The organism is Luteolibacter sp., from assembly GCF_039920825.1.
Lineage (GTDB): Bacteria > Verrucomicrobiota > Verrucomicrobiia > Verrucomicrobiales > Akkermansiaceae > Luteolibacter.
Genome location: NZ_JBDSCX010000043.1, coordinates 1 through 57,671, shown reverse-complemented (window position 1 = coordinate 57,671; position 57,671 = coordinate 1). Strand labels below are relative to the sequence as shown.

45 protein-coding genes (1 of these 45 running past the window's edge) are annotated in these 57,671 nt (G+C 59.3%); 27 read left to right on the top strand and 18 right to left on the bottom strand.

Annotation, left to right across the window (positions count from 1 at the left end):
* Nucleotides 1-1,058, bottom strand: partial view of a LamG-like jellyroll fold domain-containing protein gene (locus tag ABIQ96_RS14245; RefSeq protein WP_348215277.1) — the 5' portion only. It extends 5,215 nt beyond the left edge of the window; only the first 1,058 of its 6,273 coding nucleotides appear in the window; its start codon is at nucleotides 1,056-1,058; its stop codon lies beyond the left edge, outside the window.
* A gap of 385 nt (nucleotides 1,059-1,443) precedes the next feature.
* Complete coding sequence (locus tag ABIQ96_RS14240; protein WP_348215276.1) at nucleotides 1,444-4,203, bottom strand: autotransporter-associated beta strand repeat-containing protein; 2,760 nt, start codon at nucleotides 4,201-4,203, stop codon at nucleotides 1,444-1,446.
* 340 nt (nucleotides 4,204-4,543) lie between these two features.
* Between ABIQ96_RS14240 and ABIQ96_RS14235 the strand changes: the two genes are divergently transcribed.
* From ABIQ96_RS14235 to ABIQ96_RS14200, 8 genes are all read left to right on the top strand, one after another.
* Complete coding sequence (locus ABIQ96_RS14235) at nucleotides 4,544-5,623, top strand: LacI family DNA-binding transcriptional regulator (RefSeq protein WP_348215275.1); 1,080 nt, start codon at nucleotides 4,544-4,546, stop codon at nucleotides 5,621-5,623.
* A 130-nt stretch (nucleotides 5,624-5,753) separates the two neighbouring features.
* Nucleotides 5,754-7,283, top strand: coding sequence for an MFS transporter (locus ABIQ96_RS14230; RefSeq protein ID WP_348215274.1), 1,530 nt, complete (start codon nucleotides 5,754-5,756; stop codon nucleotides 7,281-7,283).
* A gap of 57 nt (nucleotides 7,284-7,340) precedes the next feature.
* Nucleotides 7,341-8,474, top strand: coding sequence for a glycoside hydrolase family 43 protein (locus ABIQ96_RS14225; protein WP_348215273.1), 1,134 nt, complete (start codon nucleotides 7,341-7,343; stop codon nucleotides 8,472-8,474).
* Nucleotides 8,475-8,654: 180 nt separating this feature from the next.
* A complete protein-coding gene (locus ABIQ96_RS14220) occupies nucleotides 8,655-9,830 on the top strand; it encodes a glycoside hydrolase family 88 protein (RefSeq protein WP_348215272.1) in 1,176 nt (391 codons plus the stop codon).
* A 7-nt stretch (nucleotides 9,831-9,837) separates the two neighbouring features.
* A complete protein-coding gene (locus tag ABIQ96_RS14215; protein WP_348215271.1) occupies nucleotides 9,838-11,979 on the top strand; it encodes a glycoside hydrolase family 36 protein in 2,142 nt (713 codons plus the stop codon).
* A 53-nt stretch (nucleotides 11,980-12,032) separates the two neighbouring features.
* Nucleotides 12,033-12,908, top strand: a complete 876-nt coding sequence (locus ABIQ96_RS14210) for a hypothetical protein (RefSeq protein WP_348215270.1) — start codon at nucleotides 12,033-12,035, stop codon at nucleotides 12,906-12,908.
* 53 nt (nucleotides 12,909-12,961) lie between these two features.
* On the top strand, nucleotides 12,962-14,548 hold the full coding sequence (locus ABIQ96_RS14205; RefSeq protein WP_348215269.1) for a hypothetical protein: 1,587 nt from the start codon (nucleotides 12,962-12,964) through the stop codon (nucleotides 14,546-14,548).
* Between the two features lie 206 nt (nucleotides 14,549-14,754).
* On the top strand, nucleotides 14,755-15,468 hold the full coding sequence (locus ABIQ96_RS14200) for a hypothetical protein (protein WP_348215268.1): 714 nt from the start codon (nucleotides 14,755-14,757) through the stop codon (nucleotides 15,466-15,468).
* Nucleotides 15,469-15,724: 256 nt separating this feature from the next.
* Here the strand turns inward: ABIQ96_RS14200 and ABIQ96_RS14195 are convergent, their stop codons facing one another.
* The 7 genes from ABIQ96_RS14195 to ABIQ96_RS14165 all read right to left on the bottom strand — a co-directional run bounded on the left by ABIQ96_RS14195 (nucleotide 15,725) and on the right by ABIQ96_RS14165 (nucleotide 21,012).
* Nucleotides 15,725-16,000, bottom strand: a complete 276-nt coding sequence (locus ABIQ96_RS14195) for a pentapeptide repeat-containing protein (protein WP_348215267.1) — start codon at nucleotides 15,998-16,000, stop codon at nucleotides 15,725-15,727.
* 50 nt (nucleotides 16,001-16,050) lie between these two features.
* Nucleotides 16,051-17,391 (bottom strand): sialidase family protein, encoded by a 1,341-nt coding sequence (locus ABIQ96_RS14190; RefSeq protein ID WP_348215266.1) that lies wholly within the window; start codon nucleotides 17,389-17,391, stop codon nucleotides 16,051-16,053.
* A complete protein-coding gene (locus ABIQ96_RS14185; protein WP_348215265.1) occupies nucleotides 17,388-18,980 on the bottom strand; it encodes a sialidase family protein in 1,593 nt (530 codons plus the stop codon). The genes ABIQ96_RS14190 and ABIQ96_RS14185 overlap by 4 nt, the downstream gene beginning before the upstream one ends.
* A 110-nt stretch (nucleotides 18,981-19,090) precedes the next feature.
* A complete protein-coding gene (locus ABIQ96_RS14180) occupies nucleotides 19,091-19,954 on the bottom strand; it encodes a DUF4238 domain-containing protein (protein ID WP_348215264.1) in 864 nt (287 codons plus the stop codon).
* Between the two features lie 104 nt (nucleotides 19,955-20,058).
* Nucleotides 20,059-20,211, bottom strand: coding sequence for a hypothetical protein (locus ABIQ96_RS14175; RefSeq protein ID WP_348215263.1), 153 nt, complete (start codon nucleotides 20,209-20,211; stop codon nucleotides 20,059-20,061).
* Nucleotides 20,212-20,314: 103 nt separating this feature from the next.
* A complete protein-coding gene (locus ABIQ96_RS14170; protein ID WP_348215262.1) occupies nucleotides 20,315-20,554 on the bottom strand; it encodes a pilus assembly protein HicB in 240 nt (79 codons plus the stop codon).
* Between the two features lie 65 nt (nucleotides 20,555-20,619).
* A complete protein-coding gene (locus tag ABIQ96_RS14165; RefSeq protein ID WP_348215261.1) occupies nucleotides 20,620-21,012 on the bottom strand; it encodes a hypothetical protein in 393 nt (130 codons plus the stop codon).
* Between ABIQ96_RS14165 and ABIQ96_RS14160 the strand changes: the two genes are divergently transcribed.
* On the top strand, nucleotides 21,001-21,417 hold the full coding sequence (locus tag ABIQ96_RS14160; protein WP_348215260.1) for a hypothetical protein: 417 nt from the start codon (nucleotides 21,001-21,003) through the stop codon (nucleotides 21,415-21,417). The two genes, ABIQ96_RS14165 and ABIQ96_RS14160, sit on opposite strands and share 12 nt — an antisense overlap.
* A gap of 217 nt (nucleotides 21,418-21,634) precedes the next feature.
* On the opposite strand, the gene ABIQ96_RS14155 is transcribed toward ABIQ96_RS14160, so the two are convergent.
* Nucleotides 21,635-23,122, bottom strand: a complete 1,488-nt coding sequence (locus ABIQ96_RS14155) for an alpha/beta hydrolase (RefSeq protein ID WP_348215259.1) — start codon at nucleotides 23,120-23,122, stop codon at nucleotides 21,635-21,637.
* A 239-nt stretch (nucleotides 23,123-23,361) separates the two neighbouring features.
* Entirely contained in the window at nucleotides 23,362-23,784 is a 423-nt protein-coding gene (locus ABIQ96_RS14150) for an organic hydroperoxide resistance protein (RefSeq protein WP_348215258.1), read from the bottom strand.
* A gap of 123 nt (nucleotides 23,785-23,907) precedes the next feature.
* On the opposite strand from ABIQ96_RS14150, the gene ABIQ96_RS14145 reads away from it, so the two are divergent.
* The 3 genes from ABIQ96_RS14145 (at nucleotide 23,908) to clcA (ending at nucleotide 26,663) form a co-directional block, all read left to right on the top strand.
* Nucleotides 23,908-24,591, top strand: a complete 684-nt coding sequence (locus tag ABIQ96_RS14145) for a histidine phosphatase family protein (protein ID WP_348215257.1) — start codon at nucleotides 23,908-23,910, stop codon at nucleotides 24,589-24,591.
* 266 nt (nucleotides 24,592-24,857) lie between these two features.
* A complete protein-coding gene (rpiB, locus tag ABIQ96_RS14140) occupies nucleotides 24,858-25,286 on the top strand; it encodes a ribose 5-phosphate isomerase B (RefSeq protein ID WP_348215256.1) in 429 nt (142 codons plus the stop codon).
* 60 nt (nucleotides 25,287-25,346) lie between these two features.
* A complete protein-coding gene (gene clcA, locus ABIQ96_RS14135; RefSeq protein ID WP_348215255.1) occupies nucleotides 25,347-26,663 on the top strand; it encodes a H(+)/Cl(-) exchange transporter ClcA in 1,317 nt (438 codons plus the stop codon).
* Here clcA and ABIQ96_RS14130 read toward each other — a convergent pair.
* Nucleotides 26,660-27,304 carry an MOSC domain-containing protein gene (locus tag ABIQ96_RS14130; protein ID WP_348215254.1) on the bottom strand — a complete coding sequence of 215 codons (645 nt, stop codon included), beginning with the start codon at nucleotides 27,302-27,304 and terminating at the stop codon, nucleotides 26,660-26,662. The genes clcA and ABIQ96_RS14130 overlap by 4 nt on opposite strands.
* A gap of 177 nt (nucleotides 27,305-27,481) precedes the next feature.
* Here ABIQ96_RS14130 and ABIQ96_RS14125 point away from each other — a divergent pair, with 177 nt between their 5' ends.
* Both ABIQ96_RS14125 and ABIQ96_RS14120 read left to right on the top strand, forming a co-directional pair.
* On the top strand, nucleotides 27,482-27,928 hold the full coding sequence (locus ABIQ96_RS14125) for a YiiD C-terminal domain-containing protein (protein WP_348215253.1): 447 nt from the start codon (nucleotides 27,482-27,484) through the stop codon (nucleotides 27,926-27,928).
* Nucleotides 27,929-28,007: 79 nt separating this feature from the next.
* Nucleotides 28,008-28,982: a D-2-hydroxyacid dehydrogenase gene (locus tag ABIQ96_RS14120; protein WP_348215252.1), complete on the top strand. Its 975-nt coding sequence runs from the start codon at nucleotides 28,008-28,010 to the stop codon at nucleotides 28,980-28,982.
* Nucleotides 28,983-29,014: 32 nt separating this feature from the next.
* Here the strand turns inward: ABIQ96_RS14120 and ABIQ96_RS14115 are convergent, their stop codons facing one another.
* Entirely contained in the window at nucleotides 29,015-29,734 is a 720-nt protein-coding gene (locus tag ABIQ96_RS14115) for a hypothetical protein (protein ID WP_348215251.1), read from the bottom strand.
* A gap of 133 nt (nucleotides 29,735-29,867) precedes the next feature.
* On the opposite strand from ABIQ96_RS14115, the gene hemL reads away from it, so the two are divergent.
* The 5 genes from hemL (at nucleotide 29,868) to ABIQ96_RS14090 (ending at nucleotide 39,775) form a co-directional block, all read left to right on the top strand.
* Nucleotides 29,868-31,157, top strand: a complete 1,290-nt coding sequence (gene hemL / locus ABIQ96_RS14110) for a glutamate-1-semialdehyde 2,1-aminomutase (protein WP_348215250.1) — start codon at nucleotides 29,868-29,870, stop codon at nucleotides 31,155-31,157.
* A 90-nt stretch (nucleotides 31,158-31,247) separates the two neighbouring features.
* Nucleotides 31,248-36,368, top strand: coding sequence for a DUF1800 family protein (locus tag ABIQ96_RS14105; protein ID WP_348215249.1), 5,121 nt, complete (start codon nucleotides 31,248-31,250; stop codon nucleotides 36,366-36,368).
* A gap of 14 nt (nucleotides 36,369-36,382) precedes the next feature.
* On the top strand, nucleotides 36,383-37,843 hold the full coding sequence (locus ABIQ96_RS14100; RefSeq protein WP_348215248.1) for a DUF1501 domain-containing protein: 1,461 nt from the start codon (nucleotides 36,383-36,385) through the stop codon (nucleotides 37,841-37,843).
* Nucleotides 37,840-38,385, top strand: coding sequence for a hypothetical protein (locus ABIQ96_RS14095; protein WP_348215247.1), 546 nt, complete (start codon nucleotides 37,840-37,842; stop codon nucleotides 38,383-38,385). The genes ABIQ96_RS14100 and ABIQ96_RS14095 overlap by 4 nt, the downstream gene beginning before the upstream one ends.
* A 79-nt stretch (nucleotides 38,386-38,464) precedes the next feature.
* Nucleotides 38,465-39,775 carry a hypothetical protein gene (locus ABIQ96_RS14090; protein ID WP_348215246.1) on the top strand — a complete coding sequence of 437 codons (1,311 nt, stop codon included), beginning with the start codon at nucleotides 38,465-38,467 and terminating at the stop codon, nucleotides 39,773-39,775.
* A 9-nt stretch (nucleotides 39,776-39,784) separates the two neighbouring features.
* On the opposite strand, the gene ABIQ96_RS14085 is transcribed toward ABIQ96_RS14090, so the two are convergent.
* Both ABIQ96_RS14085 and ABIQ96_RS14080 read right to left on the bottom strand, forming a co-directional pair.
* Nucleotides 39,785-43,741, bottom strand: coding sequence for a DUF3857 domain-containing protein (locus ABIQ96_RS14085; RefSeq protein WP_348215245.1), 3,957 nt, complete (start codon nucleotides 43,739-43,741; stop codon nucleotides 39,785-39,787).
* Between the two features lie 75 nt (nucleotides 43,742-43,816).
* Entirely contained in the window at nucleotides 43,817-45,445 is a 1,629-nt protein-coding gene (locus tag ABIQ96_RS14080) for a rhamnogalacturonan lyase B N-terminal domain-containing protein (protein ID WP_348215244.1), read from the bottom strand.
* Nucleotides 45,446-45,545: 100 nt separating this feature from the next.
* Between ABIQ96_RS14080 and ABIQ96_RS14075 the strand changes: the two genes are divergently transcribed.
* On the top strand, nucleotides 45,546-46,058 hold the full coding sequence (locus tag ABIQ96_RS14075; RefSeq protein WP_348215243.1) for a hypothetical protein: 513 nt from the start codon (nucleotides 45,546-45,548) through the stop codon (nucleotides 46,056-46,058).
* A gap of 16 nt (nucleotides 46,059-46,074) precedes the next feature.
* On the opposite strand, the gene ABIQ96_RS14070 is transcribed toward ABIQ96_RS14075, so the two are convergent.
* Both ABIQ96_RS14070 and ABIQ96_RS14065 read right to left on the bottom strand, forming a co-directional pair.
* Nucleotides 46,075-47,379 carry an NAD(P)/FAD-dependent oxidoreductase gene (locus ABIQ96_RS14070; protein ID WP_348215242.1) on the bottom strand — a complete coding sequence of 435 codons (1,305 nt, stop codon included), beginning with the start codon at nucleotides 47,377-47,379 and terminating at the stop codon, nucleotides 46,075-46,077.
* A gap of 134 nt (nucleotides 47,380-47,513) precedes the next feature.
* Nucleotides 47,514-48,521 (bottom strand): polyprenyl synthetase family protein, encoded by a 1,008-nt coding sequence (locus ABIQ96_RS14065; RefSeq protein WP_348215241.1) that lies wholly within the window; start codon nucleotides 48,519-48,521, stop codon nucleotides 47,514-47,516.
* A gap of 101 nt (nucleotides 48,522-48,622) precedes the next feature.
* Between ABIQ96_RS14065 and ABIQ96_RS14060 the strand changes: the two genes are divergently transcribed.
* The 7 genes from ABIQ96_RS14060 (at nucleotide 48,623) to ABIQ96_RS14030 (ending at nucleotide 56,554) form a co-directional block, all read left to right on the top strand.
* The gene (locus tag ABIQ96_RS14060) at nucleotides 48,623-49,384 is read left to right on the top strand and encodes a DUF1080 domain-containing protein (protein ID WP_348215240.1); all 762 of its coding nucleotides are present in this window, start codon (nucleotides 48,623-48,625) and stop codon (nucleotides 49,382-49,384) included.
* 83 nt (nucleotides 49,385-49,467) lie between these two features.
* Entirely contained in the window at nucleotides 49,468-51,855 is a 2,388-nt protein-coding gene (locus tag ABIQ96_RS14055; RefSeq protein ID WP_348215239.1) for a hypothetical protein, read from the top strand.
* A 26-nt stretch (nucleotides 51,856-51,881) separates the two neighbouring features.
* Nucleotides 51,882-52,589, top strand: a complete 708-nt coding sequence (tsaA, locus tag ABIQ96_RS14050) for a tRNA (N6-threonylcarbamoyladenosine(37)-N6)-methyltransferase TrmO (RefSeq protein ID WP_348215238.1) — start codon at nucleotides 51,882-51,884, stop codon at nucleotides 52,587-52,589.
* A gap of 24 nt (nucleotides 52,590-52,613) precedes the next feature.
* Nucleotides 52,614-54,119 (top strand): ankyrin repeat domain-containing protein, encoded by a 1,506-nt coding sequence (locus ABIQ96_RS14045; RefSeq protein ID WP_348215237.1) that lies wholly within the window; start codon nucleotides 52,614-52,616, stop codon nucleotides 54,117-54,119.
* A 15-nt stretch (nucleotides 54,120-54,134) separates the two neighbouring features.
* Nucleotides 54,135-54,593 carry an acetolactate synthase gene (locus ABIQ96_RS14040; RefSeq protein WP_348215236.1) on the top strand — a complete coding sequence of 153 codons (459 nt, stop codon included), beginning with the start codon at nucleotides 54,135-54,137 and terminating at the stop codon, nucleotides 54,591-54,593.
* A 232-nt stretch (nucleotides 54,594-54,825) separates the two neighbouring features.
* Nucleotides 54,826-55,302, top strand: coding sequence for a hypothetical protein (locus ABIQ96_RS14035; protein WP_348215235.1), 477 nt, complete (start codon nucleotides 54,826-54,828; stop codon nucleotides 55,300-55,302).
* A 160-nt stretch (nucleotides 55,303-55,462) separates the two neighbouring features.
* The gene (locus ABIQ96_RS14030; RefSeq protein WP_348215234.1) at nucleotides 55,463-56,554 is read left to right on the top strand and encodes an SAM-dependent methyltransferase; all 1,092 of its coding nucleotides are present in this window, start codon (nucleotides 55,463-55,465) and stop codon (nucleotides 56,552-56,554) included.
* A gap of 3 nt (nucleotides 56,555-56,557) precedes the next feature.
* On the opposite strand, the gene ABIQ96_RS14025 is transcribed toward ABIQ96_RS14030, so the two are convergent.
* The gene (locus ABIQ96_RS14025) at nucleotides 56,558-57,268 is read right to left on the bottom strand and encodes a methyltransferase domain-containing protein (RefSeq protein WP_348215233.1); all 711 of its coding nucleotides are present in this window, start codon (nucleotides 57,266-57,268) and stop codon (nucleotides 56,558-56,560) included.
* Between the last annotated feature and the right edge of the window lie 403 nt (nucleotides 57,269-57,671).

Sequence of the window (57,671 nt, the reverse complement as noted above, 5' to 3'; positions counted from 1 at the left end):
TCTCCCGTCACGCCCAACAGCCCGGACCACACGTTGGCAATCTGCACGGCTTTGTCGGCATAGGCCGTGTTGCCGGTGGTCTTCCACCTCAGCGACAATTCGTAGATCGCCTGCGCGTCCTGCTGGCTGCGGGTATAGTTATTGGCGGCGGCACCGCCACGATTGATATAATCGGTATCGTAGGCTCCCCACGTGGTCTGCGCATAAGGACTGGCCGTTAGAATGTTGTAATCCGAAATCCACGGCTCGGCGCTCGCTGTAATCTTGGCCTTCATGCGGTCGAAGTCGGCCTGCGTGTGCAATGCACCCGGGTGCGCAAACGGCGCGTAGGGCGTCCCCGATGCAGTCATGTCCACCATGAACACCCGGTCGCCTGTTAGCGGCGTGATCGTCGATCCGCTGCGGGTGTAGGCCGTGCCCCCGGCGTAGGGACTGGCGCTGGTGCCGAGCCATTCGAAATAATTGCTGGCACCGTTGCCGATGATGAAATCGAAACCGTAGGTCGTGTTAGGATCGAGGTGGACCGGGAACGGCAGGTTGAAGGTGATGTAATTGCCGGAGCCGTTCGCACTGCTGCCCGTGCCGGGATTGCCTGTGCCGCCGGCGGTGAAGTTCTGGTTGGACAGGGTCGTCCGCGTCGTGCCGGTGACCTTGCCGATGGTGGCGATCAGCGGGCCGTTGGTGGCGTTCAGGTTCCACGATGTCAGGTTCGTGCCGGACGCCGTGTTGTTGGTGTAGCCTGCCATGCGGGCGGTGATTCCCGTCACGTCGTAGCCGTTGGCATTGCCGCCGGTGGTGAAGGTCTGGCCCTGCACCGGCTGGTTGTTAGCGACGAAGGTCGAGGCATCGTTGGCAGCGCCGTTGTTCGCACCTCCGTCCGCATTGACGCCGGATCCGCCGATGTTGGCGGCATCGAAGGCAGCGCCGGTCCAGTTGGAAATACTCGCCGCCGCTCCGGATGGCTGGCTCGACGAGTAGCCGATCGTGGAGTTGAACGAGACCGGATGGGCCTGTACCACCGATGCGAGAATAAGCCATGTGGAGGCAAGGGTTTTCATGGGAAAGTCGGATGCTGTTGTTATGGGTTTCTCCACAGCCAAAAAATGTAATCTCATCCATTTTCCCCGATCGCGAAGCTGTTTTCTTCTTACCGTGGAAAGGGGGAGCTCCTTCATGGCGAAAGTTTTTATTCGGAATGGGGCAAGTGGGGAGATTGGTTCATCGACGGCCTGCCGGGTAAGGCCCTGGCGGGAATCAAACGCGTCGGGCCATTGGATGTGCCCGGGTTGCGGTGAAAATTGAGAGCGCCGCCGCTGAGTGTGATCGAGTTGGTTGCCGTGTTGGCACCGACCTGACGCAGGTACATCAATCCGCCGCAGTGGAAACCCTATACCACTGCGGCGGATTTTGCTCCTTCCCGGGGAAACCCTCCCCGGGGGGGAATTAGTTAGGCGTCACGTCCAAGCGGACGAAGATCTTGCCCTGGCCGGTTGGGACCGTGTATTCGACGGTATTTCCAACCACGGTGGAAGCAACATTGGTCCACGTCACGAGATCCGGTGACGTTTGCACGGTGTAGGCACCGCTGTAGGCGGGATCTTTCGGCCAAGTGACCTTGCTACCCACGATTCCCGGATTGGCGGTGAAGGACGAGCCGGTGGCCCCCATGAAATACTCGATGCCGTTAGAGGTGCCGTCGTTGTCGAAGTCGAGATTCGACGCTTGACCGTTGGCGTTCGTCGCGGCCCAGCCGGTGTAGCCCCCCACGACCAGAATCGAGCCGGAGCCCGTGATGTAGCCGCCCGGGGTGGATGCGTTGTAGGTTCCGGAGCCCTGCGGCACGCCGCCGAGTGTTAGGGCACCCACGGTTTCGACTCCGGTCACTGCGACTTGGCCGGTGGTGATGACGAGCTTGCCGGTATTGGCGATGGCGGTTCCATTGATGGCCAGGACGCCTCCATTCACGGTGGTGTCACCGGTGTAGGTATTCACTCCGGTGAGGGTGAGCGTGCCTGTGCCTATCTTGGTGAGGCTGCCACCGGCGACGGTGCTACTGAGCACGCCGCTGTAGGTTGTGCTGTCGTTGTTGCCTCCCACTGTCAGGGCCACCGCGCCGACCGCGGTATTGTTGTTGTTCAGGTTGATGGCGAGGTTTCCGCTCAAGCCACCGAAGGTGTAAGTGGCCTGACCGCTCGTGCCGCCGTTACCGAACGATATGTTGGAGGCTCGGTTAGCAACATAGTTGAGGGTGCTGTTTTGCAGGGCAAGCGAGTTGGTAAGGAATAGAACGGCATTGTTCCCGCCCCCGTAACCGAAGATATTCGTTACACCAGTGAAGGTATTAGCCCCATTAAGAACAAGAAGCCCCTTATTGCTGCTGGTTGGACGATAACCAATATATGTCAGACCGCCGCTGCCGGTAATGGCGCTATTGATGTTCAGCGTGCGCGCTTGGGAAACGGAAATAATGCCTTCAACCGCGCCGAAATTGAGCGTGCCCCAGTTGGCCGAGGATCCGTCATTGCCAATCGTTCCGTTTACTCCCTGGGTGAGCGCACCGCTGGTGATCGTCAACGTATGTCCGGCCATCGTGACGCTGTTACCGCTCAACTGCAAAGCATTGATGGTCGTGTCCGCTCCAAGCGTGGGGGTTGACGACAAGCTGACGTTCGCCGTCGCCCCGGCGTTGATGTTGTTCGTCTGACCCGAGAGACCCGTTACACCCTTGGTGGCGTCATAGGTGAAAAGGGTGTTCCCCCCGTTGTCGCGCAGCCAGGGAATGACACTGGATGTGCTGCTGCCGAGCGCACCACCCCCGCCGATCAGGTTCGGGCTGGACATTGCATTCGTGAAATAGATGTTGCCCATGTTGGCCCCGGGCGTGCCGCCAAAGGTGCCGGTAAGGGTAATGAAGCTTCCCGCCGTGCGGGTGCCCATGTTGGTGAAGGTCAACATGGCGTTGGTGGCCGCGTTCGGCGTCATTGTGAGTGTGCAATAGCCTTGCAAATAAGCCGGGGAGGCAGCCGTCCCGCCGCCGAGGTTCAGGGTGGTGAAAACGTCGTTCGTGGCTTGGCTGGCCAAACCGGTGACGGTGAGGTTGCCGGTGTTGATCGTGAGGCTGTTGCCGCGAGTCACGGAAACCGCGGCACTGCCGGCGCTGCTGTCGATGGCAAGGCTCGCGCCATTGAGTGAAATGTCTGCCGAACTGGCATTTGCATCAAAGCCCCTGAGCGTGAGCGTGGCACCGGTGCCGGTGTCGCCTCCCGAATTCACGTTCAGCGCATGCGCGCCCGTGATCGTGCTCGTGATTGCGAGGTTTTTATCGGTGGCGTCATACCAATCACGCAAGTGGATGAAAGCATCGCCATTCAGCGTGATCGCTCCCCCGATTACACTGCTACTGTTCTGGGAAGCCAGCGTGCCGCCAGAATTCAAAGTCAAGGCATGCGTATCGGTGCCGGAAAAATTCGTGGAGAACACCCCATTGTTGCCAACGGTAAAGGTGGCTCCGGTCCCGACAGAAGTCGTTGTATTGTATTCGAGGATGGCGCCATCCTGGAGAGTTAGGTTGCCCGTGTAGCCGGTATTCGCAGCATTTAGAACCAGATCCGTGGCACCCACGCCGTAAACGGGAGCTCCACCGTTTCCCTTGATGGTCAGCGCTCCACTGCCCGTGAGTTTGCCCGCCCCATTCAAGATGAAGGTCGGTGTTCCAGTTGGGCTGGTGTTGGTCATCTGGATCGTGCTGGCGCTATTCACCGTGATCACATTGGTGATGCTGATGGTGGAATTGGTGGAGATCGACGTATTGAGCGTGCCGCCGTCAAGGGTGATACCAGTGGCCCCCAACTGGTTGGCCGCCGAGAAGATCAGCTTACCGCTCTGAATCGTGATCGGACCGGTTACGGTGTTGGCACCGGTGAGCGTCACCAAGCCGGTAAAGGTGCTGTTCAACGTGATCACGCCGATGGTCAGGCCTGTGGCCGTTGTCACGTTGTTCGTCGGCGTACCGGTGAAGAGCGCGTCGTTTCCACCGGTGAAGACCCCACCGGAATTCCAGTTCAAAGCGGAAGTGTTCCAAATGCCACTGGCCGCACCATCCCAAGTATCTGTTGCGGCTTGGGCTGATTGGATGATTCCCGCGAACGAAACAACGATGGCGGCGATAGGGAGCTTGCTGAGGATATTGAATTTAGGTTTCATGGATTTAGGGATAGGATTTTCGGACGGTGGATCGTGGGAGACGGGATTCGAAGTAGTGACGGTTTTTCCGGTTCGGAAAGTGGAGTCTTACTTACCATGGTAAGAAGGAAGCTTAAGGAGCATGGAGTTTCAGTTACCGTGGTAAAATAAGTTGGCCGATGCCGTTGACCTGGTGGAGGACGGCTTCGCGGAGAGGGATGCGTTTGCCTTGCCGAAGGAGTTGGAAATGAGGAATGGCCTTTGGAATGAAGTTGGCTTAACATGGAAAGCTGGCGCTCATTTTTCTCCCGCGAAACCGGGGATCGTGCGACCTTGGTCTCGTTAGGGCTTTTCGAAATCCATGAAAAATGAACCCCACTCTCATCGCATCAGCCTGCGGGACCTGGCCAAACTTGTAGGGGTCAGTCATGTGACCGTTTCGCTGGCGTTGCGGGACAGTCCCCAGATATCCGTGGCGACGAGGGAGAAGATCAAAGCTGTCGCGGAGGAGCACGGTTACCGCCCCGACCCGATGCTCACCGCGCTGTCGAACTACAGTCGCAGCAAATCCGAGGTGAAATTCCACGCGGCGGTTGGGTGGATCAACGCATGGAAAGAACCCGACAAGCTGAGGGGATACGAGGAATTCGACGCCTACTGGACAGGTGCCAATCGCGCGGCGCAAAAACTGGGCTATCGTTTGGAGGAATTCCGGATAGGTGCGGATTTTCCGATTCACCGGCTCCATCGGGTTCTATCATCCCGCGGAATTCGCGGTCTCCTTCTGCCGCCTCATTCCGAGCAACCGGACTGGGGCGACTTTCCTTGGGAGAACTATTTCGTCGTGAAGTTCGGACGTTCTCTCTATCAGCCGCAGACCCATTTGGTCACTGCGGATCAGGTTTTGAACACGGTCGGGGCGTTCGAGAAAATGCTGGAACTTGGCTACAAGCGCATCGGGTTCGTCAGCAATGAACCGTATCTGCGCGTCCACGGACATCTGTTCGAGGCGGGCTTTGTGATCGCCCAACATTCGGTTGATGCCAAACAACGTCTTCCCGTTCTGTCGCTCGCCGGTCTGAAGCCAACCGAACACGCATCCCAGCTCGAAGCATGGATCAGAAAATACCGGCCCGACGCGATTTTCTCCGACATCAGGGGGATTCTCGCTTCACTGAAGAAAGCGAAGCTGCGGGTTCCTGCGGATGTTGCGGTGGCTGCGACCACCCTCATCGACACTGGCGTGGACTCCGGCATCGACCAGCATCCTGAGGAAATCGGTCGAGTGGGAATGTTGTTGCTCAATTCCATCATCAACGACCGGGCGATCGGGACGCCATCAATCTTCCGGCAGGTTTTGGTGGAAGGATCGTGGGTGCAAGGCGGAAGCATGCCGCCCAAGGTAGGTCCCGGCGTGCCCGGATCCGTTGTCTCGCGATAGAAAAGTTTCGTTTATTTTTCAGGTTACATACCATGGTAAGCAACGAAGAGTGCACGATTCGCCCGGAGTCTGCGTTTGGATGTCCGCCCCGATCCACCGGTGAAAAGACCGCGAGACTCTGTCAAACCCAATGAGCGAACCCACCATCCCGGAAAAGCCCTACATTGCCCCCGGCCGGGACATCCGCGCGTGGGCCATCGGCGGCATCACAACCAATGCGCTGATCTGTCTCTACGGCCAGGCCATGAACTTCTTCACGGTTGGCTTCGGTTGGAGCGCGGCGCTCGTGGGCACTGCGATGGCGTTTCCGCGGATCATCGATGCCCTCATCGATCCGTTCATGGGGCAGCTTTCCGACAAGACCAACACGCGCTGGGGCCGTCGGAAACCGTTCCTCGTCATAGGATCGGTGCTCGCCAGCCTGTTTATTTTCGGGCTGTGGTGGGGTGATAGCAGTTGGAGTAAAAACGGGCAGGTCGCCTATCTCGCCGTTGTCGGCACCCTGTTCTACGTTTCGTGGGGTGTCTATGCCATGGCGTGGACGGCTCTCGGCTACGAACTAACGGACGATTACAACGAGCGGTCCCGCATTTCCGCCTTTGCCGGCTACTTCACTTCAGCGGTCCTTCTCCTGAACGCATGGACCTACTGGTTCGCCTTGAGACCCTTGTTCCATAACGGCGTGATTGCCACGGTGAAGGATCTGTTTTCCCGCGGCATCGACTTTCCCCACATGGGACTGGTTCTATCAAACGCCTTCAGAACAGTGCAAGGCGCGCCCGTCAACGAGGTCAATGGTATCCGCTGGATCGCCACCGGAGTGGTGATCGTCGCCCTTGCCGCGGCGTTCTACACCACGCGGAATTGCAAGGAACGGTTCAAGGATGCGGGCAAAGTGAACCATACGCCGATTCTCAAAGCGCTCGCGGAAACCTTTAAAAACAGGCCGTTCGTGATTCTCATGCTCTACAAGCTGTTCCAGTTGTTCGGCGAGCGGGTGTTCCAGGGACTGCTGTTCTACATCGGTATCTACTATATTTTCGGAGGTGATAAGAATGCCGCGGGTGCTCTAACTGGAAGTGCGGGAATCTATGCCTGCATCCTGGGCTTCTGCATGCTGCCACTCATCCGGCCTATCAGTGTGAAGCTCGGCAAACGCGCCGGACTGATCATTCCGTCGCTCGTCGCGCTGGTGCTGTTGATTTGCCAACCGTTCCTGCTGACGCCATCCCATCCCTATCTGCTTCTGATTCCGCTGCTGGTGCTCGCGCCGCTGTCGGTGATTAGCGCGACCATGATGAATGCCATTGTCCCCGACATCTGCGATCTCGACGAGCTGGAGCATGGCGAGCGGCGCGAGGGGCTTTTCACATCCGTGACAGCGTTCATGAACAAGTTGGAAATATCGCTTTCAGTGCTGATCGTCGGCTACCTCGTGAACTTCTCAGGTGTGGATCCCAAGACCACCATCCAGCAACCCGAGGTCCTGCAGAAACTGCTCTGGTTCGCGATCGGGCCCGGCATTTTCTTCGCTGGCGGGGCTTTCGTCACGGCCTGTTGTTTTAAATTGAATGAGGAGTCCATGAATGGCGTGCGCAGAGCATTGGAAGACCGCCGGGCCGCCAAGGCACTGGCCGTGAAACCCGTGGAAACGACTTAATCCCGTGGTTAAAGCCCAACCGGACGTGTTCCCAAACAACCTGCTGATTTCCCTCTGATGAATCCATCCATCGCAACTTCAGATTCCACAAAACCGATTCATCCCGGTGAAGTCTGGAATGACACCAACGGTGTGCCGATCAACGCGCATGGTGGTGGAATTCTTTTTCACGAGGGCACCTTCTGGTGGTTCGGAGAGCACAAGATCGCGGGAGAAGAGGGGAACCGGGCGCATGTCGGCGTGCATGTCTACACATCGCAAGATCTAGCGGAATGGACCGATGCCGGCATCGCGCTGACGGTCGACGATTCCCCGGGAAGTGAGATTCCGACGGGATGCGTGCTGGAACGGCCGAAGGTGATTTTCAACCCGAGGACCGGAAAATTCGTGATGTGGTTCCACTTGGAGCCGAAGGGCGGCGGCTACGAGGGAGCCCGCAGCGCCGTGGCGATCGCCGACAAGCCAGCGGGACCCTATCAGTTTCTCCACAGCTTGCGGCCCAACGCCGGAGTCTGGCCGGAAAACGTGCAAGCTGTCGACAAGTGCCGTCTAACGATAGATGAGGCGGATGACCTCGCGGCTCTCGGCCTGGGTGGCGCTCCGTTCCCATGGTATCCGAAGAACATCTGCTATCGTCGTGATTTCGAAGGTGGCCAGATGGCGCGAGACATGACGCTCTTCCTCGATGACGACGGCGCGGCCTATCATATCTACGCCTCCGAGAACAACGGGACGCTGCATATTTCCCAGCTCGACGATGATTTCACCATGCACGCCGGGCGCTACATCCGCATTTTTCCCGGACGCTTCCACGAAGCTCCGGCTCTAATGAAAGAGGGCGGCCGTTATTTCCTTTTCTCTTCCGACTGCACCGGTTGGGCACCCAATACAGCGCGCCTCAGCTCGGCACCCTCGATCTGGGGACCGTGGGAGGAACATGGCAATCCTTGTCTCGGACCGGGCGCGTTGATCGCGAACTGCTTCGAGTCGCAGCCAAATTTCATCCTGCCGGTCCCCGGGGAAATCGACAGGTTCGTTTTCATGGCCGACCGCTGGCGTCCGAGGAATCCGATCGATGGGCGGTATGTGTGGCTGCCGATTGCTTTCCAGCATGGAATGCCGACGGTTTCCTGGCACGACACTTGGACTCTCCCGTCGCATCCAATCTCATCCGCACCCACACTCGAATGATCGGATGGATGTCCGCCGTGTTCCACTTCCGGATCGTAAGCAAAATTCTTCGCCTTAATTTTCCATGGAAACCTTCAAACAATATGTCCAAGCCGATGTTTCGGGACATTTTGTCTTCCAACAATCTCCGTCCCAGTGGTCCCTTCATAACTTAGCGGGACCTCTAAAACCAACTTCTCCATGAGTCCCCCAGTGACCACCCAACCGCCCGCCGCGCTCGCCGCGGGTTTCCGCGAGGCGTTCGACCTCTGTGTTTCCAAAACCCGCCGGAATCTACCCGATCTTGCGAAATCCGGCCGCACTTGGGCGTTCGCCGCGGACGGCGACTATCCGGCGTGGAAGGAAGGCTTTTTCGAAATCGGCAATTGGACCACCTCCTTCTTCACGGGCATGGGTGTGCTGGCTTGGCTGGACACTGCGGACGAAGAATTTCTCCGCGACCTTGCGCTCAGCGAGCCGAATTACGTTGCCAAGATGGAAGGCGGAAATGCGGTGGAAACCATGCACGATCTTGGCTTCCTCTACTCGCTCTATTCGGTCGCGCTTTACAAGGCGACGGGCGAGGCGCGCCACCGCACCCTCGGTCTGTGCGCCGCCGAAGTGCTGGCCGCCCGTTTCATTCCCGAAGGAAATTACATCCGCGCCTGGGGGCGGATGGACGAGCCTGAAAGTGACTATGCCGGACTGGCGATCATCGACTGCATGATGAACCTGCCGCTGCTTTACTGGGCGTCCGAGGAAACCGGCGACCCGCGCTTCAAGGACATCGCCGTCCGCCATTCCAACACGACGCTCACGCATTTCATCCGTGCGGACGACTCGGTCTATCATGCCTATCGGTTTGATAGGGAAGGGAAGCCCGCGGAGGGCGACAACTACTGCGGCAACTTCGTCGAATCGCAATGGGCGCGCGGCACCGCTTGGGCGATGTATGGCTTTGCGATGGGCTACCGCCACACCGGCGACGAGCGCTACCTCGACGCAGCCCTGCGGGTGAGCCGCAAGTTTGTATCCCTGCTAGACCGGGAAGTGGTTCCCATCTGGGATTTCCGGCTGTCTCCGGCCGAGTCGCAGATCCGCGACTCTTCCGCCGCCGCCGTTGCCGCCTGCGCGGTCCAGGAACTGGAGAGCCTCGGCAAATCGGAACCGGTCCTGACCCGCGCCAAGGAAGAGTTGTTAGCCCGATTGCTGTCGCCCGACTACCTAGAAGTGGATCCCGCCTGCCGCGGTGTGCTCAAGCACGGTCAGATAGGTGATGGCGTCGGCAAGGCGCGGATTGCCTACACCAGTTGGGGCGACTATTATTTCATGGAAGCCCTCGGTCGCGAGCTCGGCATCCCCGTCACCTGGTGGTAATCCGATCATGCGCGAGTATCTATTTTCCAAGGTTTTCGGCGATACGCTGGTTCGATATCCGTTCGATGTCGCGACCGGAATCGTCGGGCTTGAACTGATTCCAGCGAGTCTGATAGGTGACATCGTTCCTCCGCGTGAAAGCCTGCGTGGCGAAGCGTTCATCGATGTGTTGCCGGGAAATGATCCCTGGCCGGCGAGGCCGGTGGAATCGCTTCTGCAACTCAAGCTGGTCGGTGATCAATATCCCGGCGCATTCGCCCAAGGTCACACCATGCGGAATTCCGGCACGGTCGCGGCTTTTCGTTATGAGGGCCAGGAGGTGACACAAAAAGCCAACGGCGTTGTCATCACGACCTGTTTGTCACGTCCGGATGGCTGCCGCGCCGAGCACCGGCTCGATTGGAACCATGCCGACCTCGCGTTCACCGTTAGCACGTCTGTCACCAATGGTTCGTCCTCGCCGGTGACCTTGGAAATGCTTGCAAGTTTTTCGTTGAGCGGCATCACGCCGTTTCATGTCGCGGATGCGGAAGGTCGTCTGAAAGTCCACCGGTTCCGGTCCGGTTGGAGCGCGGAAGGTCGCCACGAGTGCCGCGGCATTGAGGAACTCCACCTCGAACGCTCATGGAGCGGTGCCGGCGCGTTCAGCGAGCGCTTCGGCCAGTTAGGAACGATGCCGGTGCGGCGGTGGTTCCCGTTTGTCGCCGTGGAGGACACTGTGCCCGGCGTGATCTGGGGCGCGCAGCTCGCGTGGGCCGGATCATGGCAGATGGAGATTTTCCGCCAGCATGACGACGTTTGTCTATCAGGCGGAGTGGCCGATCGCGAGTTCGGTCACTGGATGAAGACGCTCCAGCCGGGCGAGACACTGGAAACTCCGACAGCGACCCTTGCCTGCGTCCACGGCGATTTCGACGCCCTCTGCGACCGCCTCACCGCCATGCAGGACGCGGCGGTGAATCTGCAGCCGGAAGTGGAACAGGACCTGCCCGTCATCTTCAACGAATGGTGCACCACTTGGGGCGATCCCAGCCACGACAACCTGTGCTCCATGGCGGACCGATTGAAAGGTTCCGGCGTCCGCTATCTCGTCATCGACGCCGGTTGGTATAAGGCGGACGGGACTGACTGGAGCAGCGGCCACGGCGATTGGAATCCCAGCGCCAAGCTCTTTCCTAACGGCCTGAAAGCCGCCGCCGATGCGATCCGCGAACGCGGGCTCATCCCCGGCCTGTGGTTTGAAATGGAAACCGTTGGCTCGCAGAGCAGCACCTTCGCGCTCGGAAGCCATTTCCTCATGCGTGATGGCATTCCGGTCACCGTCCGTGAGCGGCGTTTCTGGGATTTGAGCGATCCCGCCGCCGTCGCTTATCTCACGCGGAAAGTGATCGATCTGTTGGAAAGCTGCGGTTTCGGATATTTGAAGGTGGACTACAACGAAACCGCCGGACTGGGCTGCGATCACCCGGATTCGCAAGGCGAGGGCCTGCGGAAACAGATCGAAGGCACCTACGGTTTTTTTGATCTCATCCGTCAGAGGTTGCCCGATCTGGTGATTGAAAATTGTTCCTCCGGCGGTCACCGGTTGGAACCTTCGATGCTGGCCCGCACGGCGATGTCGTCGTTTTCCGACGCCCATGAACTGGTGGAAATCCCGATCATCGCCGCAAATCTCCACCGCCTCCTTCTTCCCAGGCAGAACCAAATCTGGGCCGTGCTGCATCCGCATGATTCATTGCAACGGATTGGTTACAGCCTGGCGGCGACGTTTCTCGGGCGCATGTGTCTATCAGGCGGCATCGAAAAATTGCCTGATGCTTCATGGGCGCTCGTCCGCGAAGCCATCGCGCTCTATGCCAAGGCGGCTCCGGTCATCAAATACGGCACAAGCCGTAGATTTGGAAATGTCGGCAAAAGCTGGCGGCATCCGCAGGGGTGGCAGGCCGTCGTGCGGACTTCCGGCAATCTCGCGCTGGTGGTGTTCCATGCATTCGCCAACGCTCCGGAAAAAGTTTCCATCCCGCTGTTCGGCGACTGGGACTTGTTGGAAAGTTTCGGCAATGATTCGGCGGACGCTTCGGGCGGGACCCTCGTGCTGCGGACCGGCGGTGATTTCAACGGCGCGGTGTTTCTTCTCAGCCCGCGATGAACGTGGATTCGGGACCCGGAAGTCAGTGCCGGCCATTCTATCAGTCATCTGAAATGCAAACGATCATCCAACACCGCTTCCTCGCCATCGACGAAGGCCTTGCGCATCTCCTGCACATCGACGAGGCGGATCCATCGCAGGACTGGATCGTTTCCATCGGCCATCCGCAGTCGCGGGACATGCAGTTGATAGGAAACGGACGCGTGCTCGTCGGGCATCATCACGGCTGGTCGGAATTTGAAATCGCCACTGGCAGGGTGCTCGCTGAGTTCGCGGGCTATGAAGGCGTCACGGCCGTTCGTCGCCAGCCGGATGGCCATACCATCGTCGCCGGCGTGGACATCGCGGGAGTCACCGGGGTCGTAATCCTGGAATTGGATGAAACGAACACCGAGATCCAGCGCGCGATCTATCCGGGCGACTATGTCCGGCTGATCCGGCAGACAGGGCAGGGGACCTTCCTCATGTCCTGCAACGACCGCATCCGCGAAGGCGATCGCGAAGGGAATTACCTTCGCGAGTTTCCGGTCGAAGGATTCTATCATGCTTGGAAATCGCTGCGCCTTCCGAATGGAAACCTACTCATTTCCGCGGGCTACGGCGCGTTCATGGTCGAGCTGGACCCCGCCGGGGGGATCATCCGCAAGTTCGGCGGCAAGGACCATGTGCCGGAAGCGGTGAATCCGTTCTTCTACGCGATGTTCCAACTCCTTCCTAACAATCATATCGTTCTCGCGAACTGGCAGGGTCACGGCGAGGGCTTCGGGGAATCGGGAGTTCAACTGCTGGAGTTCGACGTGGCGGGAAAAATCGTCTGGCAGTGGAGCGACGCCAGCCGGATTTCATCGCTACAGGGCGTGCTCGTTCTCGACGGGCTGGACCTCGGTTTGCTCCACGATGAACGCGAGGGCACGCCGCTGCCGCTCTAGCCGGATATTAACGGGACGAAAGACGTGAGAATTACCACGCGAGGAGATTGAAAATGAAAAGCATATTGGTTATTGTTGTGGCGCTCGTTTCGCCCCTGAAAGCCGCCGAGTGGCAATGGTCGGTGCCCGAGGGCAGCGGCCGGGCATTCCTGTGGATCCCGCCGGACTGTGAGAAAGTCCGTGCGGTCATCGTGGGGCAGCACAACATGCTTGAGGAATGCGTGCTGGAGCATCCCGTCTTCCGGGCAGAGATGGCGCGGCTGGGGATTGCGGAAGTCTGGGTGGCTCCGAATTTCAAAGATGGCGCATCCATTGAACAGGGCGCCGGCGAACGCGCTGAAATCGCTTTGAAGTCTCTAGCAGCGGAATCCGGCTATGAAGAATTGGACCGGGCGCCGGTCGTCCCGATCGGCCACTCGGCGTGCGCGACATTCCCATGGAACTACGCAGCCACTTATCCCGCCCGCACTTTGGCGGTATTGTCCGTCCATGGCGATGCTCCGCAAACGAGTCTAACCGGCAATGGCAAGCCACGGATGGATTGGGGCGACAGGAACATCGACGGCATTCCCGGGCTGTATTCGATCGGTGAATACGAGTGGATGGACGAACGGGTCATTCCAGGGCTGGAGTTCCGCAAAAAATTCCCGAAGTCCTGTATCGCGATGCTGGCCGAGCCCGGACAGGGCCATTTCGCGGCAGGTGATGAGTTGGTGGAGTTCCTTGCGATGTTCGTCCGCAAGGCCGCGCAAGCGAGGTTGCCGGAGGTGGCGGGCGGGGCGCTGAAAGCGGTGGATCCTGGAAAAGGCTGGCTCCTCCAGCGGTGGAAAATCCGCGAGGGAAGGAGCATCCCGCCGGCTCCGGTGGCCTCCTATCAGGGCGATCCGGGCGACGCTTTCTGGGCCTTCGACGCAGAGATGGCCACCGCCATCCAGAACTATCAGTCCAAGGTCCTAGGGAAAAAGCCCCAGCTTCTCGGCTTCGTGCAAGAGGGGAAAACCGTGCCGCAAGAGGACCGGCACGAACAGGTAAAGTTGAAATTTATCCCGGAGGACGATGGCATCACATTCTCGTTAGGGACTTCGTTTCTGGGTGAAGTCGAGGCGGGTTCGAAAAATCTCGCGCGCTGGACGGGCCTGCCGGTGGGAACGCCCATTGGACATGCAACGAGTGAAACCGAGATCCGCCGCATCACCGGTCCGTTCGCGGTGATCGGCAAGAACCGCTTCGAAATCCGCCTGAACCGCACATGGAATCCTGCGGACAAGCGCAACAACCAGCTTTGGTTCGCGGCCCGCAATCCCGGCGATGGCGACTACGTTCCTGCCGTCCAGCAGGCGATGATGACCTTCGAACCTAACGATTCCGGCAAGCCCCAGACAATTGTTTTCCCGGAAATCGCCGACGTGAAGGCGTCCGTTGGCGAAATCCCCCTGGCAGCCACCTCGGACTCCGGCATGAAAGCCAGCTATTATATCCGCGAAGGCCCGGCGGAGGTGGAAGGCGACGTTCTGAAGCTAACAAAAATTCCGCCGCACGCGAAATTTCCCGTAAAAGTCACCGTCGTCGCCTGGCAATGGGGCAACCGGCAGGTCAATACCGCCTCTAACGTCGAACGACGCATTTTCATCAATCCATGAAAACCATGGCCCGCGGTTGCCAACGGTCTTGTTTAATCGCCAACAGTCGCCAATGGATAGCCGGAGACAAAATGGGCACGCCCGGTTGAAATCGATTTGCCGGATCGCCGCTTCGGACGGGAAATCTTACATCCCCGCCTGTTTTTCCCCTACAAATGGGAGCTTGTCTCCTTTTGAGGAAGGGATAACCTCGCCTCTATTCCATCATGAAAACAAAACTCATCCCCTCACTATTCGCGCTGTCCGCCGTGCTCGCCGGCCATAGCCTGGCTCTTACTGAGGTCACCGAGGATTTCGGAACCGGTAAACTCGATGACCTCCTCTGGTATCAACATCGGGAAGCTAAAGGCAAGTTCAGCCAGGCCGACGGCGTGCTCAACTACACCGCCCGTGCCAAGACCACTCCTAAGGACTTCGCCTCGATCGAGTTGCTCACCAGCCAGCCCGGTTACAACGAGAATTGGGAAATGTCGCTCGACCTCTCCGACACTTCCGTGCTCGCGAGAAACGCGGGCATCGGCTTCATGATCTTTAACGTGGCTGATCGCGGCGATCGGCTCTATGTGGAATTCTTCGGCACCTCCGGCATGGCCGCCGGGGTATTCACCAACGGCAATCCCGCTCCCGCCGTCAAGCTCTCCACCAAGGCCGGACTTTCCAAAGGCGGTATCCGCGTCCGCTTCAACAAGAAGACGAAGCTGCTGACCTTCTACGTTTCCAAAACCACTTCAAGCGAAGGCTACGAGTGGGTGAAACTCGGAACCTACTCGCCCACCGGCTCCGGTGGCGACGTTAATGGCGTATGGAAAATGAAAGCCGCCGACGGTGCCTTCGGCATCCAGCTTTTCGGCTTCGATTTGGCCAAACCCGTCTCTGCAGGCAAGCTGACCATCGATAACTTCAAGCTGGCGACGCCCTAACGAAAGTCAGTCATATTTCACACGAAAGCCGCGGCCTCATCAGAGCGTCCGTGGCTTTTTTGTGATCCTGATGTCCTGAAATAGGGGAGTCGCAACATTCCTGTCATGGGTGGATGCGCGTCTATCAGTCGTCCGGAGTTCAAGCTTCAGCTTGTCTTCATGAAGAGCACGCTGAAGACGTGAACTCCGGACGGCCTCTCGGTGGCAGGTGCTGAAGGGCGTTTCGGCGATGACCCGTGGCAAACGATCTAGCCTGCTACCCGGCGCTCTGCTTCTCGCCATATGCCCGCATCATTTCCGTCACCAGCAACCCGTTGATCGTCATCCCGGTCACGTCGCAATTTTCGATCACCACCTCGCTCAGATTCACATCGTTGAATCGTGTCCCGCTGAAGTTGATGTCGGTGAATTCAGACTGCGAGAGATTCACATCCGTGAACTTCGCCTCGCGCAGATTCACATCGGTAAATGACGAACCTGCTAGATCTGAGTTTTTTGCTATCAGGGTTTCATGAATGTTGCTGATGTTCATAGAGCTTCCCATTTCTTGTTTCTGGCTTCTTGATTCTAGTTTCTAAAATCTCATTTCTTCAACCACGCCAGGTTGAACTGGTAATGCAGGCGGCTGGAAATGAGGTGGATGATCCCATCCGGCGTCTGGGTGCAGGCGAGATAACCGGCATGTTCCGCTTGATCGGGAGTGGCGGTGAAGGAGCCAGTCCATGCGCCGCCGTCGTAGGTTCCCGATCCGGGTGTTAGGAGGCGGCGTGTCGGCCAGGTGTTGCCGTCGTCGAAGGAGAGCGCTGCATACATGCCGTACCCGGTGAAGATGCCGCCCTTTCCATCAGGAAACTCCATGCCGGTGGCGCGGGGCTTGGTGCGGTCGCCGGAGGTGAAGGAAACCAATAGCAAAGGACCTTCCTTGAGCCGTTTCAGGATCAACCGCTGGCCGCCGCCGATGGGTGGAAACGGACTGGCATCGTAGGTCCACGTTTTTCCCGAATCCGCGGAAATGCTGCGCGGCATGTGGCCGTCGATCGAGTTGCCGCGACCGAAGGCCATGATCCGGCCGTCGTTGAGTTCGACGATGCTCGCGTGAATCCCGGCGATGGTTCCTTCGCCGGTGCTACCCGCCTTGAAATCCGGCGCGGGCTTGCCGGCTCCGGGATCGGTCCACGTCAGGCCGTGGTCGCTGCTGATCTGGAGTGCGGTGCCGCCTTCGCTGCCGGGCACGGCGTCGCAGTTTTGTAAAATGACGCCCTGCTTGTTGATGATGCTGCCGGAGATGATTTGATGGCGGCTCTTGTATTCGGAGCCCGCGACGACCGGTTGCGTCCAGGTCACGCCGTTGTCGCTGCTGGTGCGCATCAGGAAGGCAAGGCGGTCCCAACCGGTCGCTCCTTCGGGTGCCACGCCGTTGAGGTGATAGAGCTTGCCGCTTTCGTCGCGGAAAATGCTCGAGCCGTGCATGTTGCGCTTCGGCGCCTTGAAGAAAACACTCGAAGGATCCCACTCGGATTTACCCGCGCGAAGGCGGCTTGCGAGGACGGTTAGCTCCGTGCCTTTCTCCTCGCCGGTGGTGTACCAGATCGCTAGCAAGTCGCCGTTGTCCAGCCAGGTGATCGACGGCTGGTGGTTGTGCTTGAGAAATGTTTCCCCGGCTTCGGTCGACGCGATGACAAAGGGCACGGGACCTTTGAAAACCGCTTCATCCGCCTTTGGTCCGCCCGACCAATCCGCCTTCTTCTGTGAAACATCCTTCGCCCACTGCGGCGGATCGGTCTCTATCAGCGGGAGGACTTCGGATACCTTACCGTCCTTTTCCTGGACCATGAAATAACGGTAGCTCGCCGACTCGATGGCGTCTTCGGCATGCGCCGATGCCAACAGCAGCGCCGCGATTGGAATAAAACGGATTTTCATTTGGACGGAGATGAAACTTCGGGTTCGAAAATCAGCATCGAGCCGCTCCAGTTTCCCTGCGGCAGTTTGAGTGTCGCGCCTTTTTTCAATGGATGGCTGAACACCTGCATTGCTGTTTTCTTGGGATCGGTGTAGCGGAAAACGAGCCGGGTCTTTTCCCAGTCGCCAAGGTTGGTTCCGGCCAGCGTCGGAGCGGTGGCTAACACAAGGGTGGAATCCGCGTCCGCCGTCACCTCGACGACCGCATCGACACCGCCCGCGAGGCGGGTGAATGATTTGCCGATCAGTTCGTCCGGCAGTTTTTCCCAGCGGTAGGCGCGGTTGCTGAATGCGGTCTCGCCGTTTTCCAGCCGGGCGATTTCGTAGTTGGAGCCGGTGATGGAAAGTCCCTTGCCACGTGTCGTGATGGCAGCGGACTCCTGCATCGGCACGTCGTCCTTGGAGGTGAGGGAGCGGAAATTTTTCCAGCGGTGGAAGGTGAGGAAATTGGCGTCGTGGTTGTTGTGCGCGCCGCCTTCGTCGTCGTCCCACGCGGTGCGGCAGGCGGCGATGAGGTCGTCTCCCTCGAACTGCCAATCGACGTATTGGAAACCATGCTTCGCGATGTCCGGATGCCGCAGGAGGATGCAGCGGGTTTCCCATTTCACGAGATCGGCGCTGTAAACCAGGGCCAGCGTGTTGCGGACGCTGCCGGGAGTGTCGCCGGGTTTGAGTGCCGTGCCGGCGGGAACAATCGACGCCAGCGACCAATAGCCCGGTCCGGCGGGATCCTTGCGGACGGTGAATTTCTTCGCCCCGCCGGGAAAGTCGATGAAGCCCTTGTCCCGATCAAACGTCGCGGTCCCGCCATCGGCGCTGATTCTAACGATCGCGGCTTTTTCCGATCCGTCGGGGATATCCACCCGCAGCAGGTCAATGATGTTGCCCTGCGGATCGGCGACGGCGTTGCCTTCGAGCCACGCGCCGAATTTCCCGCCGAGCCATGACGGATCGCGGGCGAGGGGATTGGAAATTGTCCAGTTGGCGGCGGCTAACAAATCCGCATCCGCCGCGATGGATGCCATCCGCGCCCGATAGCGTTCGCCCCACTTGGTGCCGTTCATCGCGTCCTCGACCGCGCGCCAGAGACGGCCGTTGCTTTCGATGACGGGCACCGACGCGGTGTGCCATTCGCCGATGGCGAGCAGGCCGCTGTTAGCATCGGTCGGCTGGGTCCATGTCTCGCCGTTGTCGGTGGACCGGCGGATGACGAGCTGGCCGTGATGGTGGTTGGTGCCCATCGCATAGACCGCGCCGCGGTGGACGAAGAGATTCTGCCAGAAAAAGCCCTTGAGATCGGTGAGGTGTTTCCACGTCCTGCCGTGATCGCTGGAACGGAAGATCCGCCCGGTCGCATCCTCATGCTCCTTCGTCGCCGGGCCGAAAACGTCGTGCGACGCGAGGTAGTCGCCATTCGGCAGGACGCATAGCGAAGGCGAGCCGATGTATTGTCCCGACGCCGCCGGACTATGATCGATCACCACGCCGGGCGGCGGCGGACTGCCGAATGCTGCGCAAGCCAGGGTGACGATGATGAACAAGGATTTCATCGGGGTTTCCCTGAAAATCCCGTGTTTACCGCGGGAGGTCAAGGATTACGGCTTTTTCGTAGATACCGAACATTTTTCGTAGATACCGAACATAATACCCGCTCACGGCCTCAGATAATTCCGGGTATTAAGGGAGTTGCGCTAAATACGAATCTTTTTGCAGCTTGAATTTGAGGGACGTTGAATGGAATTGGTGTCATTCTAGCAAATGCTGGGAAATCTTTCTGGGAAATATGAGACGAGTCGTGTGGCCACGCATCTGAAATCACGAGAAGTTTTTGAGGTGTGATTGGGAAAAATATCTCGGTACCTGGTGTTCGAAAACCAAATGTTGGGCTTTTTGCCCCGCCTCGCCAAAGCTTTAGAGGAGAATCGCTTGTGACGAAAAAGGGCGAGGGTGATTCCACGATACCCCACCTTCGTTGGAATAGAATTTCAGAAAGCTCCTCAGTCAAGGAACGCATCCCCCATATGAAAATTGAGTGATTTTGAGAAGGGTCTTGAAGGAAATCGCGATAATCTTTAATTCTAACGATCGACGTGATTCCATCCAATGTCTGAATTTCAATTTTTTCTTGTGCTTCAGGCGCTCTGGAAAGCAGCTCAAGCATAGCGAAGTTCCGCTTTTTGTTCTCTTCCAGTCGAGAAGGGTGTCTCAAATGTTGAATAGAGAGATACCGGGCAATATTCTTTTTTCTCCGCGGATCCGCGATATTTTCAAATAAATCAGACCATCTTGGAGCAAACAGGGCTTCCAGCTTTCCTAAATCAGCCTCTTGATCAAAGGCTTGAAGATCTTGTAGCGTCTCCGTCGCGTAAAGTCCCTTCTCAAAAGCTACGGAATGCGATCCTGATTGATAAAATTCGTTTCCATTAATCGGGTGAACCCAAAGTTTTTTCCGTTCATTATGCCAATGTCTTAGGTAGAATTGAGGAACGTAGTGATGTCGTTCGGTTTTTCTGTTTCTCTTCACGATACGATCACTTTCGGATATTTGATGGACTCTATACTAGGAGGTGAATTTCGACGGCTAGATCTTCGTGAAGGTGGAGCAAAGGGAAAAACAGGCAGGAATGCCTAGATCACTTCGCCGCGCGTCCGGTTGCTAGAGTAGTGGACAAGTTCCGCGATAACCTCCGGATGATGAGACGAGCCACGCTCGGCGTGAACCTTGATGTTGGACTCGGCATTGGCGAGAGTCGGGCTGGAGCAGTGGATGACAAAGTCCATGGAGTCGGTGATGAGGTGGCCTTGGTGCGGCCAGTTGGTCGAGGGTTTCTATCGGCAAATGTTCGAGCGGGCGAGTGGTCTCTGGGCCGTAACGAAAAAGAGATCAAGCCGCTGCGAAATCCAGATCCCGTGTGGCCCTGACGGCGGGCTCGGGCAGTGTTTCGCCTTTGGCGAGGCGGTGGGCGATCTCGTCGCGGACGATGGCGCAGAGTTCGGCGTAAGTCTGCTCTTCCTGTTCGTTGTGGCATACGCCGCCAAAGTAGAGGTCCGGGCAATAGCCGATGTAGCACTGATTCTCATCGGACCAGTGGACGAAGCGGTGGTAACGGTCTTCGGGTTTCATGGGAGGAAAGTACGAGAATATTTGAAGGCTGCAATGCGGTTTGCGGACTTCGGGTGATCTGCTTGTCAGCGCGGAATGTAGATTACGGGTGAGGCCGGATCCGAGCGAAGGCCTGCGGCGGCGAGCTGATCGGTGGTGAACTGGGCCATTTGAAGATCGATGGCGAGGAGGCCTTCGGTGGTCCTGATGAAGTTGTCCGGTTTTGCATCGACAATGACAACTCCGTCTTCGGGGCGGTACCAGCCAAAGTAGGAGGATGGCACCGGCCGAAATCCTTCTTCAGCCAAAAGGTGGTGAATGGCTTCGTTGGTCGCGACTCCGTCTTTTTTATACCAGCGCTGCGAGATCACTATGGACGGTTGGCCGGAGGGCTGACCGATGATCATGCTGGGCTTGTCCGAAATCGTCACGCCTTCAAGGCGCAAATCGCTGGCAAAGACTTCGATGTGGAGCGCCATCCGCCGGAGATATTCGGATGGCGTGGCATTCCGGCGTTCCAGCCTGCCAACGGTAGGGACGGGTATTTGTCCGTAAACACCCGGCCAGGTTCGTTTTACGGCGCGGTCATCTTCGGCTCGATAGAAGACCTCATGCTCGCTGGTGCTGTTGGAGACAAGCGGCAGGGCGTCAGCAACGCTCTCGTGGATCAGCGCCCCTTTGTTTCGTGCCCAGCTCTCAAGATTTCCAATTTCGATTCCGAAAGGTGTTGGATCACCTGGGCTCTGACCTGTTCAACAGGCAATCTCTTCGGCGGCGCACTCGAAAGCGCGTTGCTGATCGCGATGGTTTTCGGAGACGGTTGCCTTACTTTCATGGTCGCCAAGGTGTTCCTGATTTGGATCGCTGTCAATCGGATCGTTTGATGTGGGAGGGGGTGCCAATGATTGTTGGGAAGTTGTTTTTCGAAATCACCGGATGACCATCGGACAGGTGGGCAGCTTTTAGGTGAACTGTGTATTTTGCCGGATTGGAGGGATTTTACGGACCGGTGTCGGGATGGCAAGTCAGGAATTGATAGACGCTGCGGAGGGATTTTCATAAGTTCCAACAGGAAGAACAGGCGGCAATATCTGGACCGCCTTACCGTGCGTCCGGCAGTTCCAGAATACGAATAATTTCCGCGATCGCCTTAGGATGATGGAACGACCCATGTCCTGCGGGGACCTCGATGTTGGACTCGGCATCGGCGACGGTGGCGCTGGAGCGGTGGACGACGAAGTCCATGGAGCCGGTGATGATGTGGGCCTTGGTGCCGCCGGTCAGCGGGAGTTGGTCGAGGATTTCCATCGACCGCTGGTGCGGCGCGAGCGCGGTGACGCTGCTGACCTTGCCCTTGGTGAGGGAGGCGTAGTCGGGTTGGAGCATGCCCGGGTTTTTCCGCTCCACTTCGCGGAAGAAGTCCTGGAACTGCGGGCTGGGCGCGACGAACAGGTTTGCCACGCGGCCGATCCACGAGTTGGCGAGATTGCTGCCACGGAAGGGGACGGAGCAGAATATGATGCGGTCCACATTTCCACGGGGTTTCCAATAAAACGCCTCGACCAGCGTGGCATGCTCGGCGGGCGTGACATTCAGCGAGGAAAGCGGACGGGTGAAAACCGCATCCCAGAACGCATCCTTCGGCTCGACCGCCAGCGTCTTCGCCAGCAGGCCGCCCATGCTGTGGGTGACGATGACGGTGCGCCGCATGGCGGGATCCCTGCCATCCGGATCGAGGAAATGGCGCAGTTCGTCGAGCTTGCCGCGCATGACGCGGGCGGAGTAGAGCGCGGGCGGATTGGTCGGATAGAGATAATGCCAGATCTGATAGCGGCGGCGCACCTCTGGCACGGCCCACAGTTCGTTGGTGAGTTCCGCCCAAGCCAGCGGGGTGGAGATGAGGCCGTGGATGAGGATGAGCGGCGTGCGGTTAGGGTCGTAGGGTTCCATCAGCGCGAAGCCCGCCTCGCGATCCGACTTCAGGCCGACCAGCGAGGTGAAGGCCGATTGGTCGAGGGGGCCGGTCTTCTCCAACAGCGCGGTGAAGGGCACGGTGAAATCCGCAGCGAGCAGGGCGTGGTTTTTTCCAAACGTTTCCGTGTGCATCCGGTCGATGAGCCGGATCTCGACATTTCTCACCGAATCCCGCGAGCTGCCGGGAATCGCGACGGCGGTGACGGCGCGGGTAATGCCTTCCGGCGGATACCATTTTTCCACGGCACTGCTGCCATGGTTCTCGCGGATGCCGACCAACGGCACGCCGATGCCATCGACGTGGTGGTGTTTCAACCCGCGGACTTCGTAACGGGACGCGGGTTCGAGCCGGTCGAAATAACCGGGTGCGAAAACACCGGGCGTGGCCGCTGCGAATTTCACGCGGTAGCCGGCGGGCGATGATGGCGGGACGGATTTGAAATTCTCCGCGACCCAATTGCCGAGACTGCGCATCGCCGCATCGTCCTGCGCGCCATCGAAAGCCCGCGTGAGGTCGGAGGCCGCGGTCACGGAATGGTGCCTAACCGACAAATGCTCCAGCCGCGCCGGAGCACAGGCGGCGACGAACAGGCAGAGGATGATAACCGCTTTCATGAAGAGGAAGGAAAGAGAAAGAGGATTTCAACCGCAGATGGACACAGATGGACGCAGATTGAAGAGGAGATGATTAATTTCAAAGCCGTGGATCTTCTTCGTTCTATCAACTCTCAACCACCCACTCTCAACTTCTCCTCTTATCCGTGTTCATCCGCGTCATTTGACGACGTATTTGAATGAGTCAGTTCGTCCATGTCCGCTGCGCTCCCATTGCGGTTAAAAAACTCTTCTAATTCTCAAGCGACCGTCAGAGTCACCGGGATGTTGCCGCGGGTGGCATCCGAGTAGGGGCAGACGATGTGCGCCTGATCGACGAGATCCTTGACGGTCGCTTTATCCAAACCGGGAACCGCAATGATGAGTTCCACCTCGATGCCGAATCCCTTCTCGTCATCGCGCGGGCCGAAGCTGACTTTGCCGGTGACGGTGGCGTCCGCCGGGATGTGGATCTTCGCCTTGCCCGCGACGAATTTCAGAGCGCCGAGGAAACAGGCGGAATAACCGCAGGCGAAAAGCTGCTCGGGATTCGTGCCGGGCCCGCCGGAGCCGCCCATTTCCTTGGGCGTGGAGAGCACGACGTCGAGGACGCCGTCGGCGGTTTTCGCGGAGCCTTCACGGCCGCCGGTCGCGGTGGCCTGGGTGGTGTAGAGAATTTTCATGGGAGGGGGATTGGGGAGTGATTTTGGTTTGGACTGTGTTTAATATTTCACCATCCGGGTGAAATCATCGCCATGATTTGCATGGAACGGTCGATCCGCAAGCTTCCAGATCATTTCGAATCCATGCCAGCACCACTGACCCGCATTTTCCTGATCCGCCACGGAGCGACGATCCTGACCGCCGAAGACCGCTTCGCCGGAGCGACCGATGTCCCTCTATCCGACGAGGGCAGGCAGCAGGTCGGCCGCCTCGCGGAACGGCTGCGCGATGTGCCGGTCGCCGCGGTGTATGCCTCGCCGCTGGGCCGGACGATGGAAACCGCTCGCATCCTCGCCGCTCCGCATCATCTGGAAATCCAGCCGCGCGACGGCCTGCGCGAAATTTCCCACGGCCACTGGGAACAACTCACCCGGCATGAGGTGGAGGAAAAATTTCCCGCCGAAGCCGCCTCATGGGGAGAGGATCCCTACACCTTCGCGCCGGAAGGCGGCGAAAGTGGATTGGCGGTGACGGCCCGCGCCCTGCCCGCATTGATCGAAATCGTCCGGCGGCACGAGGGCAGCCCGGTCATCGTGGTTTCGCACAAGGCGACGATCCGGCTGCTGTTGAGTTCGTTGTTAGGATTCGATCCGCGGCGCTACCGTGACAATCTCGACCAGGACCCCGCGGCGCTGAACATCGTGGATTTCAAGGATGCCGTTAGGGCGCGGCTGATGTTGTTCAACGACACCTCCCACTATTCGGAAGCCGGGCTGGCGCTGCCGCAACCCGCCGGAGCCTGCCTGTCGAAATGGTGGAACCAATGAGGAGCTATTTGAAAAAGCGGAGGAAGATTTATTAAACCGCAATGGGAGCGCAGCGGACATGGACGAACTGATTTGTTCAAATACTTCGTCAAATGGACGCAGATGAACACGGATTGAAGAGGAGATGATCAATTTCAAATTCATGGGTTTTCCTGTTTCCCTCAACTCTCAACCACCCACTCTCAACTTCTCCTCTTATCCGCGTCCATCTGTGGTTAAAAAAATTCTTTCTACCCATCTTGATTTCTAGAACAGACTTCAACCTTATGAAAATCGCCATCGGTTCCGATCACGCCGGTTTCCGCTACAAGCAGGAAATCATCGCCCATCTCAAGGCCGCGGGCCACGACGTCACCGACTTCGGAACGGATTCCGAAGCGCCGGTTTCCTACGTGACCTACGTCCGTCCCGTCGCGGAGGCGGTGGCGGCGGGGAAATTCGAACGCGGCATCGTACTCGGTGGCTCCGGAAACGGCGAGGCGATGACTTCCAACCGCGTGAAGGGCGTCCGTTGCGGGCTTTGTTGGAATCTGGAATCCGCCAGGCTGACCCGACTGCACAATGATGCGAATGTCCTGTCGATCGGCGAGCGGATGATGGATCTGCCGACGGCGTTGGCGATCATGGATATGTTTCTAACGACGGAGTTCGAAGGCGGCCGGCATTTGGAACGCATCCAGGCGCTCGACCAGTGAATCATTTCCTTAGGGGATCCCGGGGTTGTCAGGAGGCCGGATTTTCCACATGCTTCGAGCGTGCAGTTTCCTGATCCTCAAATCCATGAAACAGGCGGTGGCCTGAACGAAGCGGAAGTGAAGCGCCGCCACATCCTGCCGAAGGCGCTGGTGGTGGGGATTGTGGCGGGATTGATCGCCTCGGCATTCCGGCTCACTTTAGAGAAAATCGAGCATCTCCGGTCCGATGCGCTGACCGGTGTAAATCCGTGGATCGCGCTGCCGCTGGCGTTGCTCGGGGGAGCAGCCGCCGGAGGGCTCGGACTCTGGCTGGTGCGCCGGTTCGCCCCGGAAGCGGCGGGCAGCGGCATTCCCCACCTGCAGTCGGTTCTGCTAGGAGAGAAGGAAATGCGGTGGAAGCGTCTGCTGCCAGTGAAATTTCTCGCTGCGGTGCTCAGCATCGGCGGCGGTCTCGCCCTCGGCCGTGAAGGTCCCACAATCCAGATGGGCGGCGGGGTAGGAGCGATGGTCGCCCGCTGGTTCCGGATTCAGACGGGTTTCGGGGAAAAGAAGGCTCTGATCAGCGCGGGTGCCGGTGCGGGCCTCGCTGCTGCGTTCAATGCTCCGCTGGCGGGCGTTATTTTCGTGCTTGAGGAGCTCCAGGGAAACTTCACCCCCGTCGTGTTCGTCGCGGCGTTCATTTCTTCGGTGTCGGCCGATGTGGTGGGCCGCCTGCTGGCGGGAGATCTGCCTGTTTTCAATCTTCGCGAACTTCCTGTGATGGATCTGCGCGAGCTTCCTTTCGCCCTTTTGCTAGGAGTCATCGCCGGAGTGGGTGGCGTCTATTTCAACCGTGCCATCATGCTCAGCCTCCACCTATTCGAACGGCTGACCCGCTCGAAATGGATTCCCGGAGCCATCGCCGGGGCGGTCGCTGGATTCGTCGTGTGGAAAGTGCCGGGACTGGCCGGCGGCGGCGGGATGCTCGCGGATCAAGCGATCGGCGGCGGGATCGTGGTCGGCATGCTGCCGGTGTTTTTGTTAGTGAGATTGGGCCTCACGCTGGTGTCCTATGGTTCGGGCTCGGCAGGCGGAATCTTCGCGCCGCTGCTGGTGATCGGTGCGCTGGGCGGTCTGTTGTTTGGTCAGACGGTCGAATGGATCGCGCCCTCCGCCTTGCTGCATCCCGAAGTCTTCGCGCTGCTCGGCATGGGCGCGCTTTTTACCTCCATGGTCCGCGCGCCGCTCACGGGCATCGTGCTGATGGTGGAAATGACCGGCCGGTATGAATTCATGCTGCCATTGCTCGCCTCATGCCTCACGTCCTATGGCATCGCCGAAGCGATGGGGGCACCGACGATCTATGAGGCGTTGAGACACCGCAAGCCAGCTGTCTAACGAGACTTCTTCAATATCGCCACCAGATCCTTGCGGGCGAGCGGCGCGAGCGCTTCGATTTCCATCACCTTTTCAAGGGACGCACGGTTTCCTTCGCCCAGCCGCTGCATGCCCAGCAAGTCGCGGACGGAAACCTTCAGCGGATCGCGTTCGATGATTTCCACTTCCGTTCCGGCCGAGATGGTTCCTTCCTCCACTACGCGGAGATAGAACCCGCTGAATCCGCTCTGGAGAAAGGATTTCAAAATGGCCGGCTTGTTCAGCTTGTGGCCGAGCTTTGAGCAGGGGATTCGCGCGCTGGTCACCTGCATCACGACTCCTCCCGCACGCAGGATGTCGCCGATAAAGACCTCCGTTTCCAACAGACCCTGCGTTGTCAGATTTTCACCAAACATCCCCGGCGGAAATGAAGGCACGCCGAGTGCTTTTTCCCAATGCGCGTAATGCTCCATCGGATACGCATAGACTGCCTGATACTCACCGCCGTGATATCGCCGGTCGATCTGGACGTCGTCCTCCAGCGTCAGCTTGTTCACGCGGACCGGCCCCGTCACCGGCTCCTTGTAAATTCCCGTGTAAATTTCCTTGCCGTTGATCACGACGGTGCGGGGCTGCGAGCGGTTCACGTGGAGGACTTGCATGGTCGTGTTGATAGCCGCGACGGAGGCAGAAAGATACCGATTTCTTACGGCGGGATTTCGAGAATTTCAGGTGCGTGCCGTGGATTCGTGACTACACTCCGAGCATATGAACTCGTTTTCCATCTACCAGCCAACTCTCCTCTTCATCTGCGGTTCAATAAATCTTCCAGAGTTGCCATGACTGACGAAACGATCCGCCGGGAGACAACCAAGTTTCTCCACGAACAGATTCCCATCACCAAGGCGATGGGGGTGGAGGTTGAATCCATCGCCGGCGGCTCGCTGGTTCTAACGGCACCGCTGGCGGCAAATCACAATCATCTCGGAACGGCGTTCGGCGGCAGCCTCGGAGCCATCGCGACCTTGGCGGGATACGGTCTGCTCTGGCTTCAGTTAGGCGACCGCAGCGCGCACATCGTGATCAAGAGCAGTTCGCTGCGCTACCTTCATCCGGTGCGCGGTGGCATCCGCGCGGTTTGCAAGGCTCCGGATGGGGAGCTTTTGGCGGAGTTCAAGGCCGCGTTCGCAAAGAAGGACAAGGCGCGGATTCGTCTCGTCGTGACGATCGAGGAGGACGACCGGGTGTGTGTGGAGTTCGAGGGCGAATATGTCGCGATGAGGTAGGATTTTCGCGATTTCGCATCCATCCCGTTCGCCGCTTGCAACCTCGTCCACAGCTGCGAGATTCGCGCCCATCGACGCTATGACCGCCCTGAAAATTTTTTCCGACTCCCACCTGACCGGCACCGCCTCCAGCTTGTTGCACGATGGTGCCTCGCCGCATGAAATCATCGTTCCGAAAACCCGGCCCGCGTCGATTCTTTCCAAACCCGAGCCGGACCCCTCGTTCGCGTTGGCCGATATCGCGTTCGGCCAACCCGACGTCGAAAGCATCCGCAACTCGGAAAAGCTGAAATGGCTGCACGTCAGCACCGCCGGATTTACGCGTTACGACACCCCGGAGTTTCGCATGCTTGCGGCGGAGCGCGGGTTGATCGTTACTAACAGCTCAAGCGTCTATTCCGCCCCTTGTGCCGAGCACGTGTTCGCCTTCATGCTGGCCCAGTCGCGCTTTCTGCCGGCGGCATTGCAGAGCCAGGCCGCCAACGGTGATGCCGAATGGCTGGGGCTGCGGGGCGGCTCGACTTCCCTGCGCGGTCAAAGCGTGGTGATCCTCGGCTTCGGAGCGATTGCCTTGGAACTGGTGAAATTGTTAGCTCCATTTGAAATGAAAATCACCGCCATGCGACGCACCCCGCGCGGCGACGAGGGATTTCCCACCGTGACACCGGAGCAATTGCCCTCCGCGCTGGCTACGGCGGACCACGTCATCAATATCCTGCCGGAGAACACTGCTTCCCTCAAATACATCAACACCGCCCGCTTCGCGGAAATGAAGTCGGGTGCGGTGTTCCACAACATCGGCCGCGGAACGACGGTGGATCAGGATGATCTGTTAGCCGCGCTTCGCTCCGGGCATCTCGCGGCGGCTTGGCTGGACGTTACCGATCCCGAACCACTCCCGGCGGGCCACCCGCTGCGCCTCGAACCGAACTGCCACATCACCCCGCACATTGCCGGTGGTCATGGCGACGAGACGCTTACGCTGGTGAAACATTTCCTCGGAAATCTGCGCCGCTACCTGGACGGAACGCCGCTGTTGGACCGCGTGATGTGAAATCGTGATGTCGTCTAACGACATGAAGTCTCTCACCACCGGAACACCAGTGGCGGGACGATAATTTTTACGTCACCACCGTCGCTGTTTTCCTTTTCTTCGATGGCGGTGACGACATCGTCCTTGAACTCGACGGCGGTCTTGCCCTTTTCCACCCGCGTCACGCTGACCAGACGGCGGTAGGCGACGCCGGTGCTGCGGTCGATCTCGGTGACGTAGTTTTTCACATCCTCATATTCGATGTATTCCCAGCGACCGGATTGACCTGAGGCGGTTTTGCGGAGCTCGGTTTTGGTTGGCTTGCCCCGGGAGAGACCGACTTCGTCGAGCGTCATGCCGATGGCGAGTTTGTTCTCGGCGACGAGTTTCTGGACTTGGATCTGGCGCGTATAGAGGTTTTTGAGATTGGCGACGAAATCCGGATCGGTGGAGGAAAACGCCCATGGCGCGACCCAACCGGAAATGCCGTCGTGGGTTCCCTGGCCGCGGACGCGGTAGATTTTCTCGGTGATCGCTTCGAGCCGGACGACTTGGTCGGCCTTGAGAACTCCGAGGCGATTATTCCCGTCCTTGTCGGAAAATACCGGAGCTTCCTTGATTACTTTGAGCTCGATGGGCTTGGGCAGGGTTTGCTCCAGATAGACCACTGTGGGATCGGAATCGAGCAGCGACTTCCGGTCAGGGCGCTTGAGCTGGGCCTGGACGGGAAGGATCAGGCAGGCTGCGACGATGGCGAGGATTTCCAGCTTCATAGGATCAATGTAGGGGATTTCCGGGAAAACGGAATCCCGATTTTCCTTCGACGGGAGAGGCTTGCCCAAAATTCACAGGAAAGTCGTCTCTTCGCGGTTGGAGGTTTCGAAATCCTCCTTCATCGTCCCGCCCATGAATCCGCAAGGCCCGCTTTCGCAGAAAATATTCGCCGTCGCCAAACAGCTCATCCCCGGCGGGGTGAACTCGCCGGTCCGCGCGTTCCGCAACGTCGGTGGCGAGCCGTTTTTTGTGAGGCGCGCCGCCGGCAGCCGCATCGAGGACATCGACGGCAAGCACTACATCGACTACATCGGCTCGTGGGGGCCGAACATTCTCGGCCACGCGCCGGTGGTCATCACCAACACGATCCACGAGGTGGCGAAGAGCGGAATCTCCTTCGGCATCCCCAACATGTTCGAGGTCGAGATGGCCCGCAAGATTACCGACTGGGTGCCGTCCGTGGAAAAGGTCCGCATGTGCAACTCCGGCACCGAGGCGACGATGTCCGCGATCCGCCTCGCCCGTGGTTTTACGAAGCGCGATTACATCGTGAAATTCGACGGTTGTTATCACGGCCACAGCGACTCCTTGTTAGTGGCCGCCGGTTCCGGCGCGTTGACGAACGGCGAGCCCGATTCAGCCGGAGTGCCGAAGGCCTTCGCAGAGAAAACCATCGTCCTTTCCTACAACGATCCCGAGGCGCTCGAAACCCTCTTCGCCGCACGCGGTGAGGAAATCGCCGCGATCATCGTCGAGTCCTATCCCGCGAACGCCGGGTTGGTATTTCCGAAGCCCGGCTACCTTCAACTGCTCTCCTCGATCACGAAGAAATACGGCGCGCTGCTGATTTTCGACGAAGTGATGACCGGCTTTCGTCTCGGCAAGGCGGGCGTGCAGGGATTGGAAAATCTAACGCCTGACCTGAGTTGTTTTGGCAAGGTCATCGGCGGCGGTCTGCCGGTGGGTGCTTTCGGCGGGCGCGCCGATGTGATGGACCTGCTCGCACCGATCGGCCCGGTCTATCAGGCCGGGACGCTCAGTGGCAATCCGCTCGCCATGGCGGCCGGGCTCGCCCAGCTTCGCGAACTCGACAACCGCTCCGGTTTCGCACGTCTCGATCAACTCGGCGCGCATTTCGAAAAAGGCCTGCGCCAGCTTCTGACGGAAAAAGGCGTGCCCCACCGTTTCAATCGCGTCGGCTCGATGTTCTGCCTCTTTTTCACCGATCGTGAGATCGTCAATGTCGATGACGTCATGAAGCAGGACCTCGAGTTCTTCAAAAAGTTCTTCTGGGGCTGTCTAGACAAGGGAATCTACCTCGCACCGTCACCCTACGAAACGGGCTTCATTTCGCTTGCCCACACCGAGCCGGATCTCGATGACACGCTCACCGTGTTCGAAGAGGTGTTGGGAACCATCTAGTTGCGCGGATTTTCTGATCGGTTGCGCTCCGGACGGAAATCCCTATATTACGGGCTTCTGAATTAAGCCGTGCCCTTTGATCCCGGTCCGATGAAATCGAAACTCTTCCATCTGCTGCGGTTCATTGCCCCGGCGTTGATTCTTCTGTCTCCGGCTGCTGCCACACCGGTCACGCTCTGGCAGATCGGCGCGGATGAGGATCCCTACGCCGCGGGGTATGATCCGACCAACGAGTTTGCCCAGGAATCCGGCAACAGCAACGCGGGTCCCGGTCTCGTCACCCGGCTTCCAGGCGATCCGCTTTACAACGCCGGGTCGAATCCGGGACGGGACGATCATTTCTATCAGGCCGGAACCTATCCGGCCGGCTTCAACGGCTTGGCCGCCTCACTGGTGGTGCCGAATCCCGAACCCACATCGGCGTTCGAGCGCGCCATCTCAAACACCGATCCGAACAACTACATCCACTTCATCCTGAACGCCGCCCAAGCCGGTTCCCAATCACGGTTGAGGCTGACCTTCGATCTGGTGTACGGAGGCATGTGGTCCGAGGTGAGCGGCGGGGGGGAGAATTTCGGACTGCATGACATCAGCGTCCGCTACCGCACCGCCGGCTCTAACACGCTTGTCCTGCAACGTGCCGGAGTGGACCGCCCGACCCGCTTCACCATCGACATCCCCGCTTCCAGCGTGCAGGCGGTCGCCGGAGCTAACAGCATTCAAATTTCCCGCACCGGGCCGACTCCGGCCAGCGGCAACTATTCCTGGATCCAGTTCGACTTCGTGAAAATGGAGGTGGATTCCGACGGCATGGCCGATGTCGATGGCGACGGCCTGCCCCGCTGGTGGGAAATGGACAATCATTTGAGCGATTCCAACGCCGGTGACGCCGCTTCGGATGCGGATGGCGATGGATTGACCGCCCTCCAGGAATACAACGGCGGAGTTCTATCAAGTGATCCGCTGCGCCGCGACACCGATGGCGACGGTGTCACGGATGCCGCCGAGCGCGCGGCCGGAAGCAATCCCAATCTGGCGGATACCGATGGCGACGGCCTGAACGACAACGAGGAAATCCTCATCGCACCGTTCTCGTCACCCGTGCTAGCGGATACGGATGGCGACGGCGCTCCCGATGGTTGGGAAAAACGCGTGGGATCGAATGCCGGTTCGGCCGCCAGCACGCCCACCGCCTTTGCCGGGGCGATCGGACTGAATTTCGTCTGCTCGGATGATCCCGGTGGCACAGTGCCGTGGCTCACGCCGGCCGGCGTGGTGCCGCAAATGCAGTGGAACAACACCGTCCCGCTCCGCTCCTACGATCGCCCGTCGGGAAACACTGCCAACATCGCCTCGCCGGCGGTCGGGGTCATTTCCAAGTCGAATGGTCAGACGGTGCCGGGGATGACCGTGCAATGGACGTCGGAGAACAGCTCCACCAGTTCGAACAACGGCAGCGCGGACCAGAAGCTCATGAATGGTTTCCTCCGCGCCTATGGTGATGAAAAAGTGTCGCTGACTGTCCAGGGTATTCCATTTGCCGTCTATCATGTCTTCGCCTATGTCGGCGGCAGTTATGACGGGCAGCAGGCCCTGGTGAAACTCAATGACGAGGTCGATACAAACCGTCTCTTCATTACCGCCTCGGCTCCTCCGCAGAAGACATGGACTGAAATCGCAGCGTTCACTCCGGCGATTCCGTTTCCGATCGGCAATGTCGTCCGCTATCCGAACCGGACCGGCTCGTCCTTCACGATCAACGTCACTAACATCGATGGTTACTCCGCCGGGTTGCACGCGATCCAGATCGTTGATGCGAATCTCGATGCCGATTCCTCAGGCATCCCCGATTGGTATGAAATGCAATACGCACTCCAGCCTGCCGGACCGGCCACGGCGGCGGCTGATCCTGATGGAGACGGTTTAACTAACTTTCAGGAATTCCAGCGCGGCTCGAATCCCCACATGGCCGATACCGATGGCGACGGTCTGGCAGACAATCAGGAATCCGCGGCGAACTCGCTCTCGATGGACAGCGACGGTGACGGCCTCGGCGACTACGCCGAAACCACGGCTCCGCTGCCATCCAATCCAAATCTCGCCGATACCGATGGCGACGGCATTTCCGACAAATTGGAAACCCAATACGGCTTGGATCCCGCCGTGGATCCCGCGGACACGCCGGGATTCATCGGTTGGACACCGGTGTATTCCGCTTCGCCCGCCAAATGGGAATGGAAACTGGCGCCGGTCCAGATCGTCTGGGATCACGGCGCGGGTGCCACCGGCGGCAACGATGGGAATGACGACACGCTCCTCGCTTTCTACGTCGGAAACGTGCAGTCGGATTCGAACCGCAGCATCGACATGCGCCTTCGTTCGGTAAACGGAGCGATCATCTATCAGTTTGAATCGTTCACGGGCGAGGCCTTCAGCGGATCCGGCCAGCCGGGTTCCAACATCTATCTGATCGATGGGGGAAATCCTCCTGCGGATCTGAAATCGGCGCTGGGATTCAGCGGTTATGGATCGACGGACATTTCGGACAAACTTCGGTTCCGCCTGGTCGCCACACGCGGGTCCGGGAATGTATGGGCGGTCTCTTTTGAAATTTCCAACGAGACCAAAAACACCACCGTCGTCTCGCGGCTGGTCAGCCAGTCCACCGCCGGACCGGGACTCGATGCCGGCACCGCGACCTGGCAGGACTCGAACGGCAATCAAGGCATCCCGACCATCGATGTCCACAAGGGCAGCCGGATCTTCATCACTCCCGTCGCGCTGGAGACGCTCCCGGCATTCTCCGCCTTCGCGGATGCCGACAACGATGGAATGCCGGATGTCTGGGAGGATCTCTATCAACTCAACAGGAACTCCGCCGCTGATGCCACGCAGGATGCCGACGGCGATGGTTTGAAAAATCGCGACGAATGTCTCGCCGGCACCAACCCGCGTCTCACCGATACCGATGGCGACGGTGTGGACGACCGCGTGGAACTTGCCGAAGGATCGAATCCGCTCGTTCCCGGCCTGCGTCCCGTGTTCGCCGGTGGAGCCAATGCCAGCGGCACCGATTTCAACCAGAACGGCCTGGCGGATGCGTGGGAGGCCCGGTTCCAAGCCGCGGGAGTGTCACCCGCGGCGGACAGCGATGGCGACGGAGCGAGCAACGCCAGCGAGGCCGCATGGGGCACCGATCCGTTTGATGCCAACTCACGCATCGGCCTGGCGATTCGGCGTGAAAGCAACGACGCCCTGCTGGAATGGACCCGCAGCCCTTGGAAGCGCCAGCGGATCTATCGATCGGGAAATCTCTCTTCTTGGCAATGGCTTTCGCTGCCGTTCTCATCGAACGGAGACAATGACACGGCCCGTGTCTCCAACCAGTTCACCGCCTTGCCGTCCGCCTTTTTCTCCGTGGAAACCAAGGACCGTGATTCCGATGGCGACGGTGTTTCGGATTGGGACGAGGTTTTCGTTTCAAGCGATCCCTATCAGCGGGACAGCGTCCGCAGCGGATCTCTAACGATCAACAGCGAGGGCGATGTCACCGGAACGGTGTCAGGCGACTACGCGTCATTCGCCGAAGGTTTCAAAAACGCACTACCCGGCGGGCCTGGCGGGCAAGCCAGCCGTGAGCAGGCCGCACGGTTTCTCCAACAGGCGAGCTTTGGTCCGACGATGGCCGAACTGGACCGCGTGCAGTCGCTGGGTTTCTCCGGTTGGATCGACGATCAGATCGCCAGCCAGCCCGCGACCTATCAGAGGCCGGTCATCGAGGCGATGCTTCGGGACCTTCGAGGGCCGCGGCTTGATTTGAGCTACAATTTCAACAATCAGGACATCAACGGTAACAACACCGCCAGCGCTTTCGCCCGCGCCGCCATCGCCGGACAGGACCAACTTCGCCAGCGGGTGGCGTTCGCGCTCAGCCAGATTCTCGTCACCTCGAAGCGCGATCCGAATCTAGCGGACCGGCCGCTGGCGATGACCGATTACTATGACATCTTCCTCCGCAACTCCTTCGGAAACTATCGCGACATCCTCGGCGAGGTCACCGTGCATCCCGCGATGGGCCGCTACCTCAGCCATGTCGGCAATCAAAAGGCGCGGCCGGAGATCAACCAGTTTCCTGATGAGAATTACGCGCGGGAAATCATGCAGTTGTTCACTATCGGCCTGTGGCAGCTCAATACGGATGGCACGCGCAAGCTCGATGGCGTTGGTCATTTCATTCCGACCTATGACAACGGCGACATCACGGAAATGGCCCGCGTCTTCACCGGTTTCTGGTTCGGCGGCCAGTATTGGGGAGGCGGTGGCTACATCGATTCCCAGCTTTCCGTTCCGATGACGATGTGGCCGGAGAAGCACGACTTCGATGCGAAGGCGATGCTCGGAGGACTAACCATTCCATCGCGTTCCGCCAGTGCGGAAAACGGCCGGCGCGACGTGGACGATGCGTTGGATTACCTTTTCAATCACCCGAACGTCGGTCCGTTCATTGGCACGCAGTTGATCCAGTTCCTCGTCACCAGCAATCCCAGCCCCGCCTACGTCGGCCGGGTCGCTGCGGTGTTCGCTAACAACGGCAGCGGCAAACGCGGCGATCTCGGTGCCGTGGTCCGCGCCATCCTGCTGGATGTGGAGGCCCGCGACGTCCGCTGGTCGCATGGTTCGTCCTCGTTTGGCCGTCTCAAGGACCCGGTGCAGCGGGCGATGACGCTCGCGCGCGCCGGACGACTTGCCCGCTATCCGTCGTTGATCTGGTGGGACTACGGCGATTTCTATGACAGCTCGCTCCAGTCTCCGGGAAATTCCCCGAGCGTCTTCAATTTCTATCGGCCCGACTACCGCTCGCCCGGACTTCTCACGGAGAACCAGCTTGCCGCGCCCGCGTTTCAGATCACCAACAGCTACACCAGCATTTCCTTCGTCAACCGTCTCTGGCAGAACACCGTTTCCGGCCTGGGGCTTTACGACCTCTACGCCTTCACCCCGGACTATCGCGATCTGTTGGAAGTTGCTGGAAATTCTCCGGTGCTGGTGGACCGTGCGAACCTGCTTTTCTGCGGCGGCATGATGAGCGCCGCCACCCGCGCGACGATCATCAACACGCTCAACCAGGTTTCCGCCGGCGATCCGCTCCAGCGGGTGCAACTCACCGTTTTCCTCGCCTCAGCCTGTCCCGAGGGTGCCATCCAACGCTAAGCCGACCCCACGCCATGTCCCTGCCACCTGTTTCACGCCGGACGTTCCTCCGCCAGTTCAACTGCGCCGCGGTCAGCTCTTCCGCCATCCTCAACACGCTGCTCAATCTCAAGCTCGCGAACAACGCCGCGGCGGATGTGTTAGGTGGCGGCACGGATTCGAAGGCGCTCGTCTGCCTGTTTCTCAGCGGTGGCATCGACTCCTATCAGATGCTGGTTCCGTGGGAACAGTCGCGCTACAATTCCTACTCCGCCACCCGCGGTGCGTTCGGTTCCGATGGCGGGCTCGCGCTGAACCGCGACACCTTGCTCCGCCTCAATGGCACGGCTTCCGATTTCGCGGTCCACCCGTCTATGGCCGGACTCCATCAGATGGCCACCGGCACCGGAGCCTTCGCCGGGAAACAGCGCCTCGCCGCCATCACCAATGTCGGCACGCTCGTCCAGCCGATCACCAAGGCGGAATACCAGGCATGGGAAAACGGCTCCAACGCCGCCCTGCCGATTCCCCGCGCGTTGTTTTCCCACAGCGACCAGATCGAGCAATGGCAGACCGCCGTGCCCCAGGGGATGATCGAGCTCACCGGCTGGGCCGGCCGCGCGGCGGACATTCTCAATTCCGCCTACAACACGAATGCTACTTCGATGAGCATTTCCCTGAGCGGCAACAATGTTTTCCAGGTGGGAAACACAACGACGCAGTTCGTCATCACACCGGGTGGCTCTCTCAGTTTCGAAAACTACAGCACGCCCCATCAGCTCAAGAACGCCGCCTTCCGCAGCACCCTTGAACAAAATTACAGCAACCTGCTCTCGCAGAGTTTTGCTGATCTAACGAAAAAAAGCGACGACGCCCAGCTCCTGTTCCAAGCCCAGTTCGATTCCGCGACCGGCGATCTCGGTTCCGCCGCCTCGCTCTTCCCGGCGAACAACTATCTCGCCACCACTCTCAGCGCGGTCCTGCGGTCGATCAAGATCCGCTCCGCGCTCGGCCTCCGTCGCCAGACCTTCTTCGTCAACTGGGGCGGGTGGGACATGCACGGCGATCTGCTGACGCCGCAGGCCACTCAGCTCGCGGAGGTCGATGCCGCTCTAACCGCATTTCAGCTCGGGCTCGAACAACTCGGACTCGCCAACGACGTCGTCACGTTCACCGCCTCCGATTTCGGCCGGACGCTGCGCTCCAACGGCCGCGGCACCGACCACGCCTGGGGCGGCAACGCCTTTGTCATGGGCGGCCCCGTCGATGGCGGAAAAATCTTTGGCACCTATCCGGATCTCACGCTCGATGGTCCTGACGACGTCGGCTACGGCGGCCGCCTCCTGCCGGGCACCTCGGCGGACGTTTACTTTGCCGAAATGCTGCGCTGGTTCGGCGTCCCGGGCAACGAGATGGCATCGGTGCTGCCTAACATCGCGAACTTCTGGAACCCGCTGTCCGCGACGGCTCCGCTGGGATTCATCAAGCCCGCATGAAGCGCCGGACCATCACGCGGATCGGTGCTCTCGCCGTGATCGCCCTGCTGTCATGGAAGGTTTTCCATCAGAAGCGGCAGACCTCCGCACCTCCTGTCGTTGCTCCGCAGGAAGTCGTTCCGCCGGGCATCGTGGTTACAGAGTCCAGTTCCGTTGTTCCACCGCCTCCGCCGTCGTCCGGCTCCGCGCCGGGCGATCGGATGTTAGGTGATTACGGGAATCCCGATCTGCCGCCGAAGAACGACATGGTCATCATGGCCCGCGCCATTTCCGGTTTTCTAACCATCGACAAGCAGGCCACCAATCGCCCGCTCTCCGCCAACGAGGAATGGAGCGCCGCCTTGCGCGGTCTGCGCCCCGGCACGGAGCCGTGGATTTCGGACCGTCCGCCCGTTTTCGACCCGTGGCACCGGCTCATCGACCGCTGGCACACGCCGTTGTTTTTCCACGCCCTGGGTGGCAGGCAATGGGAAATCCGCTCCGCCGGCCCGGACCGCAAGCCATGGACCGACGACGACCTGATGGAGAAGTTTTCGGGCTGACCAGCCGTGGCCGGAAGACGCCCCCGCCCCCACTTCAAAAGCATTGTCCGTCAGCGCTTTGACGTGCTAGCTTTCTGAAATGAAAGCCCTTGTTTCATCGGTTCTCAGGCTGTTCCTGATCGTAGGAATTTCTGATCGTGCGAATGCCGTTATGGTTCTCGAAACGGCGGATCCGCTGCACAACACGACCACTCCCGGCGACAACTCGGGATGGCAGTATGAGGGCCGGTTTTCGTATTTCCTGGGCGTTCCCATCGCTCCGTATTTCTTCATCACCGCCAAGCATTTCCTTCTGTCTGGCACAGAGGGGGACACCTTCACCCTACACGGGGACACCTACGGCGTCATTGCCCTGCATGAGAGCCCGTCGTCGGACCTCAGGATCGGCGAGGTGGATCACTCGAAACCGTTCCCAACTTACGCGCCGTTGGTCAGTGGCACGGCTGAGGCGGGGATCATCGCCGCGATCTATGGCCGGGGCACCCAGCGGTCAGCATCGTCCTTCCTGCTCGGTTCGGTGCCGAAGGGCTGGGCATGGAGCACCTCGGACGGAGTGCAGCGCTGGGGCCGCAATACGGTGCAGGGTACGTTCGACGGCGGCCCGGAATACGGAACCTTGCTCTACTTTGAATTCAACAACCCCGGCATCCCACAGGAGTGCCACCTCTCCACCGGCGATTCCGGCGGTGGCGTCTTCATCCTGCAAAACGGCCTGTGGCGGCTGGCAGCCATCAACCTTGGAGTGGATGGGCCGTTTCGAGTGCCGTCCGGCCCGACGACCAGCGCCGCGGTCTTCGACATGGGCGGGCTTGAGGTCTTTGAAGATCCCAACTGGGTGCCCGTGACGGATCAGCCGGCCGACATTCCCTCCCATTTTTTCAGCACGCCGGTCGCCACCTCGAACACTTGGATATCGGATATCGCGCCGCAGGTGGTCTCGCTTGCCCAGGAAAATTTCGCCGCCTGGCAGAAACTCTATTTCACTCCCACCCAAATCGCGGCACCGGCCACCACCGGTCCGCTCGCGGACTTCGATGCCGACGGCATTGTCAATCTGTTGGAGTTCGCCCTGAATCTGGAGCCGGGTTTCAATGCGCAAACCATCATGACTCCAGAGACCGGCTTGAGCGGATTGCCCTGTGTGAGGTTGGAAAACATTTCCGGTGCGGACCACGTGACCGTCGAGTTTGTCCGCAGGACCAGCGGCAGCGGCTCGGGACTGACCTACACCCCGCAGTTCTCCTCCGATCTTGATGACTGGCAGGCGGTCGGCTCGGAGACCGTTGAGCCGATCAATTCACGCTGGGAGCGTGTGAAGTCTGTCGATCCTCAGACAACTAACAGCGATGCCAAACGCCTGGCGCGCGTCAAGGTGAGCGTGGTGGATTGAATTTCTCTTCTAATGGGATTCCCACGGCCGGGTGAGGCGGTTGATGCCGTCGTCCCAGAATCGGAAAAATCCCTGATAGTCGCTCGGTGGGAAGAGGTCTCCCTTCTTCAAACTCGCGGTGAAGTCGATGTGCCACGAACCCTCATTGGCAGCCTCGATGTTCCAAGTCCCCCATTGCGGGCTTTCGGCATGGGCGGCTTTGACGGATTCGGGAAGTTTGACAGAGCCCTGCGTGCGGCTTTCCACGGTCCAGGCCGACGAAGTCGCGAACGGGGTGAGGCGCTGGCGTTGGGCGACGGGTTCGAGATAGTCGCGCTCCCAATCGACCGGCAGCTTTTTCAAGACTCCGCCGGGCGCGAGGTGATCGGCTGCTGTTAGAGTCAGCTCGAGAACGAAGGGGAGATCCTGATCCTTGAGGTTTTTGACGTTCAGGGTGTTGAGCGTGAACGCGGGATCGATGCCGGTGATCATTTCCCGGAGCTGTTGGAGCCGCTCGGCGGCGGGGATGGACGCAATGTAGGAGCGCAGTCCGTCGGCGGTGGAGCCGTTTGCGGTTAGAGTCTCGGAAACCAGCAGGTCGGCATCCTTTCCGGCCTCCAACTGCCGGTCGATACGAAGCACATGCGGAGAAGGGAATGGCAGATCTGGGACTTTCCCGAATCGGGACGAGCCGGTGCCCAGGATAAACGTGTCGCGGCCTTCCAACCAGGACGCCACCGTGAGCGTCAGCGCGTGTTGGCGATCCGTTGCATCCAGCCAGCAGTCCGGACGATTTCCAGAGGCAGGCAGATGAAGAATCATGTGGTTGAACTGATCGAGCGAAGGCAGCGCGGTGACGACGCGGTCGGATGTATTGACCAGGCAGGGTTCGCTGGCGATACCGACCGCCCTCAGCAGCGAGTGGAGCAGAACCGACAGGTCCTTGCAGTCGCCGTAACGGTTCGCACAAGTGATGCCGGCCGGGTGGGGGATGCGCGACCGGCTTCCGAATTCGATGGCCTTGTAGGTGAACTCATTCTGGATCCATCGGTAGAGTGTGCGGATTTTCGCCTCCTCGTCCGGAGCTTCGGCGACGAGATCGCGGGCCAGCGATTCGATATCCGGATCCGCCGCGAGTTGCTTGTGAATGTCGTCGAGATAAGTGTCTCCAAGTTTCGTCCAGTCGGTGCCGGTGGGACCGAGATAGATGACCGGTGCGAAATCCTCCAGCGCCGCGGTCCTCGATTCGTTAGGCAGGGCGGGGAGATCCTTGGCTGACCATATTTTGAAATCGCCGTCGGCATGACTCTCCACGTCGCCCCGGGTGAAGGAAGCGCAGGAATCCACGGCTCCGCGGACACACACGGCCGATGTTCTGGAGCCGTAGCGGGTGACGAGGTATTTCACCTCGAATGGAAACTCGTCGGATGGAGAGCGGTCGCGGTAGGTGACCGAGTATCGAAGGCGGCATCCGATGGCAAGACCCGGCACCGGCACGCACAGAAGCTTGGCGGCGGTGGCCTCGATTCCGCCTGCTTCGGTGACATACTGATCCTTGTCTTTGCCCGTTGCGATGATTTTGCCATCCGATCCGATCACTTCCAGATGGTTCATGTAAATGCGTTCGTTGAGCGGAGTAAACCGGAACTCGAGCGTGCTGAGAGCCTCGACGGCGCGGTCGGTCATGACCAGGATTTCGGCGTGATTGGTGCGGGTGATCGGGGTTCCGGGCTTGAACTGATAGGCGGTGACGTCGTTGAGATGATAGCGGTCCGCATCCTTGGGGACGGATGAAGGATTCCAGTCGGGTGGAACCTCCAGCGACGGTGGCACAGGAACGGGATCGAGAGGTGTGCGGATTTCCCGGTCGTGACCGCGGCCGAGGCGCGAGTGCACGTAGGCGAGTTCTTCCTGGATGGTTTCATCCTTCGGCGCGGCGAGGACGGCTTGTTCGAGGATTTCCGCGGCTTCGTCGTATTTTTCGGATGCCGCCAGTTGATAGCCGAGGTTGTAGAGGAGCAGCGCGCTCTTCGGCTCGGCGGCGAGCCCTTCGCGAAGCAGCGTGACAGCCTCGGCATGGCGGTCCAGGGTACCGTAGACGTCGGTCAACTCGATGAGCAGGTTGATATTGCCCGGCGCGTCGCGATGCAGTTTTTCCAGAATGACGGCGGCGTCGCTGTTGTTGCCGTTGCGGGACAACACCCCTGCCTGGAGGCGGTCGAGACGCTGGCTGGTGCCGCCTTTCTGATAGCCGGTGATGAGTTCGAGCGCTTCTGTTTTGGCGCCGTTGTCGAGGAGGAAACGGACTGCCTGATCGAGAACGTCGTCATTGCGGAATCCGCCCTTGAACAGATCCTGATAGGTTGCGCGGGCCTCGCTCATGCGGCCGAGCGCGGCGTATGCTCCCGCCAGACGCTGTTGTGCCGGTGGTGCCTTGCTGATGGACTGGGGAGCGGCTTCCATGCGCTTCAGCACTTCGGTTTGGTTTCCTTCTTCGATCAGGCTGTCGAGGATGTTGTCGAAATAGGTGACTTCGTCGGGTTTCAAACGACTTGCTTCCTCGAAAAGCGGGCGTGCGTCGGCATAGCGGGCGCGGACGTAATAGGACAGTCCGGCGTGGTTGCAGAATTTGGAGCGGAATCCCTCGTCAATCGTTGGAAGGGTGGCAGGAGACTTTTCATCGACGGTGAACGAATCGAGGAGGTGGCGCAGTTCCACAAGCCGCTCGGGCATTCCGGCGCGGGTCCCGCCGTCGACCAGCCATGCGGCGTCGCCTTTCCGGATCACGCGGACGATGCGCAGATAGTCGCCGATATGGTCGAGGGTTTCGCGATATTCGTATTCGGTCGCCTCACAGCCCGGCAGCTCCAACGGTTTCCCGGTAACTCCCGATGCAGGCAGGGTCCGATCGGTAGAACCTGATAGAAGTCCGCGTGTCAGGGCCTGGGAATCGAGCTTCAAGCCGAGGAGATTCACCGGCACGATCAGGACGTGGGACGTGCCGCGGAAGTTGCCGTGCCAGATTGCGCCTCTCACCTGTTCGTCCTTGGAGGCCGTCGACCAGCCGCTGCCGCCGGCCTTCATCGCACATCCCCATTCCGGAAATTTCCGCGCCTCGAGCACGGGAGCGCCGCTGGCACCGACCCGTGCGGGGTCGATGAGTTGAAATCCCCCGGAATACTTGATGGCCTCCTCGCGCAGCTTCTCCAGCGGCATGCCCGTCGAGGATCCTAACACAAATTGCCGCGCATAGCCGTGGTCGAACTGGTGGATGTTGACGTAGGTGAGCTTCTGTCCGTTGATATTCACCACGTAGCCTGCGCAGGGCGATGAAATGCCCGCCAACTGGGCCGGTTCCAGAATCCGCCAGTCCAGCATCTTGCCGGTCGCCTGCAGATTGGAATGCACGATTTCCGTTAGAGCTGCGGACGTGATCGCGAGTCCAAGGGGCTCGATGACGATGGAGGCAAAAAGGTTCCGCTTTTTCTGGCGGCCCATGTAACAGGCGTCGGAGCCGAAAGTCTTTGGATTCATCTCGATCCACGGCCCATCTGGCAAACGCAGGGTGAAATTCAGGGTTTCAAACCGTTTGGTCACCTCCTTGTCCACGGCGGGCTCGCGGGGGGCAAACAGCGACTCCGCCAACCGGCCGACAGCGGTCTGGCGCCTCGGCTTTTCGGCGGTGTTTTCGGGATTCTTGACGAGCGGCTTGGCGGGAACGGGTTTTGCCATAACCACGGGCTTGGGCACGATCACGGGCTTCGCCATGACCGTCGCGGGCTTTCTTACGATTTCCTGCTTTGCCAATGGAATCTCCGCTGGTCTCGCCCCGAGCCAGAGATTGGTTGCGACGATGCCGATGAAGACCCCCAGAATGACACCCGCCGAGCCCCGCCAGCGATTGCCCCTGGTGGTCCAAACAAGCAAGGCAAGCAGGACGGCCGAGCCAAGGATGACGAGCGATGGTGTGAACCAGGATAGGGTCATGTCGCTCACTACGTACCCTGTCCGGGACGGCCTAGCAAGGTCAGCGGTCTCAAATGTGACTTCGGGCGCCGCCCATCACTCACGCAGGCCGATGTAGTCGAAGACGAAGGCGTTGCTGAGGAAGCCTCCGGCTCCCGAGCCGCTGAGATTGTCAATGGATAGGGTGTTGGCTCCCGCCTTGAAGGCCGTTTTGGGAATGTGGATGGTGAAAACGTGGTCGAAGCCCCGATAGATTCCGAAGGTGATGCTGCGGCTCTGATAGGACTCTGGTGCACCGGGGTCGCGGCTGGTCCACGTGTCGTTGAGGTGGACGATGGGACGTGAGCCGTATTGGGAATCGGTGATGCCGATTTCCAGATCGTGGTCCTTGATTTCCGGCGTATCGATTTTAAAAACGATCTTGTTGCCGTTGTTGACGTCGGCCCATTGGGCGGCGGGGAAGTCGTTGAGGTTGGCGGGGACTTTCTCGCGGACGGTGAAGGTGACCGGGCCCCAGGGTTCGAGACGTTTGTCGGACGGATGCATGTCGCCCATTTTCGCGGCGTTGCGCAAGCCGTGCGGAGTTCCATCGGGCAGGCCGATACGCCAGAGGTAGGGCGGCAGTCCGGGATCAGTTAGGTTGGCGGTGACCGTGCCGGTGCTGACGGCCACGGTGGATTTTGCGACGGAGAGTTCGTTGCGCATGAGCCGCAGGGTGTAGCTGCCGGGCTTCATGGAGCTAGTGGTGAATTTTCCGTTAGCCGGAACGCGCGTCCAGTATTGGGCGGTGTCGTTCGAGAGATAAACCGTGTAGGGTACTCCCGGCATCAGCCCGGTCGCGGTGCCGGTGACGCGGCCGCGCTCGGAAACCCAGCCCTTGAGATCGAGGTCCTTCATCCAACCCATTGCCGGCATGTTAGGCGGCGGGCCGGCGGTGAAGCAGAGGGCGTAAGGGCCGTGGAGTTGGTTTTTGCGGAACGGCTCGGTCTGGGCGTGGCCGGAATACATGTAGAAATACATTTCCTCGGTAGCGCCCGCGGTCTGGCTGTTGATGTCGCGGAAGAAGGGGCCGCCGGACGAGCTTTCATGCGAACCGATGGCAAAGAACGCGCCGATGTTGGAGCCGCGCGATCCGTGGATGTCGTCGTCGATGAATTTGACGCCGGAGTAATATTTCGAAGTCGTGCGGCCGTCGGGTTGGATGAAGATGTCCTTGGACTCGATGGCCTTGGCGGATGTGTCGTCACCGGGGCGTTCAACATTGCCTTTGTTGAGGACTTTCGAATCGAGCCGGGCGATGAAACGCATTTCGCCGGGAGGCGGGCAATTCGCCGCCCAGGTGGCCATGAAGACGTCGGGCTCGCCTTTTTTGAACGCGTAGTAATGAAGAACCAGCGGGGAGTCCACCGTGACGAGGATCTTGTCGTCGCCGAGCGCTTTCGCGGAAACCTTGGAGTCACCGCCGAAGCCGGAATTGAGGTGCGAGCCGCGCGAGTTTGTTTGGAGCTGCGTGCCGTTGACTCGGATGGATTGGAGGTTGCCGTTGGCCTTGTTGACCTGCACGACGAGTGCGGGGGAGGAATCGCAGTCGATGGTGAGAAATTTCCCTTCGTCTTTCAGGGAAAACTCCGCCTCCGCCATCGCCAGCGACGCCAGCAAAACCAACCCCATCCATTTCATCTGCATCACCCAGGCATGTTCGCGTGGAAAATGCAAGCCACCCATTCCCCCGAATAGGGTATCCGCTCCTCTTTCTGTTTCGCTGCTCGACGGACCCCGGAAATCTGCTAGCTTTCTCCAAATTGTTTGATACCCCCGTTTCCGAATGAACCAACGTTTTGGCATTTTTCCACTGGCATTGCTCCTTGGCGGAGTTGTCGCCGCTGCTTGGTTCTATGACGGATTTTTCAATGAAACAGAGGTCTGCACCCACTGCGGGGCCAGGCAAGAGACCCGGCGCGTAATTTGGATCCCGTTCCGTGAAATCCACGAGACCCCCTTGTCTCTCTATCAGCGATCCCTAGAGGGCGCGGTTCCCCAACCCCATCAATGGATGTTCGCCGGCGGACGCGGCGGCCCCATCATCTGTGCCCTCGGTGCCGGACGATCACTGTTCACGGCATGCGGGCATGATGAGACCGTCGAAGCCCTGAAAGCCATCCGCAAGCATCGTGGCGATGCGGATGCCGAAATTTGGAAAAGCCGCATCCTCGATCCCAGAACATCCCGTGACGCCTTTGTGGCACTCTTCCCGCTCGGTGACTCGCCGAACGACTTTGATGACGTTTTCACCATGGCTACGGAAGATTTCAAGGCATCGCAAAGTCGCTCCCCTTGATGGAGCCTCAAATCGTTCAGGCCGCCGGCGGAGGGATGGATTTGTCCGGTGACGGAACCGCGGGCGGATAAACGATGATGCGGGCCTCGGGAGTATTGACCAGATAGGCGTAGGCCCAGCCTAGCAGGACGGAGAGTTTGTTCCGGAAACCGATGAGGAACATGATGTGAACGAACAACCAGGCAAGCCAGGCGATGAAGCCCTGGAGCTGCATCTTGCCGGTTTTTACGACGGCGTAGTTTTTTCCGATGATGGCCATCATGCCCTTGTCGAAATAACAGAAAGGCGGACGCTTGCTGTCTCCTGATGCCTGGGCCTTGAGGATCTTCGCGATGTGCGCTCCCATCTGCACGGCGGCGGGGGCGACGCCAGGGACCATTTTTCCCTCGCTGTCCTTCATGGAGACGAGGTCGCCCGCGATGAAGATGTCCGGATGGCCGGGGACTGACAGATCGGAGTTCGGAGTGACGCGTCCGCCGCGGTCGAGCGGAGCGCCGAGCGAGGCTGTTAGCGGATTGGCGGCGACGCCGGCGGCCCAGATGATGGCGGCGGCTTCGAGCGTGGTGCCGTCCTTGAAATCGAGAGCTCCGGCGCGGACATCGATGACGCGGGTGTTGTTGCGGATTTCGACACCGAGTTTTTCCAGGCGCTTGCGGGCATAGGCGGATTGGTCGGGATCGAAGGTTTCGAGGATGAGTTCGGAACCCTCGATGAGGATGATGCGCAGCTTGCCGGTATCGATGCGGCGGAAGTTGGATTTCAGCGAGCGGTGGACGAGGTCGGCGAAGGCACCTGCGAGTTCGACACCGGTCGGGCCGCCACCGACGATGGCGATGGTCATGAGGCGGGCGCGTTCCGCGTCGTCGGTGGTGAGTTCGGCGCGTTCGAGATTGGAGAGAACGGTGCGTCGGATGTTCTGGGCATCCGCGAGGGACTTGAGGCCGAGGCTGTGTTTCGCCCATTCGTCATGGCCGAAGTAGCCGGTTCTCGCGCCGGCTGCGAGAAGCAGGGAATCGTATGGGTAAATGGTGCCGGAGCTGCCAACCGCGTGTTTCGCGGCGGTGTCGATGGAGGAAATCTCGTCCATCAGGACGGTGACGTTTTTCGCATCGGCGAGAATCTGGCGGATGGAACGTGCGATGTCCGGTGCGGCGAGTGACGCGGTGGCAACCTGATAGAGCAGCGGTTGGAAAAGATGGTGGTTCGTGCGATCAACGAGGGTGATCTCGAAGCGTTCGTCGTTGGCGAGCTTGGAGGCGCATTCCAGCCCGGCGAATCCGCCGCCGATGATGAGGAGCTTGCGGGGCTTTGTTTGGGACATGGGAAGGAAGAGTTTTTCAACCGCAGATGGACGCAGATAAACGCAGATGGAAGAAGGGATGAAGAGGAGAGGGATTTAAGGGCAAGGGATGTCACGTCCCCTCGCATGGACGAGACGTCCATGCCCCCTGTTTTCTAGCGGCGGCATTTCTCCAACAGGCCCGCCAGGAACCAGGTGATCTGCGCAAGTGCTTCCGAGTGCACGGACTGCCCAAGTGGTGCCAGATCCTCGCGACTCTCCGCCAGAAGAGCCAGTGCTGTGTCCACCGCGCTTTCGATGGCTCCCTCGTATTCGGCGATGCCTAGCAGCACGGGAAGGTCGAGCGGCTCCTGGTCGAGGATGCGCTTGTTGAGCTTCATGCGCTGGGCCTCGGAGGCGGTTTCAAGCAGGTTGAGAATCGGCAGGGTGAGCTTGCCCTTGATGAGATCGGTGCGGAGCGTTTTCCCGACGACTTCCTCGGAGCCGACGAGGTCGAGGCAGTCGTCGTAGATCTGATAAGCGGTGCCGAGTTTCATGCCGTAGCTGTAGAGCTTCGCCTCGGTATCGGCGTCGAGTCCTGATAGATTCGCGGCGAGCCCGGTGGCGGCGGCGAAGAGCGCGCCGGTTTTCATCTCGATGATCCGGAAATATTCGGCCTTGGTGAAGGTGAGATCGAATCGACGCTGGGTCTGGATGATTTCGCCTTGGCAGACCTCGCGGGCGGCATTTCCCACCTTGCGGCATACGTCGATGCTGTTGAAATCGGTGGCAAGGGTCAGCGCGTGGGAAAACAGGGCGTCACCTAGCAGAACGGAAAGCGCGTTGCCCCATTTCGCGTTGGCGGTGGGGACCATGCGGCGGGTGTTGGCGCCGTCCATGATGTCGTCGTGGACGAGCGTCGCCATGTGGATGAGTTCGAGAATGACGCCGATTTTCAAATGCTCCTCAGTGACGCCACCGACGGCCCCACCGACAAGGATGGCGAGGGCGGGCCGGATGCGTTTGCCGGACGTGTTGCAGATGTAGGCGACGTAGGGCTCGACGGCGGGATCGAATCCGCGGACCTGTTCGCGGATGGAAACCTCGACCCGCTCGAGTTCGGGGCGGACGAGTTCGAACGGAAAAAGATCGCTGCGTGGGGGCTGTGTGGGAGTGGCTGCCATGGTCGTCGGGCTGCCAATAAGATCCACACACAGGGATTTCCCGCAACCCGGATATCGGAATAACTTGAAAGAATGACGGGGAAATGTCGTTTTGCTGCATCATGAAAATAAACCCGTTGGTGATTTTGGCTGTTTCGGTGTCGTGTGGTGTGGCAAGCGCGGAAATTCATGGGTATCCGGATGATCCGAAACTCCCGGGCGTCCCATATGTGGTGCACGATCCCGCCCGCCCGCAGCCGCCAGTGGTCAAGCCGGGTGGCCCGATTTTCGCCAAGCCGCCCTCGGACGCGATCATGCTTTTCGACGGAACTTCGCTCGACGCTTGGGAGCCCGGTTGGGTGATCAAGGACGGCTCGATGGTCGCAACCGGGAAGGACGTCCAGTCCAAGCAATCCTTCGGTGCGATCCAGATGCATTTCGAGTGGCGCCTGCCTGCAGGCCGCAAGGTGGATGGTCAGACCGGTGGCAACAGCGGAGTTTTCCTGATGGGGCTTTACGAAGTCCAGGTTTTGCAAAGCAACGACAACCCGACCTATCCGGACGGCCAGGCCGGCGCGATGTATGGCCAGCTTCCGCCGCTGGTGAATGCGATCACGCCGCAGGGCGAGTGGCAGAGCTATGACCTCGCCTTCGAGCCTCCGGTTTATGAAAATGGCAAGGTGGTGAAGCCCGCCAAGCTCACCCTGATGCAAAATGGCGTCTTCGTTCAGAACGGCGAATCCTACCTTGGCCCTACGGAGCATCGGAAACTCGCCTCGTATCCGCCGACCCATCCGGTGACCGCTCCGCTGCGTTTGCAATTCCACGGTGATCCCATGGAATACCGCAACATGTGGGTACGCCCGCTTGGAAGTCGCCCCTGAGTTCGGGGACTGGAATTTTTCCTGAAATTGGAAGGGCTATCTTCTTGCTAGAACGCTTCCGGGCGTTCTAGCTGCTGCCCTCTATGAAAAAGCGAGCGAATTGGCTGTTGATCCCCGCCGTGGCCCTTGGCCTCGGGTCCTGTGACAAAAAGAAAGAAGTCAGTGCACCGGAAGCCCCGGCGGCAGTGGCGGAAACTCCGAAAAAGGAAACTCCGGCTGCGGCTCCCGTCGCACCTGCCGCAGCACCTAAAATCGCCGCCGAGGAACGTGCCGCCAAGCTCGGTTTCGTCAAACACCTGCCGCAGGACACGGAAGTCGTCCTCGCTTTCTACAACGGCACGAAAACCGCCGATCGCGTCAAAAAATCGAAACTCTGGAAGCTCGTCGAAGCTGAAATGGGTGGCGGAGGAATGGGCGGCCCGGGAGGAATGGCCGTTCCGGCGGAGCCGGAGGAGGACGAGGACATGGAAGCGCCCGAGGCGGAGCAAGATGATGCGGCTGTCGGAGCCGCCGAGGAAGAGCCGGAAGCTGGCGCGGGACTTGGCGAGCCGGCGTTTCCAGGCGCTGCTGACGGACCGGGCAATGGTCCAGCCGGACCCGATTCGGAAATGGGACCGGCTGCCATGTTCGGCACCGAATTCACTCTGGCTTTGGGCAAAACGACCGGTGAACAAACCGGCAATCTGCTCAATTTTTCCCGCCGCATGAACTATTTCCAAATGCGCAATCTGGCGAAAGCCTTCGTTGCCATGGTGAAAACCGGCGATGCCTCTTCCATCGCGAAATCCCTCGAAGAGCGCATGGGCTCAGCGATGATGAAGGACATCCTCAGCGACCCTCAGTCGGGGATGGCAACGGTCAACAAGGCGAAAATGCCTCCGATCTATCTGGCATTCCGGACCAGCGAAGCGGATCGCGCGGCGGCTGCCCAGGAAGTCGCCTCCACCGTCGAAAACCTCAACATGATGCTCGGGCCGATGGTCGAGCCGGTGAAATTCGACGTTGCCGGTCATACCTTCGAAGGCGCGAAAGTTCTTGGCGCCAAGATCGCTGAAAACATGGCCCAAGGCCGTGCGGAGATGGAAGCAAATCTCGATGCCGCCACGGTCGATCAGTTGATCGCCGCCGTCGCGAAAAAGGATCTCGTGGTCGTCAGTGGCACCGTGGGTGACTATGTCGTTCTGTTCATCGGGGGTTCCACCGACGATCTCAAGTTGGCTTCCAACACCAGTGAATCCTTGGTCTCCACCGAAGCCCTTGCATTCACTGACGCCTATGCCTCGAAAGATCTTGCCGCACTCGTTTACGGCCAGAAAGAAGCCTTGGACACTCTCGTCAAGTCCGCTGGCGGCATCGCCGACATCACCAACGGCCTGCGCGACGGTCTCAGCGGAGCCGATGGCCTTGGAAATACCCGCGATTTGGAGGCGATGTTCCAGATCGTGGCCGAGCGTGAAGCCGCCCTTCGCAAGCTTGCCACGATTGATGCCGCCGGCACGTTGGCATTCTGGGAGGAAGGTCTCAAAATCGAATCCTTCGGCGGCTCTGATCCCGGCATGGTCGATTGGAAGGCATCCAACAAGCTTTCCCGCCTTGGCGATTCCTCGGACGTCGTCATGTTCGCCGATCTAACGGTGGATGCGGTTTACGACCAGAAGTCCCGCGACTATGTCGAGGCGCTGATGGAAACGGGTTACGCGATGGCGATGAAAGTCACTGAAATCCCGATGGAAAACGAACAGATGGCCCAGTTCAAGGGAATGGCCAAGATGTTCGACGAGAAATTCCGTCCCGATATCGCTTCGCTGTGGGATACCATGAGCAACGATTTCGGCTCCAGCCTCGGAAAAGAATCCGCCTTGGTGGTCGATCTCAAGGGGGCCTCCCCCGCGATTCCAGGGATTCCACAAGAAGTCGTCGACAAGGCCAAAGTGCCCCGCATCTCGCTTATTTCTCCAGTGACGGATCGCGCCAAACTCTCGGGTTCGTGGACCAAGATGAACACCACGCTTACCGGAACCCTCGCGAAAATCAGCGAGCTAACGGGTCAGGAGATCCCAATGCAGAAGCCGCTCAGTTCGGAAAAGAACGGCAACATCACCTGGTTCTTCCCGATGCCGTTTTTCACGGATGACTTCCTTCCTTCCGTGACGGTGGGCGACAAATGGTTCGTCGCCTCGTCGTCGAAACTCCAGGCTCTCGACCTCATCTCCCAGGCGGATGCGGGTGGAGAAGGCCGCACCGGCGTCTGGTTCAGCATGAACTTCAAGGCTCTCCAGCAGTATGCCGCGGAAACCTACAAGCTTGTGGATGACAATGCGGAAACCCTGACAGGCAACGCGTTTCCACCTGAACAGAAGAAACATGTCCTCGACGCGATTTCGACTCTCGATGACCTCGACAAGCTCACCGTCCATGCCCGTCGCGAAGGTGATGTGCTCCGTTCGAGCATCCATTTCAAGACCCGTTGATTTGAATTGTTGAAATCCGCCGGAACATGAATCTCGATCCGATTGCTACGGTTCGCTCGTGTTTCGGCGGGAAATTCGCGGTGCCCCGGCAGCCGGGACTTTGCCCCAGCGCGTGGGGCAGGCTGGTGTTTCATCCGGACTACCGCAGTCCGGATGCGGTCCGCGGCATCGAGGGATTTTCGCATCTTTGGCTGATCTTCGGATTTCATGAAACGGCGGCGAAGGGCTGGAATCCTACGGTCCGCCCGCCACGGCTCGGGGGCAACCAGCGCATCGGCGTCTTTGCGAGCCGATCGACGTTCCGCCCTAACGGCCTCGGGCTTTCACTGGTTAGGCTGGAGGGCGTTGACTCGACGTCCGCCGATTCGCCGGTGCTTTTGTTAGGCGGGCTGGATCTCGTTGACGGAACGCCGGTTTACGACATCAAACCGTATCTTCCCTACGCCGAGGCGATCCCGGACGCCACGCGGGGATTCGCCGGTGAAGAAATCCAACGCCTAACGGTCGAAGTTGATTCTGCCGCGGCGGAGGATTTCGCAAAGCTGCCGGAACGTGCCCGCCGCGTGATGAACGAGGTGCTTTCGATGGATGCCCGTCCGGCCACGCAGACCCGTGATCCGGATCGGGTTTTCGGCGCGCTGCTTTGCGGGTGCAACGTTCGTTTCATGATCTGCGACGGGATTTGTCGGATCTGCTCAATCCAGCCCGAACAAGGTTCTGGGTTGAATGCTTAGGAAATCCGAAGTATTTCATTTTCCATGAACGGGTTTTCCAGAGGCGTCGCGGCCGCCGGGGTCATCATATTGACGGTGACCGCGATCTCATCCTGCAAGAAACCGGGCGACACGGTGAAGTCGGATCTGGTAGAAGCGGGCTACAAGCTCACTCCGGACGATTGGTTTCGCGCGAGCCGGAACAATGATGTTTCCGCGCTGAAAAAATTCGTAGCGGGCGGATTTTCTGATAAAACCAAGGATGGTTCGGGAGATTCCGCTCTCCACGCTGCTGCCGCCAACGGTGCGCAAGGATCCGCGGATTTCCTGCTTAACCGGGGCCTTGCAGTGGATCTCCGGGGCGGCTCGGAGCGGACTCCTTTGATGGCGGCGGTGATGGGCAATCAAACGGAAATGACGCGCTGGTTGCTGCGTCAGGGCGCGGATCCCCATTTGAAGGATCAAGAGGGATTCAAGCCACTCATGCTGGCCGTTCGCGAAGGCAGCGCCGGCTCGGTGGCGGAACTTGCTCCGTATGATCGAGAGGATCTCGATCCCGCGCTGCTGCTTGCGGCACTCGTCGGTCGGGCGGACGTGATCGATGCGCTGACCAACTACGGAGCCTCGGTTTATGCCCGCATGGAGGACGGCCGTACGCCGCTGATGACTGCCGCGGAAAACGGCCACATGGAGGCGGTGAAACTGCTCCTGGAAATCGGATCAAGCCGTTACACGACGGACACCGATGGGCGGACGGCCGCTGACATGGCGACGGCGGCCGGGCATCCGGAAATCGCCGCGCTGATTTCCCGCGATCCGCTCCCAGGGGAACTGGCCTTGGAGTCCCCGGCGGAAATCGCGGAATCGTTGGACAAAATGGTCGATACGGCCGTGGCGAAATCCGCAGCGACTCCCGGCCCAGCCGGAAGTCCGGATAAATCCGATGCTGCTCCAAAATCCGGTGCACGCGTTTCCTCCATCGCCATTGAAGGGCAGGTGCTCAGCCAGCCGGTGGCGGCAAATCCCGGTGCTCCGGCCTCGCCCGCCGCAAAGAGTGATGAGCCTTTCGCGATGCCGCCACTGGTGATGCGCCAATACCGGGAGCGCGAAATTCCTGTTAGCATCAAGACCGTCCAGGGAGATGCCGCGACGCTCAAGATCGCCGGAGCGACTCCCCGCGAAGTGAAAGTCCGGGCGGGGGAATCAATTCCTGGTTCGAATCTGGTGATCGTCCGGGTCCAGCGGCGGATGGAAGACAGCAAGGTGAATCCGGGCGGGCACGTTGAAATTTCCGTGGTCCAGCTTCGGGATCGCTCCACCGGGACCACCCGCGAGTGGATCTCAGGCGTCCCCTCCGAAGCTCACGATCCGGTGGCATTGGTCGAAGACGCCGGAACCGGTAAGCGCTACGTGGCGTCGCCCGGCCAACGGTTCAAAGGCGGCGACGGCGCGGAATACCTGATTTCCGATGTACGGCCGAACCAGCTGGTGATTCAGGACGTTTCAAGCGGCGCGGTGAGGACGATCCCCTTGCGCGGTCCTCGCGGTTAAGATAGCGTCGCGCGCATGGAGTCCGATACCATCGTCGATCACGGGGAGCCCGTCCGCCAGTTTTCCGTCATGCTGCCTAACCGGGCAGGCGCGTTGGCGGCAATGGTGAAACTTTTACGCTCGCTCGGCATCGAGGTCATCGGTTTGAGCGTGCAGGATTCGCGCGATGCCACCGTGGCCCGGCTCGTCCTTTCCGACCCCGATGCAGCCGAGCATCTGTTCATGGAAAAGGGGATTCCCCACACCACTTGCGAGCTGGTCGTCATCGCGATGCGCGAATCCGGACCCGGATTGCTGCAGTGTCTCGATTCCCTGATGATCGCCGAGACCAACATCGATTTCGCCTACGCCTTGATGCCGAGCCCGGAAGGTCAGTCGATGTTGGCGATGCATGTCGAGGACTATGAGTTCGCCGTCGCGATCCTCCATCAGAGCGGTTTCAAGCTGATGTACCAGGAAGACCTGAGCCGCTAACAGCTCTGGAATTGAAATTTTTTTGAGAAATCCAAGTCCGCGCACTGTGCCGGTCCGGTGGGTGTTGTTAACGGATGTTAGCTTGATTTTAAAAGGGCCTCCTGCGGAGTAGTTAAGGAAACTTTATGGTTTTGTTTTCCGTAACATGCTAAAAAACAGTCAGTTGTCACAATCTTTTATTCCTATTTTTTGAACGAATGATGCCACCAAGGGTCCGATAGTAAGGAACCCTATGAAATTTTTAACAACTGATTATTCATCCTCGGCGACAGTGGGGCGTTACCGGATTGATGCGGAGCGCAGGATGCGGATCGAGGAGTATCAGGGCAAAACGGGGTTGGCGGATCTCAAGGCGATTATATCGTCGATGACTTCCGATCCGTGCTGGTCGCCGGATTTTCACGGCTTGATCGATTTCAGCGATGCCGAGCTCGAGCTGACCGCGAATGACGTGTTGCGTCTGGCACTTGTTTTGCGTCACGAGGAAAACCGTTCCCGCGGCTGGCTGGCGTTCGTTGCGAACAATTCCACCGCCTACGGGATCGTGCGGATGTTGGGATATTGGTCGCGAAATACCGACCGCCTGCGGATTTTCCAAAACCGGGACGAGGCCGAGGCTTGGCTGGAGCGCAATATCGACCAAGTGCCGCCCGGATTCATCGAGGAAAACGGATCCGCTGCCGCAGCCGTCCTGCGCAACGTCGTTTGAAGCTGTTTCCGCGGTTCCAACAAATTCTCGCAGTCCGGGACGCCTGCCCATTGGCGTTTCATAGGGTCGCGAGGATTTGTTCGATCCGCGGGATCAAACACCGGCATTGCGCTGCATTCCGCCGCCGGATATTCCTCCGGGGCTTTTCCCGCTCCCTATTTTGGATTCCATTTCACCTGCTTCCCCTCCAGCCAGTTGGCTGATTCGTATCTCCGAGATATTCGCGGGATTTTCCACCGAGATCATCGAAGGGCTGGGCGCGTCGCTCGGAAAAAAACTCGGGAGCGAGTATTACCTGATCCAACTGCCTGATAGTGCGGCGATCCATTCGTCCGAGGCCGCGAAATACCTGCGCTGGAACCTCCCGGTCGATCACGCGTGGCCGTGCAACCCCGAGAAAATGGAAGGCTTTGTCGAAAAAGCCGCCCAGGCGATGTTCCGGAAATTCGGTGAACGGAATCCGCAGGCGATTTTCATCGGCCAGCTCGATCCGAGCGCCACCAACCGTTATTACAAAACGCTCGCCTCCAATCTCCGCGGCCGGACGTTGCAGTTGTTTCCCAAGAAAATCGCCGAGTTCAAAGAAGTCGAAGCGCAGGACAGCTCGCAGCCGACTTTGTTCTGCCTCGTCGGCAAGGAGGGCCTCTTCTGCGGCATGCAGAGCCCGAAGGATGCCAACGGCTTTTATCCGGGAGGGACGAAATACATCAGCCAGAACTCCCCGGACACCATCAGCCGCGCCGGTGCGAAAATTGCCGAAGCGCTTCACTACCTGCGGATGTTCCGGCCCAAAGTGAAAAGCGGCACGCACTGGCTGGAACTCGGAGCTTGTCCCGGCGGCATGACGTCGGAACTGCTGGGCAGGGGATACAAAGTCACCGCGCTCGACCGCGCGCCGCTCGACAAGCGGCTCGATGGTCAACCCGGTCTCCATTTTGCGTTGATGGATGTCGCCGCATTCCGCCCCAACGCAAACATGACCTACGGAGCGATTCTCTCGGACATGAACAACGACCCGCGCGAATCCTTCGTGCAGGTCGTCCGCCTTTCGAAAAACCTCAATCCCGGCGGCATCGTGATTTTCACCCTGAAAACCCAGGGCGTCACGACCTATCAGGAAATGAACGCGCTCTATCAATTCGCGATCGACACCGCCGCCGCGGCCCGGTTACGCCACATCACGACCACGCATCTCACCTACAACCGGCACGAACTCACTTTGTTCTTCGAGCTTCCGAAGGCTGATCGCTGAGATTTATCTGCGTTGGAAAACCATGATGGAGTGATAGTAAATCCAGTGGACGTCATTTGCCTCCCACTCGGATCGCCAGGATCTCGTTTTGACGGCATCGAAGGTGTATCCGAGTTTTTCGAGTTTATCGATCCAGTATTCGTTAGGTTGTAAATTGACGTGATCATTCCCGGGCTGGCCTGGAGTCGCCGCGGTGAGGACGACGGTCGGTGCGAGCGTTGTGAGGATTTCCAGGTATTTGTCGGCACAGGATTCGGGCAGATGCTCGGCGACCTCGGTGCTGACCACCAGATCCACGCGGGCGGTAGGAACGGGATCGCCTTCGATGTCGAATCTCACGACATCCAGTCCCCGTTCGTGGCAAAGCTTGAGGGCCGCCGCCGAGTATTCGAATCCCTGAACCTCGGCACCACGTTCGCGGAGGGCCGCCAAAAGCTTGCCTGTGCCGCATCCCACATCGGCAATCGTATGGGGTGCGAAATCACGGATGATCGTGTCGGCCATCTGATCCGCGGAGAGCTGGATCGATGGTTCCACTTTTTCCGCGTAGTAGGTCGAATCGTAGATCTCGTCATGATTGGCTCCGTCTTCCATGCCTTCGACGACACGGCTCCGAAGTTTTTTCAGCGGGTCCGGAGTCATTACATAGAGCGCGTGGCGAAGGCCCTTGGGGAGGACCTTATATGATTTTTTGAGAGCGAAATAGAGACTCATGGCAGGCTATGGTTCTTGATTGGTTAGGAATTGCCGGCGGGCGTGAAGCCGCCCGACGCGGTGGGGGGTGGTGTGAAACACACGGATTTAGGGGGAGCACAGGAAAATTGCCTCGCATGAAACCGATGAAGATTTCATGCCGCCAAGTTAATTGCGACTTAACATATTCATCAGCGGGAAATCGCCCAGCATATTGTCGGGAAGGGTTTCTTCCGGGAGTTATGGATTAGACCCCGCAGCGGCGTATCAGCGGGAGAATTCAGGCTCAGGCCTTGATTTGAGCCGGTCCCCGGAATTCGGGCCAAGGGTTAAGCTATGATTGTGGTGTGTGGGTGCGGACTGTAAACCGAACCAAACACACACGAAATGAAAGGCAAACGCAGAAGACACGACCCCGAATTCA

Excerpts from the sequence above, each read along its gene's own strand:
- ABIQ96_RS14240 (WP_348215276.1), bottom strand. The coding sequence starts at position 4,203 with ATGAAACCTAAATTCAATATCCTCAGCAAGCTCCCTATCGCCGCCATC.
- ABIQ96_RS14235 (WP_348215275.1), top strand. The coding sequence starts at position 4,544 with ATGAAAAATGAACCCCACTCTCATCGCATCAGCCTGCGGGACCTGGCC.
- ABIQ96_RS14230 (WP_348215274.1), top strand. The coding sequence starts at position 5,754 with ATGAGCGAACCCACCATCCCGGAAAAGCCCTACATTGCCCCCGGCCGG.
- ABIQ96_RS14225 (WP_348215273.1), top strand. The coding sequence starts at position 7,341 with ATGAATCCATCCATCGCAACTTCAGATTCCACAAAACCGATTCATCCC.
- ABIQ96_RS14220 (WP_348215272.1), top strand. The coding sequence starts at position 8,655 with ATGAGTCCCCCAGTGACCACCCAACCGCCCGCCGCGCTCGCCGCGGGT.
- ABIQ96_RS14215 (WP_348215271.1), top strand. The coding sequence starts at position 9,838 with ATGCGCGAGTATCTATTTTCCAAGGTTTTCGGCGATACGCTGGTTCGA.
- ABIQ96_RS14210 (WP_348215270.1), top strand. The coding sequence starts at position 12,033 with ATGCAAACGATCATCCAACACCGCTTCCTCGCCATCGACGAAGGCCTT.
- ABIQ96_RS14205 (WP_348215269.1), top strand. The coding sequence starts at position 12,962 with ATGAAAAGCATATTGGTTATTGTTGTGGCGCTCGTTTCGCCCCTGAAA.
- ABIQ96_RS14200 (WP_348215268.1), top strand. The coding sequence starts at position 14,755 with ATGAAAACAAAACTCATCCCCTCACTATTCGCGCTGTCCGCCGTGCTC.
- ABIQ96_RS14195 (WP_348215267.1), bottom strand. The coding sequence starts at position 16,000 with ATGAACATCAGCAACATTCATGAAACCCTGATAGCAAAAAACTCAGAT.
- ABIQ96_RS14190 (WP_348215266.1), bottom strand. The coding sequence starts at position 17,391 with ATGAAAATCCGTTTTATTCCAATCGCGGCGCTGCTGTTGGCATCGGCG.
- ABIQ96_RS14185 (WP_348215265.1), bottom strand. The coding sequence starts at position 18,980 with ATGAAATCCTTGTTCATCATCGTCACCCTGGCTTGCGCAGCATTCGGC.
- ABIQ96_RS14175 (WP_348215263.1), bottom strand. The coding sequence starts at position 20,211 with ATGGACTTTGTCATCCACTGCTCCAGCCCGACTCTCGCCAATGCCGAG.
- ABIQ96_RS14170 (WP_348215262.1), bottom strand. The coding sequence starts at position 20,554 with ATGAAACCCGAAGACCGTTACCACCGCTTCGTCCACTGGTCCGATGAG.
- ABIQ96_RS14165 (WP_348215261.1), bottom strand. The coding sequence starts at position 21,012 with ATGGCGCTCCACATCGAAGTCTTTGCCAGCGATTTGCGCCTTGAAGGC.
- ABIQ96_RS14155 (WP_348215259.1), bottom strand. The coding sequence starts at position 23,122 with ATGAAAGCGGTTATCATCCTCTGCCTGTTCGTCGCCGCCTGTGCTCCG.
- ABIQ96_RS14150 (WP_348215258.1), bottom strand. The coding sequence starts at position 23,784 with ATGAAAATTCTCTACACCACCCAGGCCACCGCGACCGGCGGCCGTGAA.
- ABIQ96_RS14145 (WP_348215257.1), top strand. The coding sequence starts at position 23,908 with ATGCCAGCACCACTGACCCGCATTTTCCTGATCCGCCACGGAGCGACG.
- rpiB (WP_348215256.1), top strand. The coding sequence starts at position 24,858 with ATGAAAATCGCCATCGGTTCCGATCACGCCGGTTTCCGCTACAAGCAG.
- ABIQ96_RS14130 (WP_348215254.1), bottom strand. The coding sequence starts at position 27,304 with ATGCAAGTCCTCCACGTGAACCGCTCGCAGCCCCGCACCGTCGTGATC.
- ABIQ96_RS14125 (WP_348215253.1), top strand. The coding sequence starts at position 27,482 with ATGACTGACGAAACGATCCGCCGGGAGACAACCAAGTTTCTCCACGAA.
- ABIQ96_RS14120 (WP_348215252.1), top strand. The coding sequence starts at position 28,008 with ATGACCGCCCTGAAAATTTTTTCCGACTCCCACCTGACCGGCACCGCC.
- ABIQ96_RS14115 (WP_348215251.1), bottom strand. The coding sequence starts at position 29,734 with ATGAAGCTGGAAATCCTCGCCATCGTCGCAGCCTGCCTGATCCTTCCC.
- hemL (WP_348215250.1), top strand. The coding sequence starts at position 29,868 with ATGAATCCGCAAGGCCCGCTTTCGCAGAAAATATTCGCCGTCGCCAAA.
- ABIQ96_RS14105 (WP_348215249.1), top strand. The coding sequence starts at position 31,248 with ATGAAATCGAAACTCTTCCATCTGCTGCGGTTCATTGCCCCGGCGTTG.
- ABIQ96_RS14100 (WP_348215248.1), top strand. The coding sequence starts at position 36,383 with ATGTCCCTGCCACCTGTTTCACGCCGGACGTTCCTCCGCCAGTTCAAC.
- ABIQ96_RS14095 (WP_348215247.1), top strand. The coding sequence starts at position 37,840 with ATGAAGCGCCGGACCATCACGCGGATCGGTGCTCTCGCCGTGATCGCC.
- ABIQ96_RS14090 (WP_348215246.1), top strand. The coding sequence starts at position 38,465 with ATGAAAGCCCTTGTTTCATCGGTTCTCAGGCTGTTCCTGATCGTAGGA.
- ABIQ96_RS14085 (WP_348215245.1), bottom strand. The coding sequence starts at position 43,741 with ATGACCCTATCCTGGTTCACACCATCGCTCGTCATCCTTGGCTCGGCC.
- ABIQ96_RS14080 (WP_348215244.1), bottom strand. The coding sequence starts at position 45,445 with ATGGGTGGCTTGCATTTTCCACGCGAACATGCCTGGGTGATGCAGATG.
- ABIQ96_RS14075 (WP_348215243.1), top strand. The coding sequence starts at position 45,546 with ATGAACCAACGTTTTGGCATTTTTCCACTGGCATTGCTCCTTGGCGGA.
- ABIQ96_RS14070 (WP_348215242.1), bottom strand. The coding sequence starts at position 47,379 with ATGTCCCAAACAAAGCCCCGCAAGCTCCTCATCATCGGCGGCGGATTC.
- ABIQ96_RS14065 (WP_348215241.1), bottom strand. The coding sequence starts at position 48,521 with ATGGCAGCCACTCCCACACAGCCCCCACGCAGCGATCTTTTTCCGTTC.
- ABIQ96_RS14060 (WP_348215240.1), top strand. The coding sequence starts at position 48,623 with ATGAAAATAAACCCGTTGGTGATTTTGGCTGTTTCGGTGTCGTGTGGT.
- ABIQ96_RS14055 (WP_348215239.1), top strand. The coding sequence starts at position 49,468 with ATGAAAAAGCGAGCGAATTGGCTGTTGATCCCCGCCGTGGCCCTTGGC.
- tsaA (WP_348215238.1), top strand. The coding sequence starts at position 51,882 with ATGAATCTCGATCCGATTGCTACGGTTCGCTCGTGTTTCGGCGGGAAA.
- ABIQ96_RS14045 (WP_348215237.1), top strand. The coding sequence starts at position 52,614 with ATGAACGGGTTTTCCAGAGGCGTCGCGGCCGCCGGGGTCATCATATTG.
- ABIQ96_RS14040 (WP_348215236.1), top strand. The coding sequence starts at position 54,135 with ATGGAGTCCGATACCATCGTCGATCACGGGGAGCCCGTCCGCCAGTTT.
- ABIQ96_RS14035 (WP_348215235.1), top strand. The coding sequence starts at position 54,826 with ATGAAATTTTTAACAACTGATTATTCATCCTCGGCGACAGTGGGGCGT.
- ABIQ96_RS14025 (WP_348215233.1), bottom strand. The coding sequence starts at position 57,268 with ATGAGTCTCTATTTCGCTCTCAAAAAATCATATAAGGTCCTCCCCAAG.